This is a genomic window from Sunxiuqinia sp. A32 (genome assembly GCF_052690465.1).
In genome coordinates this window covers 115,344-173,014 of the sequence record NZ_JBQYLI010000005.1, presented here as the reverse complement: position 1 = coordinate 173,014, position 57,671 = coordinate 115,344, and the positions used below count along the sequence as shown (strand labels likewise).

The 57,671-nt window shown below is 39.2% G+C and carries 33 protein-coding genes (2 of these 33 cut by a window edge); 29 read left to right on the top strand and 4 right to left on the bottom strand.

Going from position 1 to position 57,671, the window contains the following annotated elements:
* The 17 genes from ACUNWD_RS06840 to ACUNWD_RS06760 form a co-directional block, all read left to right on the top strand.
* A protein-coding gene (locus tag ACUNWD_RS06840) for an RNA polymerase sigma-70 factor (protein ID WP_445587044.1) crosses the window boundary here: on the top strand, nt 1-323 show its 3' portion. Its footprint begins 262 nt before the window's first position; 323 of the gene's 585 nt are visible here — the last part of the coding sequence; the start codon falls outside the window, past its left edge; its stop codon occupies nt 321-323.
* Between the two features lie 69 nt (nt 324-392).
* Nucleotides 393-1,364 (top strand): FecR family protein, encoded by a 972-nt coding sequence (locus tag ACUNWD_RS06835; protein WP_445587043.1) that lies wholly within the window; start codon nt 393-395, stop codon nt 1,362-1,364.
* A 96-nt stretch (nt 1,365-1,460) separates the two neighbouring features.
* On the top strand, nt 1,461-4,961 hold the full coding sequence (locus tag ACUNWD_RS06830; protein ID WP_445587042.1) for a TonB-dependent receptor: 3,501 nt from the start codon (nt 1,461-1,463) through the stop codon (nt 4,959-4,961).
* A gap of 18 nt (nt 4,962-4,979) precedes the next feature.
* Nucleotides 4,980-6,470 carry a RagB/SusD family nutrient uptake outer membrane protein gene (locus tag ACUNWD_RS06825; protein ID WP_445587041.1) on the top strand — a complete coding sequence of 497 codons (1,491 nt, stop codon included), beginning with the start codon at nt 4,980-4,982 and terminating at the stop codon, nt 6,468-6,470.
* Between the two features lie 290 nt (nt 6,471-6,760).
* Nucleotides 6,761-9,094, top strand: a complete 2,334-nt coding sequence (locus ACUNWD_RS06820) for a GH92 family glycosyl hydrolase (RefSeq protein WP_445587040.1) — start codon at nt 6,761-6,763, stop codon at nt 9,092-9,094.
* Nucleotides 9,095-9,112: 18 nt separating this feature from the next.
* Complete coding sequence (locus ACUNWD_RS06815; protein WP_445587039.1) at nt 9,113-10,693, top strand: sulfatase-like hydrolase/transferase; 1,581 nt, start codon at nt 9,113-9,115, stop codon at nt 10,691-10,693.
* Nucleotides 10,694-10,727: 34 nt separating this feature from the next.
* Nucleotides 10,728-13,022: a GH92 family glycosyl hydrolase gene (locus ACUNWD_RS06810; protein WP_445587038.1), complete on the top strand. Its 2,295-nt coding sequence runs from the start codon at nt 10,728-10,730 to the stop codon at nt 13,020-13,022.
* 17 nt (nt 13,023-13,039) lie between these two features.
* Nucleotides 13,040-14,731, top strand: a complete 1,692-nt coding sequence (locus tag ACUNWD_RS06805; RefSeq protein WP_445587037.1) for a discoidin domain-containing protein — start codon at nt 13,040-13,042, stop codon at nt 14,729-14,731.
* Entirely contained in the window at nt 14,728-14,958 is a 231-nt protein-coding gene (locus ACUNWD_RS06800) for a T9SS type A sorting domain-containing protein (protein WP_445587036.1), read from the top strand. Before ACUNWD_RS06805 ends, ACUNWD_RS06800 begins: the two co-directional genes overlap by 4 nt.
* A 56-nt stretch (nt 14,959-15,014) precedes the next feature.
* Entirely contained in the window at nt 15,015-16,790 is a 1,776-nt protein-coding gene (locus tag ACUNWD_RS06795; protein WP_445587035.1) for a sulfatase-like hydrolase/transferase, read from the top strand.
* 73 nt (nt 16,791-16,863) lie between these two features.
* Nucleotides 16,864-18,420: a sulfatase family protein gene (locus ACUNWD_RS06790; protein ID WP_445587034.1), complete on the top strand. Its 1,557-nt coding sequence runs from the start codon at nt 16,864-16,866 to the stop codon at nt 18,418-18,420.
* Between the two features lie 21 nt (nt 18,421-18,441).
* On the top strand, nt 18,442-20,001 hold the full coding sequence (locus tag ACUNWD_RS06785; RefSeq protein ID WP_445587033.1) for a sulfatase family protein: 1,560 nt from the start codon (nt 18,442-18,444) through the stop codon (nt 19,999-20,001).
* A 101-nt stretch (nt 20,002-20,102) separates the two neighbouring features.
* On the top strand, nt 20,103-21,485 hold the full coding sequence (locus tag ACUNWD_RS06780; protein ID WP_445587032.1) for an SGNH/GDSL hydrolase family protein: 1,383 nt from the start codon (nt 20,103-20,105) through the stop codon (nt 21,483-21,485).
* 37 nt (nt 21,486-21,522) lie between these two features.
* Nucleotides 21,523-23,085 carry a sulfatase family protein gene (locus ACUNWD_RS06775; protein ID WP_445587031.1) on the top strand — a complete coding sequence of 521 codons (1,563 nt, stop codon included), beginning with the start codon at nt 21,523-21,525 and terminating at the stop codon, nt 23,083-23,085.
* A 41-nt stretch (nt 23,086-23,126) separates the two neighbouring features.
* On the top strand, nt 23,127-24,734 hold the full coding sequence (locus ACUNWD_RS06770) for a sulfatase family protein (protein WP_445587030.1): 1,608 nt from the start codon (nt 23,127-23,129) through the stop codon (nt 24,732-24,734).
* A 37-nt stretch (nt 24,735-24,771) separates the two neighbouring features.
* The gene (locus tag ACUNWD_RS06765; RefSeq protein ID WP_445587029.1) at nt 24,772-25,743 is read left to right on the top strand and encodes a hypothetical protein; all 972 of its coding nucleotides are present in this window, start codon (nt 24,772-24,774) and stop codon (nt 25,741-25,743) included.
* A gap of 51 nt (nt 25,744-25,794) precedes the next feature.
* Nucleotides 25,795-27,417, top strand: coding sequence for a carboxylesterase/lipase family protein (locus tag ACUNWD_RS06760; RefSeq protein WP_445587028.1), 1,623 nt, complete (start codon nt 25,795-25,797; stop codon nt 27,415-27,417).
* 175 nt (nt 27,418-27,592) lie between these two features.
* Here the strand turns inward: ACUNWD_RS06760 and ACUNWD_RS06755 are convergent, their stop codons facing one another.
* Together ACUNWD_RS06755 and ACUNWD_RS06750 are read right to left on the bottom strand one after the other, a co-directional pair.
* On the bottom strand, nt 27,593-29,083 hold the full coding sequence (locus ACUNWD_RS06755; RefSeq protein WP_445587027.1) for a mannitol dehydrogenase family protein: 1,491 nt from the start codon (nt 29,081-29,083) through the stop codon (nt 27,593-27,595).
* 30 nt (nt 29,084-29,113) lie between these two features.
* Nucleotides 29,114-30,829, bottom strand: coding sequence for a purine-cytosine permease family protein (locus ACUNWD_RS06750; protein ID WP_445587026.1), 1,716 nt, complete (start codon nt 30,827-30,829; stop codon nt 29,114-29,116).
* 332 nt (nt 30,830-31,161) lie between these two features.
* Between ACUNWD_RS06750 and ACUNWD_RS06745 the strand changes: the two genes are divergently transcribed.
* The 12 genes from ACUNWD_RS06745 to ACUNWD_RS06690 all read left to right on the top strand — a co-directional run bounded on the left by ACUNWD_RS06745 (nt 31,162) and on the right by ACUNWD_RS06690 (nt 53,716).
* Nucleotides 31,162-31,887 carry an NUDIX hydrolase gene (locus ACUNWD_RS06745; protein WP_445587025.1) on the top strand — a complete coding sequence of 242 codons (726 nt, stop codon included), beginning with the start codon at nt 31,162-31,164 and terminating at the stop codon, nt 31,885-31,887.
* A gap of 277 nt (nt 31,888-32,164) precedes the next feature.
* Nucleotides 32,165-33,190 (top strand): aldose epimerase family protein, encoded by a 1,026-nt coding sequence (locus tag ACUNWD_RS06740; RefSeq protein WP_445587024.1) that lies wholly within the window; start codon nt 32,165-32,167, stop codon nt 33,188-33,190.
* 11 nt (nt 33,191-33,201) lie between these two features.
* Nucleotides 33,202-35,403, top strand: coding sequence for a glycoside hydrolase family 97 protein (locus ACUNWD_RS06735; protein ID WP_445587023.1), 2,202 nt, complete (start codon nt 33,202-33,204; stop codon nt 35,401-35,403).
* A gap of 192 nt (nt 35,404-35,595) precedes the next feature.
* Nucleotides 35,596-36,228 (top strand): RNA polymerase sigma factor, encoded by a 633-nt coding sequence (locus ACUNWD_RS06730; RefSeq protein WP_445587022.1) that lies wholly within the window; start codon nt 35,596-35,598, stop codon nt 36,226-36,228.
* 116 nt (nt 36,229-36,344) lie between these two features.
* Complete coding sequence (locus tag ACUNWD_RS06725) at nt 36,345-37,388, top strand: FecR family protein (RefSeq protein WP_445587021.1); 1,044 nt, start codon at nt 36,345-36,347, stop codon at nt 37,386-37,388.
* 144 nt (nt 37,389-37,532) lie between these two features.
* The gene (locus ACUNWD_RS06720; protein WP_445587020.1) at nt 37,533-40,949 is read left to right on the top strand and encodes a SusC/RagA family TonB-linked outer membrane protein; all 3,417 of its coding nucleotides are present in this window, start codon (nt 37,533-37,535) and stop codon (nt 40,947-40,949) included.
* Between the two features lie 40 nt (nt 40,950-40,989).
* Nucleotides 40,990-42,498 carry a RagB/SusD family nutrient uptake outer membrane protein gene (locus ACUNWD_RS06715; protein ID WP_445587019.1) on the top strand — a complete coding sequence of 503 codons (1,509 nt, stop codon included), beginning with the start codon at nt 40,990-40,992 and terminating at the stop codon, nt 42,496-42,498.
* A 174-nt stretch (nt 42,499-42,672) separates the two neighbouring features.
* The gene (locus ACUNWD_RS06710; RefSeq protein ID WP_445587018.1) at nt 42,673-44,883 is read left to right on the top strand and encodes an alpha-galactosidase; all 2,211 of its coding nucleotides are present in this window, start codon (nt 42,673-42,675) and stop codon (nt 44,881-44,883) included.
* Nucleotides 44,884-44,889: 6 nt separating this feature from the next.
* Entirely contained in the window at nt 44,890-46,854 is a 1,965-nt protein-coding gene (locus ACUNWD_RS06705; RefSeq protein ID WP_445587017.1) for a glycoside hydrolase family 97 catalytic domain-containing protein, read from the top strand.
* Between the two features lie 2 nt (nt 46,855-46,856).
* Nucleotides 46,857-49,859 carry a T9SS type A sorting domain-containing protein gene (locus tag ACUNWD_RS06700; RefSeq protein ID WP_445587016.1) on the top strand — a complete coding sequence of 1,001 codons (3,003 nt, stop codon included), beginning with the start codon at nt 46,857-46,859 and terminating at the stop codon, nt 49,857-49,859.
* Between the two features lie 19 nt (nt 49,860-49,878).
* Nucleotides 49,879-52,257 (top strand): glycoside hydrolase family 95 protein, encoded by a 2,379-nt coding sequence (locus tag ACUNWD_RS06695; RefSeq protein ID WP_445587015.1) that lies wholly within the window; start codon nt 49,879-49,881, stop codon nt 52,255-52,257.
* A 49-nt stretch (nt 52,258-52,306) separates the two neighbouring features.
* Nucleotides 52,307-53,716: an alpha-L-fucosidase gene (locus tag ACUNWD_RS06690; RefSeq protein ID WP_445587014.1), complete on the top strand. Its 1,410-nt coding sequence runs from the start codon at nt 52,307-52,309 to the stop codon at nt 53,714-53,716.
* An 88-nt stretch (nt 53,717-53,804) separates the two neighbouring features.
* Here the strand turns inward: ACUNWD_RS06690 and ACUNWD_RS06685 are convergent, their stop codons facing one another.
* Nucleotides 53,805-57,089: a DUF5107 domain-containing protein gene (locus ACUNWD_RS06685; RefSeq protein ID WP_445587013.1), complete on the bottom strand. Its 3,285-nt coding sequence runs from the start codon at nt 57,087-57,089 to the stop codon at nt 53,805-53,807.
* A gap of 53 nt (nt 57,090-57,142) precedes the next feature.
* A protein-coding gene (locus tag ACUNWD_RS06680; protein ID WP_445587012.1) for a sugar porter family MFS transporter crosses the window boundary here: on the bottom strand, nt 57,143-57,671 show its 3' end. Its footprint extends 869 nt past the window's final position; the window shows 529 of its 1,398 coding nt (coding positions 870-1,398); its start codon lies off the right edge, out of view; its stop codon occupies nt 57,143-57,145.

Genomic DNA, 57,671 nt, shown 5'->3' with positions numbered 1-57,671 from the left:
ATTTTCGATCTAAAGCCTTGCTAAACAGGTATTTTGAGCTTTCACCATTAAGTGAGGACGAACGTATAGTTGAAGAAGATGTAAATTACTCATCCCTAAAAGAACTGATCGATACTTACGTTGATAAAATGCCTCCAAAACGGCGAACAGTTTTTATTAAAAGTCGTTTCGAGGGGAAAAATGCTAAGGATATTTCCAAGGAAATGGAAATAAGTCAAAGCACGGTGGAAAACCACCTTAGTCAGGCTCTTAAGTTCCTCCGGGAACAATTAAAAGATGAGAACCTGGCATTGCTACTTTACTTCTGTCTATTTATTCAATAAAATATTATCCCCATACTAGGTGTAAATCCTGAATTGTGGATATACATTACAAATACCTTTTCTGTAGCAATGGAAAATTTCGAGAAAGATAGGATAAGAAAATATTTTAGTGATCCTTCAAACAAGGATGAAGATTTCATTTCGGCTTCTTTTTATAAAAAAGAAAATGAAAATGAGTTGGAAGAAATTGCCAGGGATCAGTGGCAAAAAACTAAACGAACCCAAGTTGAATTGCAGCATGTTCTAAATGACATTCACTTTAAAATAAATACAACACGAAAAGATAATTCTGTAACGAAAAGAATATTGTCTATTTACACTCGTGTGGCTGCTGTTTTTCTGATTCCAATACTTCTTGCTGGGATATACTTTTACTCTCAACAAATGGTTTCAAACCAATCTTTTGCAGAGATTAGGGCACCGAAAGGCTCACGGGTTCAATTTACGTTACCAGATGGATCAAAAGGTTATCTGAATAGTAAGTCAGTGTTGAAGTATGGAAATGGATTCAATAACGACAGAACCCTGTACCTGAAAGGTGAGGCATACCTAGAGGTGAAAAAGGATAAAAAACATCCGTTTACAGTTAATACAAAACACACTAACGTAATAGTTACTGGAACAAGTTTTGATATCTGTGCCTATGAAGAGGATGATGATATTATGGTGACCCTGGAGGAAGGTAGTGTGCAGGTATTAAATAAATTGACAAACAAGATTGCGTCATTGTCTCCGGGCTACCAAAGCCTTGTAGATAGTCGAAGTGGGGACATGCAAATAAACCAGGTTGATACAAAACTATATACTTCCTGGAAAGAAGAGATTCTTCGATTTGACGAGACCCCCTTTTATGAAGTTGTGAAGAAAATGGAAAGATGGTATGGGGTGAAAATCATTGTAGATGACCAATTAAAAGTATCTGGTAATTATACGCTGACCATCAAAACGGAAAGTTTGAGAGAACTATTCCAACTACTGTCAATTACCACACCCATGAAATATAAAATTGAAAATGATACAGTTTATGTATATCCACGATGAATAATGTAAAATAAAAAAAGAGGAAAAGTGCTCGCAACACTTTACCTCTTCAAATAACCCTTATAAGGGCAATTTTTAACTTAGTAATGCAAACTTATGAAAAAAAAATTGATGTGTAACTATGACTGGAGATGTTATGTTCCGTCGCATTTTATTCGTATTATGAAACTAACGAGCTTACTCTTGCTAATCACTTTTATAAGCGTAAATGCAAGCGTTTATTCGCAGTCGGCAAAAATGGATTTGAAAGTAGAAAATACTACCGTAAAAGATGTGCTGCGAAAAATTGAAGACCAAACTGAGTATTTCTTCATGTACAACGATAAAAAGGTTGATGTACAGCGTAAAGTATCTCTTGATATCGATCAAAAAAATATCGATGAAGTTTTAAATACGCTTTTTAAGAATACAAATACCAGGTTTGTAATAAGTGACCGACAAGTAGTTATCTATACTGATAATGAAAATGTAAACAATGGTACTAGTTCTTGGTACCAACTTCCATCTGAAATAGTAGTAACTGGTAAAGTGAAAGATGCCGCAGGAGTTCCTCTTCCCGGAGTTACTGTCGTTGTTAAAGGTACAGTAAAAGGCACTATTACTGACGGAGATGGAAATTATACACTGCCTAATATTTCCTCGAATTCAATTCTGATTTTTTCATTTGTTGGGATGAGCACTCAAGAAGTTCCCGTGGAAGGTAAATCAGTTTTAGATGTTACTCTTGAGGAGGACGCTATAGGAATTGAAGAAGTTGTAGCTATTGGATATGGAACCCAAAGGAAAGCTGACCTTACTGGTGCAGTAACACGGGTTAACAACGATTTATTTGAGAACTCAGTAAAAACAAGTATGGCCGAAGGCTTGCAAGGCTTAGCTGCAGGTGTTCAGGTTACTTCATCTTCTTCACAGCCAGGTGGAGGCGTTAACATTCGTATTCGCGGTATTTCTTCAATTAATGCCAGCTCTCAACCACTTTATGTAATTGATGGAGTTGCAATTGACAACACTGGTGAAGATGTATCGGTTGGCGATGGTCCAGGTATCGACCCTTTAGCTTCAATAAATCCTGATGATATTGAGTCTATTGACATTTTGAAAGATGCATCTGCTACTGCGATATACGGATCAAGGGGTTCGAATGGAGTTGTGTTAGTAACAACAAAAAGAGGTCAGGAAGGAAAAGCCAAGATTTCTGTAAACATTTCTTCCGGTATTCAGCAAGTAACAAAAAAACTGGATGTAATGAATGCTCAGGAATATTTGACAATGGTGAACAAAGCATTGTTAAATGACTACGATGGAGATACTTTAGCCGTATTAGAAGATTATCCGAGCAGATTCGTTAGCGAGGGATACATCGATTCTGCACAAACAGTAAACTGGCAGGATGAAATCTTCAGGACATCCATGTTTCAAAACGCAAATGTTTCTTTATCCGGTGGTGAAAATGGAACAGTGTATTATTTCTCAGTTGGAAACACGATAAATAATGGGGTCATCCGCAATTCAAAATATGAAAGGACTTCATTACGGCTAAACCTAAGCAAAAAAGTAAATAAGAAAATTGAAATAGGACAAAACCTAAGCTTTAGCTATGTAAATGCAGATGTAGTTCGCACTGAGGGAGAAAGCATGAACCAACCTGCTGCAAGTGTTATTTACTCAGCTCTTAGATACAGTCCGGTAAAAGGGGACTCATATGATGAAAGTGGAGAATTTCTGGGTGACCCGGAAAATGTTAATGTAGATAACCCTTTTTCATTGATTTATAAAGTTACTAATGTAGAAGAGAGACAACGCTTAAATGGTAATATTTATTTCCAATACAAACCTATAAAGAATTTGACCATTAAAGAACTTGCAGGCTATGATTTTTCAAATAGTCGAACAAGCCTTTACTCCCCTCGTGAAACCAGAAATGGGTATTTAAACAATGGTATTGCCAAGGTTGGCATTGCCCAAAACAAAAAGTTTTCCAGTATAACATCAGTCCAATATAACCCAAAAATCGGTGATGGGCATTCTTTAAATGTGTTGGGTGTTTATGAGATAAATAAATACCAAACCTACTGGTTGAAGAATCAAGTTACAAACTTCTTTAGCGATGTTTTCCGCGAGAACAACTTGATTACAGGTCTTACTCCAAGTGCACCCGATAACCAAAAATATGACCGGGCATTGATTTCTTACCTTTCTCGTGCTAATTACTCGTATAAAGGGAAATATCTTCTTACAGCTTCGGGGCGTTATGATGGTTCTTCTAAACTTACAGATAACCGCTGGGCCTTCTTTCCATCAGCTTCTTTGGCATGGAGAATATCCGAAGAGTCGTTTTTGAAAGATGTAAACGATATTTCAAATCTAAAACTAAGGGCCAGTTACGGAGTTGCTGGTAATGACCAGATTAACCAGTATGCAACCATAGCCACCTACAACCCTGATTTTTATACTTTCGGAGATGGATACGGTTCTGCGAATGTTGGTATGCATGTGGGAGCGATGCACAACCCTGACCTGAGATGGGAGATAAAAAAACAACTTAACTTTGGATTGGACTTTGGATTGTTTGGTGGTCGTTTGAATGGAACAGTAGAATATTATAATGACCGCACAGAAGACTTACTTTATAAAAAACAGATTCCTACCAGTTCAGGATTTAACACAATCTGGGTTAATTTAGGAACTATTGAAAATACAGGTATTGAACTTTCTTTATCTTCTTACAACATAAATAAGACGAATTTTAAATGGAGATCAAGTTTCAACCTGTCACTTCCTAGCAATAAAGTATTGGATCTTGGTGGAAATCAAACAGTACAAGCCGGTATGTCAACCCTAAGCATTTTGAACTCTCAACTGTTGGAAGTAGGTGAACCTTTGGGACAATTCTGGGGATATATTATTGATGGCATTGCGAAACCGGAAGTTCTTGATCCTGAAAGCGGTGAAGTAATTAGGCCTGCGGATGATGTAACATTAACTTACAGCGGTACCAATTTTGGAGATTATTTGAGAAAAGATATAAGTGGCCCGGATGGAGAACCTGATGGTATTATAAACGATTTTGACAAAGTTATTCTTGGTAATGCCTTTCCTAAATTTTACGGGAGTATTTCAAATACATTTTCGTACAAGAACCTTGAATTGTCATTTCTTTTCACAGGGACTTATGGCAACGATATCATGAATGTTAACAAGGCTCAAATTGAATGGTCAAAAATGGTTTCCAACCAATTGGCAACAACCCTGGAAGCATATGATCCGATAACTAATCCGGAAGGTACTCTTCGCATGGTGCGTTTAACTACGCATGGCCCAAGGGGCGAAGATACTGATACTCGTATGATAGAAGATGGTTCATACTTGCGTCTTGAAAATATTAAACTTAGTTATGGAATTCCATCATTAAAAAAGATTGGAATTAAAAACGCAGTTGTTTCCCTGAGTGCAAGTAATTTATTTGTTATTACAAACTATTCAGGTTTTGATCCTGAAGTTGATGCAAACTCAAATGGCGCATTGCGGTTTGGGCATGACCATTTTGGATATCCCAAAAACAGAAATTTCATATTGGGATTACGATTCGACCTTTAATCTTAAAAATACAATATCATGAAAAATATAAAATTCATATACTTATTTATTAGTGGCATACTGCTGTTTGGATGTCACGATATTCTTGATGTTACACCATATTCTACCTTAACGGCTGATTCATTTTACCAAAGCGCAACAGACCTGGAAATTGCAGTTACTGGTGTGTATGATGTATTGGGCGATAAAGGTTCGGGCTATTATAACAAGGAATTATTAAACCTTACTGTTTTGTTGTCTGATGAAGCTCACAGTACGAGACAAAATGAAAGAGCAATCTCTGAATTTAACCTGGCTGCAGATAACAAGTTTGTTCAGAAACCATGGGAAGGATGTTATTTGCTTATTAACAGGGCAAATAGTGTAGTTGATGCCGGGGAAAAGATGGATGAATCGATAATTGATCTTGATGTCAGGGACAGGTATCTTGGCGAAGTAAAATTCTTAAGAGCATTAAGTTATTTTCATCTGGTTAGGTTATGGAATGAAATTCCACTAAAAAAACATGCGACCAGTTCTATTGAGGATGTTAATGTCCCCTTATCCGGCCCTCAGGATGTATACGATTTTATTGTTGAAGATCTTGAGTTTGCAGTGAATGCATTGCCTGTACATTTTGGAGGCAATGATCTTGGCCGAGCTGATCAGGCCGCAGCAAAAGCACTTCTGGCAAAGGTATATTTAACCATGGCCGGATATCCGCTAAAACAAACTGACAAATACGAACTGGCACGAGATCTTGCTAAAGACTTGATTGACAATCGGGACACCTATGGACTTGGTCTTTGGTCTTACTACGGGGATGCCTTTGAAATACCTAATGATAACGGCAAAGAAGATATTTTTGATGTTCAATACAGTTCAACAATTGGTGTTGCTACTCAGTTTGAAGGAAATAAGTTGCATAAAGATGTATATCAACTTGTTGTCTATTCTCCATCAACATATCTAAAGAAGCAGTTTGAAACTGGAGATGCTAGAGAACCTTTTATAGGGACAAACATTACTGTTAACGGAACAATCTATAAAGAAAATAATAAGAAACTAATGTTCCTAAAATGGGTTGATAAAGAAATCCTTATAGATTCAAAGCGTAATACCCAGGTGAGTGATCAGGACTTCAAAGTCATCCGTTTTGCTGAAGTTTATTTAATTGCGGCAGAAGCTGAAAATGAAATTAATAGCGGGCCTACAGCAGATGCCTACCAATGGGTTAATACAATCAGGGCAAGGGCAAGAATGGATTCTGATGGTAACGTTGCAGATGGAGTTGTACCTGATTTAGCCGATTTAGATCAGGATAGTTTCAGGGCTGCTGTTTTAAAAGAAAGATTCCTGGAGTTACATTGCGAAGGTACACGGTGGTACGACCTAGTGCGAACTGAAACTGTTACCGAGCAAATTGAAGCGGCAGAAGCGGCAAAATCCAATGAGAATTTTGGCGTTCCAACAGACGTTTTCTTGCCGATACCATATGATGAGTACTCGAGAAACGAAGCTATAAACTAGCTGAAGAAAACTACATTTTGATACCTGTTAATTGAGTGTGCTTCTTAATTTCTATAGGAATACTATAGACCTAAAAATTAGTTGAGATTAATAAACTGGCACACTCTGTTAACATGGTATCAATCTTAAATTTATTAAACATACTTTTTAAACGGATGTGACGATCGTCGCAAAATTGAAAACAACTTTTCGCTTGATTTTTTAGACAAAATCAAAGTAGAGGTGATTGATATTTAAGTGCTTATGTATCTTAATTGAATAGCAGCACCCGTAACCAGAACCAAACAATCATGAAACAATTATTATTACTCATAATTTTGGTAACCATAGTCCAGTATGGGACTTGTGAAGAAAAGAAGAAAAATCCTGCAGATTACATTAACCCATTTATTGGAGCCAGTACCAGCAATGAAATTGGAGGAAGTACCCATGGGTTGGGAAAAACCTTCCCCGGTGCGACGACCCCTTTCGGCATGATACAATTAAGCCCGGATACTCGCACGGGTGATGACACCGGCCCGGGTTATTCATGGCACCATAACACTATTGAAGGATTTAGCTTTGTCCATATGAGCGGTATTGGCTGGTTCGGCGAATTTGGAAACTTTTTGGTGATGCCAACAACTGGAGAACTGAAAACCTCAAAAGGGAATGATGAAAATCCTGAATCCGGTTATCGATCCCGTTTTTCCCACGATACAGAAGAGGCGAAAGCAGGTTATTACGCTGTCACTTTAGATGATTATAATATTAGGACGGAACTGGCTGCTGCGCCTAAAGCAGGGATCATCCGTTTTACATATCCTAAGAATAAACAATCACGGATACAGATTGACCTTTCCCGCAGAATTGGTGGAACCTCAACAAAACAATTTGTTGAAGTTGTGGACAACCATACCATCCGTGGATGGATGAAATGCCCGCCAGAAGGTGGTGGCTGGGGAAATGGTGCCGGAAAAGTTGACTACGTCATTTATTTCTATTGTCAATTCTCTAAGCCCTTATCCAATTCAGGGATTTGGAGTGTGGACATACCTGATGACTGGACACGGTTGCGCAAAGAAGTGGCTGGAAAGGAATACCAGGACCTTGTTGCCAAAGCAAAGGTTGAGAGAGGAATTAAAGCGAAAGAAGGTGAGCATTTAGGATTTTTCATCGATTTTGAGACTGGGGATAAAGAAGAAGTCCTTTTAAAATGCGGTATTTCTTTTGTAAGCATGGACGGTGCACAAAAAAATCTGGAAAACGATATCCCCCATTGGAATTTCGATAAAACCAAAAAGCAAGCGTTTGACAGCTGGTCAAAAGCTTTGGAGAATATTCATATTGAAGGTGGCACAGAAAGGGACAAAATAATTTTTAGTACTGCACTTTATCATTCATCGATCGACCCAAGGGTAATAAACGATGTTGATGGGAACTATATCGGCATCGACAAGAAAGTGCACAAATTAGGAGACCTCAATTTCCAATACCGCACCATCTTTAGTGGCTGGGACGTATTTAGGAGCCAGTTCCCTCTAATGACTATCATCAACCCGGAACTGGTCAACGACGAAATCAACTCATTGGTACGAATGGCAGAAGTCAGTGGCCGGGAATACTTTCCCCGGTGGGAAATTATGAACTCGTATTCCGGTTGTATGCTGGGAAATCCGGCAGTGCCTGTTTTGGTTGATGCCTGGCAAAAGGGTATTCGAAATTATGACATTGAGAAAGCCTATGAATATGCAAAGAACAGTGTTGAGATATTTGGTAACGGGGAAAAAGGCTACACTTCAAAATCTTCAAAAAACAGAAAAATAGCCTCCATCTCACATACTCTTGAATATGCTTACACTGACTGGTGTGTTGGGCAGCTGGCAGAAATGTTGGGCAAAAAAGAAGATGCAAAAATCTATAAAGAGAAAGGACAGAATTATAAAAACATTTGGAACGAGGATGTGAGGTGGTTTCGTGGACGTGAAGAAGACGGATTATGGATGAAATGGAAAGGGAAATTGCAACATGGACAAGGATCCAAGGAAAGCAACCCTTACCAACAGGGATGGTTTGTTCCTCATGACATTAAGGGGTTACAGACTTTAATGGGGCCTGAGTATTTTGAACAGGAACTGCTTACATTCTTCGACAGTGTCCCGGATAACTTTATGTGGAACAATTATTACAACCATGCCAATGAGCCGGTTCACCATGTTCCTTTTTTATTCAATGTAATTAGGAAGCCATGGCTAACCCAGAAATGGACCCGAAAAATTTGTGAAAAAGCCTATGGCCCAGATGTGCTTGGTTTAGTTGGAAACGAAGATGTTGGGCAAATGTCCGCATGGTACATCCTTTCATCAATAGGGTTTCATCCTATTTGCCAGGGAGATGGGGTATACCAGATTACCAGCCCTGTTTTTGACAAAGTGGAAATTAAACTGGACAAGAATTATTACAGTGGTAAGAAATTCACGGTTATTGCAAATAACAATTCAAAAGAGAACATCTATATCCAGTCGGCGAAGTTAAATGGGAAAGCATTGGATCGCTGCTGGATAAGCCACCAGGAAATTGTATCGGGCGGGACACTGGAGTTTGAGATGGGGCCTGAGCCAAATAAATCCTGGGGAATTGAATAATAATCTAATAATATTAAGATGAAAAAAATATTTTTTGTTTTTGTAGTTTTTGCCTTTGCTTTTTCTTCTCATGCAAAAGATTTGAAGCATGAAAGCCAAACAAAAAGTGAAGAGGGAAATCCTCTTTCAAGTTCTTTATCAAAAAAGAAGGGAAGGCCAAACATTATATTTCTTTTTGCTGATGACCAGCGAGAGGATGCTATTGGAGCAAGTGGGAACCCATATATATCAACACCTAACCTTGACAAGTTGGCAAGCGAAGGGTGCTATTTCAGAAATAATTACTGTGCAGGATCTTATACAGGGGCTGTTTGTGTTGCCAGCCGGGCCATGCTAATGACTGGTATGCATTGGACACATATGAAGTCCGAAGGGGGAATGAACAATTGCACTTTTTTCCCTGAACTTCTTGCAGACAAGGGGTACCAAACATTTATTACCGGTAAGTGGCACAATAAAAGTGAAACCCTGAAACGGGCTTTTCAATCCGGCAAATCTGTGTTCCTGGGAGGTATGAACAAGCACACGGAAGTGCAAGTGTGTGATTTAACCACCGATGATCAATTAGTCAACGAACGAATGGAATCCACCAGTTTTTCAACTGAACTTTTTGCCAACGAAGCAATTAATTACATAAACAATGCTTCTCAAAAAGACCCGTTCTTTTTGTATGTAGCCTTTAGCTCCCCCCACGATCCGCGCAACCCGAGTGAGGAGTACCGCAATATGTACTATGAGAACCGCCCTCCACTTCCAGAAAACTTTCGTACGCTCCACCCTTTCGATAATGGTTTTCTGCAAGGAAGGGATGAAAGCCTGGCACCATGGCCAAGACCAAGAGCGATGATCAGTGACCAGTTGTGCGAGTATTACGGGCTTGTAACTTACCTGGACAAGCAGGTGGGACGTATCCTGGATGCATTGAAAAATTCTCCGTTTGCGGACAATACTTATGTCATATATACAGCTGATCAGGGGCTGGCATTGGGAAGCCACGGACTTATGGGAAAGCAGAATGTTTATGAACAAAGCATGAAGAGCCCATTGATTGTTTGGGGACCGGGTGTGCCCCATGGGAAAAGAATATCTTCTTTCACTTATATCTTTGATTTGTATGCAACCTGCTGCAATGTGGCAAATGTGGATATTCCCGAAGGAGTTGATTCAAAAGACCTGTCGCCAATATGGAACGATGAAAAACCATCGGTAAGGGAATCTGTGTTTTTGCCTTTTCAAGGTTTAATGCGCACGGTAAACGATGGCCGCTGGAAGCTCCACATTTATCCGCCAAGGAACTATACACTTCTGTTTGATTTAGAATCAGATCCGAATGAAACCACCAACCTTGCTACCGATCCGTATTATAAAGACACTATCGAGCGATTAACAAACCTCATGAAAGATTGGCAAGGGAAAGTAGGCGATAAACAACCTTTGTCCGTTGAAGACCCATTGCCAGTAGAAGTTGATTATCATTCGGGGAGATTTTCAGAAGAAAACCGGATTCTGGATGTATGGCAACCACAATGGATTATCGATAAGTATTGGGAAAAAGGTAAAAGCCATATTCAAAAAGTGCCTGGTCATGAAAAAAAATAAATTAAACAACCATCATTAAAAAATTGATAGCAGGATGAAAAGTAAAGTACTTTTATTATTGATAAATATCTTATTACTAATGACCGGATGTGGGCAAGAGGAGAAACAGCCTGTGGATTATATCCATCCCATGATTGGAGCATTTGCCCCAGCTGGCTCAAACCTCAAAGGCAGGGAATGCGGACGCACATTTCCCGGGGCAGCCACTCCTTTTGGATTGGTGCAGTTAAGCCCCGATACATATACCGGAAAAGATAATGGGAACGGGTATTCCTATTTTAATAACACTATTGAAGGTTTTAGTTTTACCCACATGAGTGGGATCGGCTGGTTTGGTGACTTTGGAAACTTTCTGGTCATGCCGACTACCGGGGAACTGAAAACTGCAAAAGGGGATGAAAGTGCACCTGAAAAAGGATACCGCTCACGGTTTTCACACGATTCGGAAATTGCCAAGGCCGGATATTACGCCGTGACGCTTTCAGATTATAACATTCGAACTGAACTTACAGCAGCCCCCCGTTCAGGGATTATCCGTTTTACATATCCCGAAAATAAACTTTCAAGAATCCAGATCGATCTGGCAAGACGTGTGGCAGGGACTTCAACCGAGCAGTATGTTAAGGTTGTTGATGACAACACCATTTGTGGATGGATGAAGTGCCCACCGGAAGGTGGTGGTTGGGGAAACGGCAAAGGCAAAGCGGATTATACCGTATATTTCTGGTGCCAGTTCAGCAAACCGTTGAAAAACTATGGTGTATGGAGTGCGGACATACCGGATGACTGGGTTAGAAAAAGAGATGAAGTAAACGCCGAAGAGTACCAGGCCTTGGTAGCTAATGCTCAGGTCATATACGATCAAAAAGAAACCAAAGGGGAACACCTTGGGTTTTTCACTGAATTTGAAACGACTGATAAGGAACCGGTGATCCTGAAAAGCGGGATATCATTTGTAAGTATTGAAGGGGCAAAAGAAAACCTGGAACATGATATCCCCGACTGGGATTTTGATCAGGTAGTGGCCCAAAACCGTAAGCTTTGGTCAGACGCTATGGCAAATGTAAAAGTTGAAGGTAAAAACGAAGACGATAAGATTAAGTTTTACACGGCAATGTACCGCACAATGATTGATCCCCGCTGCTATTCAGACCTGAACGGGAATTACATTGGAGCTGATAACAAGGTACACCAGGCTGATAGATTTGTATACCGTACTATTTTCAGTGGCTGGGATGTATTCCGTTCCCAGTTTCCGCTGCAAACCATTATTAACCCAGAGATGGTCAACGATGAAATAAACTCCCTCCTGCAAATGGCCGATTTAAGTGGACGTAAATATTTGCCCCGCTGGGAAATTGTAAATTCCTATTCAGGGTGTATGCTTGGTAACCCTGCTGTTCCGGTTATTGTAGATGCCTATGAAAAAGGGATCCGTAATTATGATATTGAAAAAGCCTTTCAATACTGTAAGAATTCGGTAGATACGTTTAGCAACGGAAGCCAGGGGTTTACTTCTGAAAGCCTTTCAAAAACACTGGAATATGCCTACACCGACTGGTGTACAGGACGCTTTGCTGAAAGCCTAGGTAAAAAAGATGTTGCCGATGAATACTACCAGAAAGGACAGGCCTATAAAAATGTGTGGAATGATGAAGTAAAATGGTTCCGGACAAGGATTGACAAAGACAACTGGATGAAATGGAAAGGAAAGACAGCACACGGACAGGGGTGCAAAGAATCAAATCCTTTCCAGCAAGGTTGGTTTGTTCCTCATGACATCTCCGGAATGATCGAATTGATGGGAGAAGAATATTTTACAGAGAAACTCACTGAATTCTTTGAAAATACACCAGACAGCATTCGATGGAACGATTATTACAATCACGCTAATGAACCCGTTCATCATGTACCTTTTATTTTCAATGAAATAGGGAAACCATGGCTAACCCAAAAATGGACCCGGAAAATTTGTAATGATGCTTACGGTACGGATGTTTTCGGCCTTTGTGGAAATGAAGACGTGGGACAAATGTCGGCTTGGTATGTTTTGGCAGCTGCAGGTATTCATCCTATTTGTCCGGGGGATAACAAATACCAGATAACCAGTCCTGTTTTCGACAAGGTTGAAATCAGCCTTGATCAAAACTATTATTCAGGTGCGAAATTTACGGTTCTCGCCGATAACAATTCAGCTGAGAACATTTACATCCAGTCTATGAAACTGAACGGTAAACCTTTAAACCGCTACTGGATCACGCACCAGGAAATCGTTGCAGGAGGAGTACTCGAATTAGAAATGGGACCTAAGCCCAATAGTATTAACTAGTTTACAAACATTACATTATGAAATTTATTTGTATCATAATATTAGTTGCGATTTCATTTCTCAATTCTTTCCCACAGGAATTTCCAACGAAAGAAATGCCGTTAAAAGTAATTGATGCCAATGAATGGGATGGCATGTTTAAAAGAACCAATGGCAGCGGCTGGTATTCAGGGGACGGAATATTCTCGATACCCTTTAATGGAAACGATAATATTGGATCATCTTCAAGCACAAAAACATTTTGGCTTTTTAGTGACTCGCATATTTGTTTCGGAATCGACCCGGTAAGTTACGTGGTGACAGGCGATAAGATGATGAACCATTCGGTTGCAGTCTTACCGGAGAAATCGCTAGGTGTTGTGCCAACTTTTAATGATATGCAATACATATGGGGAGATAAAGGTGACTATACCAAATCAAATATTTTTGGTGAAAGAATGTGGGCCTTGGACGGACTATCGGTTGACGGGAATATTTACATGTTCATGCTTGCAAAAACAGGTGGAACCAATACGGGTATCAACCGTGTGCAAATCCCTATTGTCAATGATATGATTGATTTGCAGAATTATGAAAAAATAGCCACTCCTTTCTTCTATTCTGATAACAATACTGAAATCAGGCTTGGCGCTGCCATAATGGACAATACCTTGGAAGGCGGAGCTTTTTCGCCAGATGGATTTATCTATCAATATGGATTTAGAAGGGCAAATAGTGGTCGTCAACTCATTGTGGCCCGTATTGAAAAAAAGAATTTTGCAAAATCTACTTTCAGCGACTGGCTATTCTGGAATGGAAATGAATGGGTTCAAAATTCAAATACACAATCTTTTGAATCAGCTTTTAATAGTGAAAAGGCACAGTTAGCTGGAGATATGAGCGACAGGTTTAGTGTTACACCAATAAAAACCGGAATTTATGCAAACAAGTATCTTTTAATTTATATGAAAGGTTTATCAGATCCGGTTATTGTATACAGGGTATCTGATTCCCCTGTTGGGCCATGGAGTGATGCAGTTCCATTGTATTCTCCTCTTGATGATATGGAAGCTATGGGAATCGACAGCGTTAATTATTACGGTGCCAAAGCCCATCCTCACCTGTCTGATGAGGGCGAATTACTTGTTTCGTATTGTGCAAATAAAGAGCAAAAAACAATCAAAACGAATGATAAAAACAGGGGGCGTTTTTTCCGGGTTAAGCTGGATGAAAAAGCCCAAAATGCTCCATTATATATTGTTTCAAATTACCACAATGCGACATCGGCGAGTAGTTCTACCTCTGGAAATCCGGCTTCGGCAGCTTTCAATTTCACAAAGAAAGCATCTCAGGTATCAAAATGGCAAAGCGTGGATAGCGATGAAGATGATTGGGTGTCAATTGATCTGGGAACGGACCTTTATATTAGTCAATGGCAGGTAATTAATGCTGGCGCAAAGGAAGAGGGGGCTTCATTACTTAACACCCGCGACTTTAAGTTGCAAAAAAGTGATAATAATAAAACCTGGATTACGGTGGATGAAGTCATAGGAAATACTGATGATGTTACCATGCGGAAAATAAATGAGCAATCTGCCCGGTATTGGAGACTTTATATTACAAAACCATCTCAGGATGGTTCCGGACAAGCCAACATTTATAGTTTCAATTTGTACGGAAGGACGAATCCTGCTGTTTTAACTGGAAGTGGTGTAAAAAAAAACGATTGAATGGAATCCTTAAAATTTTTCCATGTCCGGTAAGAAATTATTTATCGATTGAGAATGCTGAATCGAACAATTCGTATACGATCATTGATATCATGGGCAATTTAATTCATCAGGGTAAAATAGGTCGTTCTTTAAGAATTGATTGCACGAGTTTAAATCCTGGTTATTATACAATTATGCTCGAAAAAAATGATTGTTACCTGACGAACAGATTTATAAAAATATGATTCTAACCGGTATAAAAAGAATGACGTAAACGCTCGCTTGAATTATAGAGATTAAGATGAAAAGAATAATTTTTGTTTTTGTAGTTGTTTCGCTTGCACATTCAGCTCAGGCAGGAAATCTAAAAGTTGGTGGTGATACAAAAGCTTCATCGAATTCTGTAGCTGACGAAAATACGTTGCCAAATATCGTATTTTTCTTTGCTGATGACATGGGCTGGGGAGATGCGCATATTAACAATCCGGAATCACAGGTTACAACACCTAATATCGACAAGCTGGCACAGGAAGGAATGCGTTTTACAGATGCTCATTGTGTTGGTTCGTTGTGTGCCCCGTCAAGGTTCGGTTTGTTGACAGGAAGGAATCCGGTTATCTGGAGAAACTACGTCAATATAGAAGCTGAAGAGTGGAATTGCCTTACCATGCCACAAATGTTGCAAAGACAAGGATATTATACGGCTTGTATCGGAAAATGGCATTTTGGGGTTTTATTTGAAGGAAAAGATGGGAGATGGGGTGCTCCAAATTCGGTTAGTGGCAAATTCCCTGAACCAGTAGACAATTGGATGCTGACTTCAGAAACACGCCTTGGCCCTACTGACCGTGGATTTGATTATTTCTTTGGAACCCCATTACAACCTGGCGGCGGTTGGCATGCTAATATGGAAGGAAATAAGCTGCTTGGCAATCCAGTATTGAGTCCAAACTTGCCGGAAACCGAGGATTTTGATATTCAAAAGTGGATGGGGGCTATCCTTTCAAAATCGAAAGAAAAAATCCAGGAATTATCAAAAGAAGATCAACCATTCTTTCTCTACTTCCCACTAAATTCACCACACAAACCAGTTGTCCCCGATGATCCTTTCATTGACCAATCGGGCATTGGGAAATATGGTGATTATTGCCAACAGGTTGATTGGTGTCTGGGTGAGGTAATGAAAACAATTGATGAAGCGGGAATTCGTGATAACACGATACTTATTTTCACCAGTGATAACGGCTCCTATTATTATCTCAATTCCGTCAATTCAAGTAAGAGTGATAACAATGAACTTTTAGAGAGCCATTATTTTGCAAACGGTCCCTTTAAAAAGGGGAAAGGTCAACCAGAAGAAGGCGGGCATAGAATCCCATATATCATACGCTGGCCTAACCATATTGAAGCAGGAGCTGTTAACGAAACAACCATTTCATTAGGTGACCATTTTGCAACCTTTGCTGCACTGACAGGGTATGAATTAGGCCAGGAAGATGCCATTGATAGCTGGAATATTTTACCCCTTTGGACTGGAGACGAACCTGATCAGAGTTACCCGACCAGGACTTTTTTCCATTTTAATAATAATCCTGAAGTAGATGCGGTAAGGAAAGGAAGTTGGAAAATGATCCCGGAATGTTACAACAAAGTTAAAACTAAGAGTGGAACGGAAATGGTTTTCATACCAGGCCAGCTGTATAACCTGAGTATAGATCCGGGAGAACAAAACAATTTGTGGGATCAGCATCCTGAAGTAGTGAATGAATTGAGCCTGGAACTAGAAAAATACAAGATAAGAAAAAGTAATGCTCCTCATGTGATAACATCAATAGAAGAAAATCAATTGAAAGAGGATTTAAAAATTTTCCCAAATCCGGTTCATGGGCACTTATACATTGAAGGCGTCAGCTTTGCTAGTGATTACTCAATATTTGATAATACCGGACAATTAGTTTTAAAAGGTACAATTGGTAGTGTTCCCAACATTGATTGCACAAACTTAATCACCGGCTATTATACAATTATGCTCAAATCGAATGATCATTACCTGGTGAATAAATTTATAAAATTATGATCCTTATTTGGAATTTAATGAGAGCAAAAACATTAACACCAAATAATCAATTAATTAAATTATAAATATTAAGATGAAGAAAATATTTTTTGTTTTTGTAGTTATCGTTTTTGCATTTTCTTCTCATGCAAAAAATTTAACGCATGAAAGCCTGACAGAAAGTGACGAGGGGAATTCTTTTTCAAATTCGATATCGGAAAAAGAAGAAATGCCAAACATCATATTCTTCTTTGCTGACGATATGGGTTGGGGGGATGCTAAATGTAACAATCCTGAACCACAAGTAGAAACACCAAATATTGATAAGTTAGCGCAAGAAGGTATGCGTTTTACCGATGCCCACTGTGTTGGCTCACTATGTGCTCCTTCCAGATTTGGTTTCCTTACAGGAAGAAATCCGGTAAATTGGAAGAATTATACCAATATTAAAGCTGAGGAATGGGATTGCTTGACCATGCCTCAAATGCTTCAAAAGCAGGGATATTATACTGCATGCATTGGGAAATGGCATTTCGGGGTTTTATTTGAAGGCAAAGATGGAAAGTGGGGGGCTCCAAGCCCAATTAGCGGAAGGTTTCCTAAGCCTGCCGACAATTGGATATTAACATCAGAAACACGCTTGGGGCCTACTGATCGCGGATTTGATTATTTTTTCGGAAATCCGATGCAACATGGAGAAGGTTGGTGTGTAAATATGGAAGGAAATAAGATCCTTGGCGATCCTAAGCTGGATTCGAAGGGTGTTCCTGTATCGGATGATTACGATATTCAAAAGTGGATGAATGTGATCCTTGCCAAATCAAAGGGGAAAATCCAGGAACTGTCAAAAGGTGATCAACCGTTTTTTCTATACTTTCCATTAAATGCACCACACAAGCCAATTATTCCGGATGAACCTTTTGTTGGTAAATCAGATATTGGGATATACGGTGATTATTGCCAGCAAGTAGACTGGTGCCTTGGTGAGATTATGAAAACGATCGATGATGCCGGAATACGAGAAAACACCATACTGATCTTTGCCAGTGATAACGGTTCCTATTACTATCTTAATTCGGTTAACTCAAGCCGCGAGGATAATAATGAACTTTTAAAAAGTCACCATCGTGCAAATGGCCCCTTTAAAAAAGGGAAAGGACAACCAGAAGAAGGTGGGCATCGGATACCGTACATCGTACGTTGGCCTAAAGAAATTGAGGCAGGTTCGGTTAATGAAACAACGGTTTCTCTCGGTGACCATTTTGCGACATTTGCTGCACTGACAGGATACCAGCTAGGGCAGGAAGATGCCATTGATAGCTGGAATATATTACCGCTATGGAAAGGAGATGAAACAAGTGCAGATTATCAAAATCGTACTTTCTTTCATTATAACAATAATCCGGAGGTGGATGCTGTAAGAAAAGGAAATTGGAAAATGATCCCGGAATGCTATTATAAAAAACGTGTACGTGGCGCTGGTGGGTCAAAACCCCAATTGATTCCCGTGCCAGGTCAGCTCTATGACTTGAATAAAGATCCTGGAGAAAAAAATAACCTCTGGGAAAAATACCCTGAAGTAGTCAAAGAATTAAGTCAGGAACTAGCAGATTACAAGAAAAGAAAAAGCAGTGCTCTTCATGCAAAATAACATTAATAGGAGAAAATTAATATGAAAAGAATATTTTTTGTTTTCGTAGTTATCGCATTTGTATTTTCCTCACATGCCGGGAATCTAAAAAATGCAGATCAGATAAAAAATGGTGATAGAAATTCTTTTTCAAATCCGATATCAGAAAAGAAAGAAACGCCGAACATCGTATTTGTATTTGCTGATGATATGGGCTGGGGAGATGCTCATGCTAATAACCCTGCATCACAAGTTAAAACACCAAACATTGACAAATTGGCCCAACAGGGAATGCGTTTTACGGATGCTCACTGCGTTGGTTCATTATGCGCTCCTTCAAGGTTTGGTTTAATGACAGGAAGAAACCCGGTTATCTGGAGGAATTATGGAGATGCCGAGTCTGACGCATGGAATTGTATGACCATGCCGCAGATGCTGCAGAAACAAGGGTATTACACGGCATGCGTTGGGAAATGGCATTTCGGTGTATTGTTCGAAGGGAAAGATGGTAGATGGGGACAACCAAACCCAACTAGCAAAAGATTTCCAAAACCAGCTGACAACTGGATTCTAACAGCGGAAACACGTCTTGGTCCTACTGACCGGGGATTTGATTATTTCTTTGGAACACCATTACAGCCTGGAGGTGGATGGTATGCCAATATGGAAGGAAATAAGCTGCTTGGCAACCCAAAATTGAGTCCAAACCTGCCTGCCACCGAAGATTTCGATATTCAAAAATGGATGGGTGTTATCCTTTCCAAATCAAAGGAACAAATACGGAAGTTGTCGAAAGGCGATCAACCATTTTTCCTTTATTTTCCTCTAAATTCACCGCACAAACCCATTGTGCCGGATGACCCGTTTATTGGGAAATCAGGCATTGGAAAATATGGTGATTACGTACAGCAGGTAGACTGGTGTTTGGGTGAAATAATGAAATCTATTGATGATGCGGGGATACGAGAAAACACGATACTTATCTTTTCCAGTGATAATGGTTCCTATTATTATCTTAATTCGGTTAACTCAAGTCGTGAGGATAATGATGAACTTTTAAAAAGTCACTATCGTGCCAACGGACCTTTTAAAGTAGGGAAAGGCCAACCGGAAGAAGGAGGACATCGCATTCCATATATTGTTCGCTGGCCAAAGCATATAGAAGCAGGTGCAGTTAATGAAACCACTATTTCATTAGGCGACCATTTTGCAACCTTTGCTGCATTGACAGGGTACCAACTGGATCAGGAAGATGCCATAGACAGCTGGAATATATTACCCTTCTGGACAGGTGATAAACCTGACGAAAACTACCAGAACCGAATCTTTTACCATTTTAACAATAATCCAGAAGTTGATGCTGTAAGGAAAGGAAAATGGAAAATGATTCCTGAATGTTATAGAAAATTGAAAAAGAGAGATAGGGAAAAGGGAGAGAACTCTCCCGACAAGGTTTTAATCCCTGGTCAACTCTATGACTTAAGTAAAGACCCGGGAGAAACAAATAACTTGTGGAAAAAATACCCTGAAGTAGTAAAAGAATTAAGTCAGGAACTAACAGAATACAAGAAAAGAAAGAGCAGTGCTCCTCACGCAAAATAATGCAGCCTAAAGAAAGTGTATTATTTTACTAAGTTGATTTTAACATTATTGATGATAAACAATAAGTGGGTTCTTTACTCATTTAAAAAATAATATTAGCTATGAATTTAAAAAGACTTTATCTGGTTGTTTTCACCAGCATATTATTTATTTGTGCGCAGGGACAAACTCCTGTGCCCCTTTTTAAAAAAGGCGAACGTGTAGTTTTTGTAGGAAACAGTATCACACATAGGGGGCGTTATCATTCATTTATTTGGTTGTATTATATGACCCGCTTCCCCGATATGCCCATTACTGTTTTCAATGCTGGTGTTGGGGGTGATAAGTCATGGGACATTGAAGAACGCCTGGATGATGATATTTTCAGTAAAAAACCGACATACCTGACCCTGACATTTGGGATGAATGACGTTGGTTACCGTGATTTTTTCAAGGATAATGCCCAGGAAATTGCAAAGCAGCAAATCCAAAAATCGTTCGACCATTACAAAGTGATCGAAAAACGTTTGCAGGATGAAAAAGAATTAACCAAGGTGATCATCGGGGGATCGCCTTATGACGAAACGTCAAAAATTGAAAGACAAATTTTTCCGACCAAAAATGAAGCTTTACTGAAGGTAAACGATTTTCAACGTGCATCGGCCAAAGCAAATGGGTGGGGCTTTGTTGACTTTGCCCGCCCGATGATGGAAATTAACATGCGGGAAGAAGTTAAAGATTCCTTGTTTACTTTATGCGGGAAAGATCGTGTTCATCCGGACAACGATGGTCAAATGGTTATGGCCTATTTATTCCTCAAAGCACAAGGCTTGGCGAATAAAAAAGTGGCTGAAGTCAGTGTCAATGCTGAAGCCAGCAAAGTTGAATCGACTGATAATTGCACTGTTTCTGACTTGAAAGGAGATGAAAACGGACTATCGTTTAATTACCTGGCAAATGCTCTTCCCTATCCAGTCGATTCTATTCCTCGGGGGAAAGAATATTCGAGATCTCAGATGGATGCGCTTAGGTTAATTCCATTTACCAAAGAGTTTAATCAGGAACTTCTAATAGTAAGTGAACTATCAGGTGGAAACTATCAATTGTTGATTGATGGGCAGCCAATAGCCAGATATTCAGCTTTAGAATTGGCAGATGGCATAAATATGGCCGAATTAACCAATACGCCTCAGTACCAACAGGCAATGAAAATTATGCTTTTGAACGAAAACCGTGTTGAAATTGAAAGACTTTTTCGCGATTACGCATGGATGGAGTTCTCTTTTCTCCAGGAAAAAGGATTGTTGTTTGCTGACAATCAGGTTGCGCTTGATTCTATCAAGGCTGATTGGAATAAAGCCAGAAGATTTTTTAAGTCGTACCAAAAGGCTCAATATCCCGGATTCAGACAGGAATGTCAGAATGAGATGGATGGAATTGTGAAGATGATCTATACCATCAATAAACCAGTTAGTCACGCAGTTGAATTAAGTAAAGTTCTTTGAGCCACCTTGTTTGAGACAAGAAATTAAAATAAGAAATATGAAAAAGCAATTTTTTGGTTTTGTTTTATCAGCCTTTGCTGTTGGCAGCTTTTTTTCTGTCACAGCAAAGGAAAAACCCAATGTCGTAATCATTTTTGCAGATGACATGGGTTATGGCGATGTTTCAATAAACAATCCCTATGCACGAACAACGACCCCGGCTATCGACCAGCTGGCAGAAAAAGGTATCCGTTTTACCGATGCGCATGCCGGGGGGGCCGTTTGTACGCCTTCACGCTACAGTTTGCTTACTGGCCGTTACTTTTTCCGTGTGCCCAAGAAACCAAGTCATTGGGGCTACCTAAGTCCGCTGATTGAGCCGGGAAGGGAAACTATTGGCAGCCTGATGCAAAAAGCCGGGTACACCACTGCCGCTGTAGGTAAGTGGCACCTGGGGCTTGAGTGGGAAAAGAAAGACGAGTCAAAACCTCTGATACTGGGAAAAAACTCTAAGTATCATACCAATGTCGATTTTCAACAGCCGGTAAAAAATAGTCCCAATGAGCTTGGGTTCGACTATTCATTTATCCTTCCCGGCTCGCTGGATATGGCGCCCTATGTTTTTGTAGAGAATGGCAAAGTGGTCGATCCGGAAGTAATCCCTACGGCTGATGTTTACCCTACGAAAAAAGAAGATACTACTTATGACTGGGACCGGAAATATACCAATGAGAATGATATATACTACGAACGTGGTGTCTGGTGGCGAAATGGAGAGATGTCAAAATCATTCAAATTTGAAGACTGCCTGGGAGATATTGTCAATCATGGATTGGATTTTATCGACGGGCAGGTTCGTAAGTCGCCAGAGAAGCCCTTTCTTCTGTATATGGCATTAACTGCTCCACACACACCGTGGTTACCTGAAAAAGCCTTTCAAGGATCTTCTGAACTGGGAACTTACGGTGATATCATCAATCAGGTTGATAATATTGTGGACCGTGTATCGAAAAAGCTCAAAGAGCTAGGGGTGGATGAAAATACCTTAATTATATTCTCAAGCGATAACGGTGCGCCCTGGGCTGAAGACGATATGCAGCACTATGCACACCAAAGCAACTGGAGCAGAAGAGGCCAGAAGGGTGATATTTATGATGGTGGACACCACATCCCGCTGATTGTTTCCTGGCCTGAAAAAATTAAAAAGCCTGCCTTGTATACCAAAACGGTTGACCTAATTGATGTGATTGCAACGTTTGCCGATTTGACCGGACAGCAACTGCCGGAAAATGGAGCAGAGGACAGCTTTAGTTTTATGGGTGTGTTGAATGGCGATTTGAATACTCCAACAAGAGATCATGTTATTTATTTATCATCTGCCGGCAAACTGGCTCTGAAACAAGGAGAATGGAAATATATTGATTGTCTTGGCTCCGGCGGTTTTACCTCCCCTTCTAAGTTGATGCCTGTGAAAAACGGCGTAAACGGTCAACTGTATAACATGGACAATGACTCGCTGGAAAGTAACAATTTAATTCTTCATGAGACCGAACGGAAAAAAGAAATGTCGGGATTACTTCAAAAATATGTAGAAGAAGGACGAAGCCGCCCTCTAAAATAACCATAAGTGAATCGAAAAACTATTAAAATACTGATATAACTATGAAGAAGAACTTGATTTACCCATTTGCAGCGATATCCATGGCTGCAGGCTTTTCATCCTGTACACAGGCAGAAAAACAGGAAAAGCCAAACATTATATACATCATGAGTGATGACCATGGCTACCAGGCGATCAGCGCTTACGGGCATGGAATGAACCAAACGCCAAACATTGACCGCATAGCAAGTGATGGGGCTATTTTTTTAAATGCATTTGTTACCAATTCTTTGTGTGCCCCCTCCCGGGCAGCAATGCTGACTGGTAAGCACAGTTTTGTAAATGGCAAGCTGGACAACGTATCTGATTTTAACTGGGACCAGGAGAACTTCCCTAAATTACTACAACAGACAGGATATCAGACAGCCCTGATTGGGAAAATACACCTGGATGGCATTCCCCAGGGGTTTGATTATTCAGCAGTGCTAAAAGGTCAGGGACAATACTACAATCCGGATTTCTATTTTGATGGGGAAAAGAAACAAATCCATGGCTATGTGACTGACATTACCACCAAGCTTACATTAGACTGGCTAAAAAACAGGGATCAGGACAAGCCTTTTTGTTTATTATATCACCAAAAAGCGCCACACCGCACCTGGCTACCGGCACCTCGTCATTTTAAAGAATACACTAAAATGAGCTTTAAAGAACCTGAAACCTTATTCGATGACTATGAAGGACGGGGAACAGCAGCGAAATCGGCAGAGATGAATATCCTGAAACATATGAACTGGGCAGGTGACTCGAAAATTTACCCTGAAGTAATGGACGAACTGGGGATACCGAAGACCTGGAACAATGATAAAAGAGCGCTTGTGGAAAACTTCAAGCGGATGGATGAAGCTCAGAAGGCAGCCTGGGACTCGGTGTATATGCCAATCAGTGAAGAATTTAAGAATATGTACCGGGAAATGAGCGAAGAAGATAAAATGCACTGGCGTTATCAACGCTATATGCAGGATTATTTGGGCTGTGTTGCTGCAGTGGACGAAGGTGTTGGAAAAGTACTTGATTATTTGGAAGAAAACGGGCTTGACAAGAATACCATTGTGGTATATACTTCAGATCAGGGTTTCTACATGGGAGAACACGGTTGGTTCGACAAGCGGTTTATGTACGAGGAGTCGTTTCGCACCCCTTTGTTGGTGAAATACCCCAACGAAATTAAACCGGGAACGGTAATCGATGGATTAGTCCAGAATATTGATTTTGCCCCGACCTTCCTTGATTATGCTGGTGTGCAGATTCCTTCTAATATTCAAGGAGAATCGTTCCGTAAACTGGTAAGTGGAGAAAGCACGGAGTGGCGCGATGCCGTTTACTATACCTACTTTGAATATCCGGCAATCCATTCGGTGAAACGTCATTACGGTGTCCGTACCGATAGGTATAAGCTGATCCACTTCTACTATGACATTGACGAATGGGAATTGTACGACCTTGAAAAAGACCCGCATGAACTAAAGAGTATCTATGATGATCCTGCATATGCAGATGTGAAATCGATGATGCACAAACGCTTGGATGAGATGCGCGAAAAATATGGAGATTCGGATGAACTTGATCAGCAATTACTGGATAGATATCTCAATGCGCGTAAAAAGTAATGTCTTTTCTATAAACTAAAACAATGAAATTAGTAAAATGAAAAATATTGTATTGAGCTTATTGGCACTTTTTATGTCAGTATCTTCTTTCGCATGTGAAAAAGATGTTCGGAATGATAATAATGGTAACAAGACGGTTGAGGTCAATCCATATTTGCCGGATGGGATACATGTGCGGATGATCACGCTTGCCTTGCATGCCAATAAGGTACATACCAAAACAGGTAAGTGGATGCTGAATGATTATACTGCTCAAGATATTCTGAAGGTAATTGAAGAACTTAAACCCGATTGTCTGGAACGTTTTATCACTGGTGCCCAGTATCCAGATATGCTTGTTCCGGTGGACGAAGGAGAGGAGCCAATGACAGTAGTTGATTTTCTGAATGCCGCTATCAGGGCGGGAAGTGAGAAGTGCATTATTGTCCCAAAATTAAATCTAAAATGGAGCGAGGAAAAGTTTTTTGAAGCTGCCCAAAACCTGTATGATCTTCCCTTGGAGAAGCCAATCAGGAATATTAATCTGGATTGCTGGCCTGACTATTGGAAAGTCCATACTGAAGCGGAGATTGAGAACATGTTAAAGCGGCTAAAGGATATGGGTTATGAAGTGATTGGAATTAATATGACAGGGGGATATCATCATGGCTACGGTTATGTCGATTATATGGATTTCAACATTGACACCGAGAACTGGACAGTAAAAGAAAGTACTTTAAACAAACTCAAAGCCGATCCTCATTTGAAAAAGTACTTTATGTATATCGATTATCCAGGGGCAATGGATAGGTTCAGATCAAGCAATACTGCAGATGAGCAGGCAGACATCTATATAAACAATATCCATGCAACCCAGGAGAAGTTAGGTTACACCTTTGTCTATGCAATCTTTCAGGATGACTGGGATGCAACAAAACTATTTACCTCTCCGGATGGCCCGTATAAAGGAAAGTCTATTTATGAGATCATAAAAGGTTTGATTCAACAAACCAGGGAAGGTTCAAAGTAAAATTCTAAGGGGCTTCCAATAGTTAAAACTAATTCATATAAACAATCAACCATGAAACTACTCCAAAAACTTACACTAACTATTTTGTTTTCAATAATTCTGTTGCCGGCAATGGCACAGGATTACAATTCATTGCCCGTTCAAAGGGAAATAGAAAATGGCGTTATTGAAGGCTTTTACGATGTAAAAACAGGAATTCAACATTATCTGGGAATTCCGTTTGCCCAGCCGCCAGTTGGTGAGCTCCGTTGGAAAGCACCTCAGCCGGTAAAGAATTGGAAGGGCGTAAAAGAAACGAAATCCTTTGGACCACGCGCGATTCAGGGCGTACCTGTTGGTAATATGAAATCGCGGGCTAATGGCATGAGTGAAGATTGCCTTTACCTTAATGTTTGGTCACCGGCTAAGCGCAATGAGAAAGGGATTCCAGTGCTGGTTTACTTCTATGGTGGCGGATTTAGAAGGGGGGATGGCTCTGAACTTCGCTATGATGGTGCAAGCACGGCCCAAAAGGGCATTGTTGTGGTAACCATTAATTACCGTTTGAATATATTTGGCTTTTTGGCACATCCGGAATTGTCGGCTGAATCCCCTTATAAAGCTTCGGGAAACTATGGATTGCTTGATCAAAATGCGGCCCTTAAATGGGTGCAAACTAATATTGCCGTTTTTGGCGGTGATCCGGCTAAGGTTACTATTGCTGGTGAATCGGCAGGATCGCTTTCTGTGAGTGCGCAAATGGCAACACCTCTTTCCAAAGGGTTATTCCAGGGCGCAATAGGTGAAAGTGGAGCTATCATTAATCCACTCATGCCTCCAGTACCTCTTGATAAAGCAGAACAAGTTGGGATAGAAATGGCTAAAAAAGTAGGAAATCTTTCCCTTGAGCAACTACGATCATTGAGTGCTCTTGAAATATGGGAGATTTATTGGGATTCAAAAAACACCAGATTTCCTTTAGTACTTGATGGGTATTTCTTTCCTAAGAACCTCGAAAAAATCTTTGAAACAAAGGAGCAGTCACAGGTACCATTGCTGGTGGGTTGGAACTCTGCCGAATCATCAGGTGATGGCTTTATGAGGGGACTGGACTTCACCCCAGAGAATTTTGAGAAAAGAGTAAAAGAAAATTATCCTGACGATTTCAGGGAAATTCTGAAATTATATCCCCATGGAAATATCAACCAGGTTGAATATGCTGCCAAGGATTTGGCATCTGATGGTTTTATAGGGTATTCGACTTGGAAATGGTTTGACTTACATCGAAAAAACAGCGAGGAACCAGTGTATCGTTATTTATTCCGCCGAATTCTTCCTCCCAAGATCGATCATGACACTAACCCGGGAATGGCTGAGAATACGAATACTTCAACTCAAAAATCCCTGGGAGCCAAACATGCCAGCGAAATTGATTATTGTATGGGTAATCTTAGTATTAACAAGGACTTTGCGTGGACAAAAGATGATTATGCAGTATCGAAAACTATGCAGGAATATTTTGCGAATTTTATTAAGACCGGTAATCCAAATGGTTTAGGATTAGCTGAGTGGAAAGCTGCTGCGCCAAGTGATGACGCCCCTTCTGTTATGATAATTGATGTGGAATCGAAATTAATGAAAGCTTATAACGATGAACGTTATCGGCTCTTGGATAAAATTTTTCAAAATCAGTAAATGATGATGTAATTTCTGCTGATGTGAATACAAAAAGAAGAACCTGATTTATTATTAGGGTATAAGATGGGCTGCTGGATTCCACCAACGGCCCATCTTATAAATTATAATCTTGATTTATGGTTTTATGTTTCTTCTGTAAGCATTGGTTATTGTGATTTTTGCTAAGTGTAATTTAGCTTAATCTTGAATTAATTTCAGCAACACATTCTTTTATCTTTTTCTCCCTAATCATTTTTAATGAGCTTAAAAAAGCGTCAACAAAAGTTTTGTTATCTATCAGATCGCCGAAAATGGATCTGATTTGCAGAAACCGGATTGGGTTTTCATGTGATAATGCTGCTGCCCGAATTAATTCATTGCTCAGAGCATCTTCAATAGCATAGGATTTTCCATTTTCATCCACGCCATCATTGTATTTACACCATGCGGCAATTATAAAGGTGGCTCTGGTTATATTCGCTTTGCCTTGCAACTGTGCTTTGATGGTTGGCAATAAGAATATTGGGATTTTTGCAGAGCTTTCCAGACAAATTCGGGAAATTAAATCTTTTATGTAGATATTTTGAAAGCGATCAATCAGGCTCTTTTTGTATTTATTTAAATCAATATTGCCCAAATTGCCAAGTGTTGGTGTAACCTCCTCATTCATGAAAGCTTTTAAGAAAAACTGGAAGTCTTTGTCGTGTGCTGCTTCGTCTATGGTTTTGTAGCCATGCAGGGCTCCCAGCATTCCTAATACGGTGTGGCCGGCATTGAGTAAACGCAATTTCATGTTTTCAAAAGGAATCACGTTTTCAACAAATTGGGCACCTACTTTTTCCCATTCTGGCCTTCCCGTTATAAATTGATCTTCAATTACCCATTGTTTAAATGGTTCGCAAACAACTGGCCACTGGTCTTCAACTTGAAATTCTGTTTTTAATCTTTCGATATCAGCTGCAACGGTGACAGGTGTGATTCGATCTACCATCGAATTGGGGAAAGATACATTCTCTTCAATCCAGGGAAGTAGCTCCGGTTCTGTTTTTTCGATGTATTCGGTAAGTGCTTTTTTAGCCACATCACCATTGCCCTGTATGTTGTCGCACGATTGAATGGTGCATCCTGGTATTCCACGTTGCATTCTTAATTTCAGAGCTTGCGACAGATATCCAAATACAGTTTTGGGTGACATTGGATTTTTCATGTCTTCTACAATTACCGGATTGCTGAAGTCAAATTCTCCTGTCGCTTCATTTAAGTTGTATCCGCCTTCCGTTATCGTGAGTGAGATAATTTTAATAGCAGGATTAGCCATTTTTTCAATAACGGCAATTGGATTCTCGGGAGCAAAAATATATTCAACAATTGATCCGATTACTCTTGCAGTAAGTGATCCATCCAGTTCTTTTGTTATCAGCGTGTATAATCCATCCTGATCTTTAAGAATGTTGTATATCCGACGATCGTAATCGAGCAAGCCAACTCCGCAGATTCCACAATCTAATATGCCGTACCGTTCCATTAATTCGTTGGTGTAGAAAGCTTCGTGTGACCGGTGAAAATTGCCAACGCCGATGTGTACAATACTGGTGGTTACTTTGTCTCTATCATATGAGGGGGTTATAACATCGGATGGTATTAAACTTAGATTTTCCTGATTTAATGATATTGATGTTTTCATGTTATAATTCTTTTTGTGGTCCTTGACTTGTTATTTTGCAAGAGCTTTTTGTCTGCGTAATGCCCAGTAGGCGAAAGCGAAATATCCGATAGTGCAGAATAATGAATATTTGTGAAAGATTTCTTTATTGCGATTGTATATTTCGAAGTCAGAACTTCCGAACATGGTGTTTATAGCCAATATTAATATTATTGCTAAGCAGGTAACTGATAGGATATTAAGCATTTTTGAAAAAAGGGTATTGTCTTTTTGCCGCACCTTTTCGGTTTTTGCTTTTTCATCATGGTAGGCTTTAATATCTAGCTGTAGTTGTTCTTCTTCCAATATTTCAACGGTGTAATTCTCTGTTGCTCCACTTTTTCTGGCCATTAAAGTATATAGAATGATCGTGAAAAACCAGGTAGGGATGAATAAGTAGTAAAACGACATTATATTCAAGGCATTTAGTCCAAAACCCAGGATTAGACCTGCCACCCAAGCAATAATTGCAGGTTTACTGGAAACAAGTTTTTTGTAGTATGCCCAATACCTTGTTAATCCGATTTTAGGAAAGATGAAGTGTTCTGCAAAAACAATCGCACCTACCGGAACAACCAATAGGCCAGCATAAGTTAACATGGGGAGCATTTTTGAAAAGACAAATGGGAAACAAGCTATTATAATTGTAAAAATACCAACAATCATGGTGCTGCTCTTTCTGGAGTGATTTTTAAAAATTGCCTGTGCAGCCAGTCCGGCACGATATAGGTTGGCGTTGGCTGTTGTCCATCCGGCAACGATAACAATAACAAAGCCTGACGCTCCAAGGGCATAGTAAGCAACATCACCCGGGTCTAGGGCAACAACTTCTGTTTTTAGCAGTACCGCAGCGCCAGCCCCCATAATTCCTGCAGCAATCCATGCAATATAGTGCCCAAACAGCATGCCGAAGCTTGAGTGTGCTCCATATATCGATTTTTTTGCGTAGCGCAGTATCGCCATATCGATTAGGCCAACATGAGTTATCGTGTTTGCGGCCCATGCAAATCCAATTACCTCTAATAGCCCTATTCCTGGTGCACCGGTATTGGTTACTCCTTTCCATATTGACTGATCTCCAATTTCAATAAATTCTTTCCAACTTGATATTGTAGTTGATCCGATGACAGAATTTGCAAGTGCCGGCAGTAGAGCAAATGCACCTGCCACAAATAAGACAAATAACCACGGTGCACAGATGCTTGAAAAATCGGCAACAGTATTAAATCCGTATATCGCAACCAACACAACAACAATACCAACGGCAACTACAATAAGTATAAACCAAATATTGGTAGAGTACCAATTTAACTGAGCGGGAATATTAAAGAGGAAACGCACTGCAGAAGAAGAGACGGTGATCATTGCAGCAGAGATAACTGTAAAAATGATTGCATTGGCCCAATTGTAAAGTTTGGTCATTGAGTCTCCGGCAATCTTGTTGAGGTATGTATAGAGACTTAGTCTTGTTTGAACAGCAATCGGAGACGTGAGAAATGTCCAGCTTAATACGGCTAGTATATTGCCAATCAATAATCCTAGTAAAATATCTCGTGTCCCTGCTCCCAAGGAAACAAAGGTGGCACCAATTACAAATTCGGTTGCTGCAACATGTTCTCCTGCATATAATCCTGCAAAATGCTTCCACCCATGAAGTTTGTTTTCTGGAATGGGGAGTTGCTCTTCGTCTAGATGGTCGAAGTTGCGAATTGGCTTAGTTTCCTTCATAATGATTTTTATTAGTTTAGAGTTTAGTCTGTCTGTAAAGTGTCAGTTTTTAATTGTGAATTTCATTAAGTTTTCATCTTCTCAGTATGCTCAATGAAAGATCTATATATTATAAAGCGTAAAATATACGTTATATGGTTCAAATATAGCTGAAATATTTTAGATGAGACAAACTTTATATATAATGAATTTTTATGTTTTTAAGTTTGTTTTAACTCTGTGTACTATTCATTAGGTGAGAATTAAGCTGAATTGTATTGGGAGATAACTATTCTGATCCTTATATTTGCAATAGCTTTAATTTGATGATAAACGTATAAAATACGTGATTGATGGATTTTAGAAAGTTATCCAATGTTTCAGTTGACTGCGTAGTATTTGGGTTTGATAACTCCTGCATAAATATACTTTTGACAAGGCGGCAGCTTTGCATGCATGATGAAAAGTATCCCATAATTGATGATTGGTTATTGACGGGACAACATATTTTTAAAAGCGAGAAGCTGGATGAATCAGCTGTACGTGTATTTAAGGATTTCACAGGCTTGGATAATGTTTATAGTCAGCAATTCAGAACTTTTGGAAACCCGGATCGAATAAAAAACGAAAAAGATTTACTTTGGGTGAAGAGCCGTGGTGGTAGCACCCGGACAATGTCGGTTGCATATTATTTTCTTCTTCCAACAGAGCTGGTTTCGCTTAAGGATGACAACTTAAAATGGTTTTCTGTTAATGAGCTTCCCCAATTAGGCTTTGATCATAAAGAAATAATAATGAAAGCTTATGAGGATCTTCAACAAAAAGTAATGATTGAACCAATCATTTTTGAATTTTTACCTGATAAATTCACCTTAAATGAGCTTCAAATTGCATATGAAGAGGTTCTGAATATCAAAATTGATAATCGAAATTTTCGGAAAAAGGCGATTGGCAAAAAATACATTGTCCCATTGGAGGAGAAACGAAAGGGAATCTCCAAAAAGCCTGCTAATCTTTACATGTTCAGCAGAGATATCTATGATAGAATTGCCAATAAAAATCAGATTGTTAATATTTGAGAGCTAGGTTTGGAATCGTATTCTTCGTTACGAATAGTAATATGGGAGAATCGGTTGTTTCACCTAATTGTAGAATTGGAATTATAGTTCGTCGTATTTTATCTGCGTTGATATACTGTGTTTTATGCGTCTTCGGTGGAAGAATTTGAAAAAAAACACTTAAAATTTTGATGTCATTTTCATGTGCAGCTCATTATTATTTAAATGATGGGAGCTAAACTCGTCATGTGTCTGAATTCATATTATAGAGTTCTGAAGGATTGGGAGACGTGTGAACATGAAAATTTCAAAACGGGATATTGGGATAGTTGATCAAAGGAATGTAAGCCTTTTTCGATTGACAAATAACCATGGCAGTTATATTGAGCTAATCAACTATGGCGCTACTTTGGTATCAGCCGTTGTTCCCGATAAGTTTGGTGAACTTGAAAATGTCGTATTGGGGTTTCCATCATTGGATGGGTACTTGAACGATTGTTGTTATATTGGATCGACCATTGGCAGATATGCAAATCGAATTGGTAATGCATCATTGAAGATAGACAAGAAAAAGTATCAATTAGATAGAAATGATAATATTAACACGAACCATGGCGGTTTTAGCGGGTTTCATTCGAAAATATTTGATTGGAGAATTGAAAAAGACTCCATTATTTTTTATTGTAAAAGTCCGGATGGAGAAGGTGGTTTGCCGGGGAATTTACAATTTTCTGTCACTTACTCATGGAATGATAATCAGGAACTTTCTATAAAATATTGGGCAGAGACTGATAAACCGACTATCGCATATTTCACTAATCACGCATATTTCAATTTGTCTGCCTTAAAAGAAAGTGCATTAGAACAATCACTAGCCATTAGATCATCGAATATTTTAGAGAATACAGAAGATTTTATACCAACAGGAAAAATCATTCCAACTGGGAAACTAAAGTTTTGGAATAATCGAATCATGGATAAAATTAGCTGGCAAGCCAACGGTTTTAAAGGCATAAATTCATATTATATTTTTGATGAAAATCAGAGAGACAAGGTTCAATGTTGTCTGGTTAGTGGGTTGTCCAGCAGGAAATTAGACGTTTTCACCAGTTATCCGGGCATTCAATTATATACTGGTGATTATTTGGATACTCGGGAAATTGGAATGCATGGTTTAAGCTATAAACCATTCGATGGAATTTGTCTCGAATGTCAACATTATCCAGACAGTACAAATCATAGCCATTTCCCTTCAATAATTTTGCGTCCCGAGGATCGTTACGAAGAGTTTATTACATACAAATTCAGCTTAGATACAAACTAAATCAACTATATATGAAATTAGTTATTCGCAATATTCTTTTTATTATTCTGATATTTTCTGTCTCAAAACTGAGTGCTGAAGAATACATTCTACTTTCACCAAATCAAAAATTCACTATTAGATTAACTGTAAACGATAATCTCGAATTTAGTGTAAAATATAAAGAAACCGAGATTGTCGCTCCGTCACCAATTTCTTTATTACTGGGCGATGAGACTGTTTTAGGTGGGAGTTCTGTTGTTGAATCAATCGAGAGTAATGAAGTTCGTGAGCATTTATATCCTTTGCTAGGAAAAAATAAGGAAATACTAAATGACTATAATGAAAAGGTCATTCATTTTGAAAATTCATTTGCAATTGTTCTGCGAGCTTATGATGAAGGAGTGGCATATCGATTTCAAACATCAATTGGCGGTGAAATAATTGTAAAAGAAGAAGAGGCCATCTTTAATTTAAGTAATACAGGAAATACAATATTTCCAACTGCAGATAGTAATATGCGTTCATGGGAGCGAGCCTATGACATATATAATACTATAGAACATGTTCCGGAAGGGCAGTTTTGTGTAACTCCAGCGTTGTTTAAAAATGGGGATATTAATGTAATTATTGCAGAGTCAGATCTTTTTGACTATCCGGGTATGTATCTGATACCTAGTGGAAGTGTCTCTGTTAAAGGAGAATGGGCTAATCGGGCAAAAACGGTTTCCGATTCCAGTGATGTATATGCATATCATCGTGTGCTTGAAAGAGAAGAATACATTGCCAAAACAAATGGCACACGTGATTTTCCATGGAGGGTGGTAATTGCAACAGATGATGACAAACAACTATTAAATAATGAACTGACCTATAAGTTGGCAAGTCCTTCTAAAATCGAAGATACTTCGTGGATTAAACCTGGAAAATCGGCATGGGAGTGGTGGCATGAGGCAATATTGGAATCAGAACAATTAAGCACGATCTCGGGAAAATTGAGCCTTGATTTGTATAAATACTACATTGATTTTGCGGCAGAATACAAATTGGAATATATTACAATGGATGCTGGTTGGGGGGCAGATTATGCCGCGCAGGTATGCAACTATGCAGCTTCCAAAAATGTCAAAGTAATTATGTGGGACTTTATTAATTTGCCCATTGAAAATCCCGAGCGTTTAACTAAAATAAAAAACTTTGGTGCTGCAGGTGTAAAAATTGATTTAATTGAACGCGATGATCAGGAAGCAATCAATTGGTTGGAGCAATTGGCGAGTGAATGTGCAAAACGGGAATTAATCCTTCTATTGCATGGGTGTCCGAAACCTACCGGTTTGCAACGAACCTATCCCAATGTTGTAAGTTTTGAAGCTGTTCGTGGGGCTGAGTGTGCCAAGTGGGATCGAACCCCAAATCCAGATTATCATACTCAATTTCCTTTTATACGAATGTTAGCCGGTCCATTGGATTACACTCCGGGGTCGATGCGAAATGTACATGTAGATGAGTTTGAACCAGTACCTCATGGAATACCAATGACAATGGGAACAAAGGCACACGAATTGGCAATGTATATACTATTTGATCAGCCTCTTGCTTATTTATGCGATTCGCCTGTTGAATATCGTAAGAATATGATCGCAATGAATTTCTTGAAGAAAGTACCAACGGTCTGGGATAAAACATTGCCGTTGGATGGGGCAGTCGGCGAATTTGCAGTTATGGCCAGGAAAAAGGATAAGGATTGGTTTTTAGGTGCGATGACCAATACAACAGCAAGAACAATCTCAATAGACTTTTCATTTCTGGATGAGAATACTACCTATGATCTGGAAATTTATCGTGATAATGAACAAACTGTTTCAGATGCAAAAGCGCTTGAATTTGAAATTAAGCAAGTGAATAATAAATCCATGCTTTCTTTTGATTTGGTTAAAAGTGGAGGGTTGGTTATGCACATTAAAAATTCAAATCCAACGGGTGTTACTAGCACCATTGAGAACAAAAAAATCAAAGTTTATTTGAATAATTTTCAAAATCAATTAAATGTTGAAGCATCGGAAAAAATTCAACAGGTTCAGATTTTTGATTTATTAGGACGAATGTATTCTTTTAATAAAATTTCGCAGGGTGAGTATTCCGTTCAATTAAATGTTGATAGCCTTGTTCCAGGTGTTTATGTTGCGGGAATTAAGACTGATAGATCGCACGTTTTACGAAAATTTCAAAAGTAGATGAATAGTTTTTGGTTCGAATACGAGTGGGCTGCGAGCTGCTTGGTATTTTGTAATTCTTGTGTTTCAAAGTACCAACTCAATTCATCGTATCATTTTGCAGACCACTAAGATTTATCTATATTGGAGCGAACTTAACAACCCAATATGTCCAGGTCGGGGACCATACATAGTTTGTACCAATTGAATCATTTGGAGCGAATTGAAAATCCTGATTTTAAGACAATAAGCAGAGGCTCGGAGTCATATGGAAATCTGTCTGATCAGTCTGTTTGGAAGGCTTTTAAACAGGGAGACGAGTCTGCGTATGAGTTCATGTATAGGAAGTACTTTTCTGATTTGATCAACTACGGACATCAATTCACAAAAAATGACCAGTTACTTGAAGATTGTGTTCAAGACCTGTTTATTGACTTAAAAAGAAATCGAAAAAACCTTACCTCCCAAAATACTTCCATCAAATATTATCTTTTAAAATCTCTCAAAAGACGAATTCTTGAATATCGCAAAAAAGATGAACGACTTACTCGGGAACAAGTTGATAATCATATTGATTTTGAAATTGTTTTACCTGTCGAATCGTTAATTATTGAGAAACAGATTAAGGAATCGAAATTGAAAGAACTTGAAAAGGCGATGGAATCTTTAACAACTAGGCAGCGAGAAGTGCTATATTATATGTTTTATGTCGGACTTTCTTATGAGGAGATCAAAGATATAATGGGATTTGAACATGTTCGGTCTGTCCGAAACGTATTTTACAAAGCTATTTCTGGTTTAAAAAACAGTTTAAAGTTTTTTGTTTTAATCAATATCTATTGTTGATTTTTGCGGCATCTAAACCAGATTGCATTTCCAGTTAGAAAAAATTGAATTTTTCCAGATTTTTTTGATGTCATTTTAATATTTCTTCCCTTATAGAAAAAACAGCAGTTAAATAAATGAAGAAAGGAACTAATATATATGAGGATTTAGGAGATTTATTAACCGATCAAAAATTTGTTGATTGGGTTAAAAATCCTACTCCAGAACTTGATGAGTATTGGAATATTTGGATTGGTGAATCTACGAACAGAAAAGAGCAATTTGAGCAAGCTGTTTTATTGCTTCGGTCAGTTAGGTTCGAAGAGAATAAGAATTTGAAAGACAAAGAAGATCTCATCTGGAAGAAGATTGAATTAGGAATTTATTCATCCCACCGCCATTCAAAAGATAACAAAGGACGAATTATTTCCTTGCTGAACAACTGGAAGATAAATAGAGTAGCTGCCATTGCTTTGATCCTAATTATTGCAGGCGGTTTGTTCGCTTATTTGAATTATCAATCATTATTTAGTCGTCAGCCTGAGCTTATCACAGTTGTTACCAATAATGGTGAAAAACAAACGGTCAAATTGCCTGATGGTTCACAAGTCATGATGAACTCGGGAAGCCGATTGACATATCCTTCGTTTTTTAAAAAACAACGGAATATTGAATTATCCGGAGAAGCTTTTTTCCGTGTAGCCAAAGATTTAAAGAAACCCTTTGTTGTTCACAGCAAGGGATATACCACCCAAGCTCTTGGAACTTCATTTAACGTCAAAGCTTATCAGGGTGAGGAGAAGGTTTCAATTGCATTAAAAACCGGGAAGGTCGTTATAAATAGTGAAAATAAGGAAGACTGGGAAAGTGTTTATTTAGATCCAGGTCAAAAATTGGACATCTCAGGAATTGAAGTGCTGAAATCAATAGTTACAAACGATGATTTATCATGGCAGGATGGGGTCTTAGTATTGAACCGAGCCGGATTTGAGGATTTTGTGAAGATGATTGAACGTTGGTATGGTGTTGAAGTAGAGGTGCATGGAAATCCAGGAGAAAATTGGAGAGTGAATGGTCGATTCAAGAATAAAACATTAGCCGTAGTCCTGGAAAGTATCAGCTTTGCCGAAAACATTAACTATACCTTACAGGGAACACAGGTTGAAATCAGTTTTAAATAATATAAAACTTTAATAATAAAATGAATAGCTCCTAAAAAACAAAAAAACCGGAGATTCGGACCTCCGGCTTTAAAGCATGAAAAGCTCATACAAATCATGCTTTGTTATTAATCAGAATTTGAACTAATTAATTATTCCAAACTTATGAAAAATTATTTATTAAGACAATCGGTTATTAAGCCCCGTTATGTCTTGGGGATATTACTGTTTCACTTATTTTCTGTAGTCGCGACCTATGCAAATGCAGATGCATTTAAAAGAATTGACACCATCAATGAGGTACGAATAACAGTTAATATAAATGAAGCTAGAATACTTGAAGTTTTTGACTTAATTGAATCACAAACGCAATATACATTTGTGTATGATGATCGAGTAATCGATAGTGATCAGCGGATTACAATTGATCAAAACAATGCGAGTATTTATGATATTCTCGTAGAAATTTCATCTGAAACAAATTTGAAATTTAAACAAATTAACGAGATAATAAATGTTGCTAAGAAGAGCTGGAACGAAAAATCAAAGGTTGAGGTTCAGCGGCAACAATCAAATGATGTAAAAATTCAGGGAAGAGTGATTTCGTCTGAAGATAACGAATCACTGGTTGGTGTGAATGTCGTTATCAAAGGGACTACGCAAGGGACTATTACAGATTTTGATGGTAACTATTCAATTAATGCACCTAAAGATGCAATTCTGGTTTTTAGCTTTATTGGTTTCGAAACTCAGGAGATTCCAGTAAATGGAGTACAGCAGATTGATGTTTCTTTGAAGTCAGATTTTACTTCGATTAACGAAGTTATTGTAGTTGGTGCTGCAATCAAAGAAAAAGATTTGACGGGTGCTACCGTCAATGTTAGTGAAGAAACATTGAAAGAGCGCCCGGTAACCAGTATTAATGAGGCCTTGCAAGGTCGTGCTGCTGGTGTTTATATTAAAACAAATCCGCAACCAGGGAGCGATGCCTCAATAAAGGTGCGGGGAAATAACTCGATGAATTATGGTGCAAGTCCGATTTATGTTGTAGATGGTATTGTCATGGATCGCGATTTTAACATGATTAACCTAAGCGACGTAGCATCAATCAATGTTTTAAAAGATGCGTCATCAACTGCATTGTATGGTTCACGTGGTGCCAATGGAGTTATTATTATTACGACTAAGAAGGGGAAAAGTGGCGAAGGAAAAGTTACTTACGATGGTTGGTTTGGTGTTCAAAATTTCACAAACCAATCACTTACTCTGGGCGCAAAAGATATGTATGAGCTTCGTATTGATGCCTTGGAAAATGCAGGTTCTGTAGGAGGAGCTTACTATACTTTAAATCCAGGCGCAAGCAGACAAAATTTCATTAATGATGAACTTTTGGGAGAAGGAAAACTTTGGTTCGCTGATTATGAAAATGAGAGCTATAATAATGGAGACAGCTATAATTGGTTAGATGAAGTTACACGCACTGCCGTTCAGCAAAATCATACTTTAAGTTTTTCTGGTGGTTCTGAAAAAGGAACTTACTATTTAAGTTTTGGTTACACCGATCAGCAAGGGATCGTTGAAAGTTCCAATTACAAACAATACTCAGGAAGAATTAATCTTGAGCAGCAATTAAAACCTTGGTTGAAAGTTGGTACAAATACTTCATATTCCCGTTCAGTAAATGATTTAGTTGATGGAAAAGTATTTGCAGTTGCACGTGGTGCAAACCCGTTGCTTCCAATAAGCGATGAACACTTGTATTTGGCATGGGGGAACAATTGGGATATCAATAGTGAAAATCCAATTAAGTCATTGACATTGGATAAAGACACTTATAAAAGTCGTATTTTTTCTACCAATTATTTGAATATTAATCCAATTGAAGGATTGAATATTCGTTCGTCATTCTCTATCGATGTAATTGATCAGGAATATTACGAATATACACCAAGTGATATTCAACAAGCCTTACGGAATTCGTATCGTGGTATTGCAGTTCATAATCTCGATCACGTTTACAATTATCAATGGGATAATTCAGCGACTTACGATATGAAGTTTGACAAGCACTTTTTGACTGCCTTATTTAGTACAAGTGTTAGCAAAAATTCATTTAAATATACGAATGTGAATGCAGTTGATTTTCCAATTGATGACTTTGGATACAATAATCTTGGATCAGCATTTGGAAAAGAAAGATTTAGCTTGGGTTCGAATTTAGTCACATCAACATTGATGTCTTACCTTGGACGCTTGAATTATAGCTATGATGGGAAGTATTATGCTACTGTAACTGCTAGATATGATGGTTCATCTAAATTTAATGAAGGACATAAGTGGGGAATATTTCCATCTGTTGCTTTAGCATGGAATATGGCTAATGAAAATTTCATGAGCACCCAATCTTTATTTGATTTAGCAAAACTTCGATTTGGCTATGGTACGGTTGGGAACCAAAATATTCCTGATTACTCATTCTTGAGTTTGTATAATCCTTCATATTCTGATGGCAAAGTTTCGTTCAATTCATCTGGACTTAGAGGTACAGCTGACTTGACTTGGGAAAAGCAAGCCCAAATGAATATTGGTTTGGATTTAGGAGTGTTGAATAATAGATTGAAAGTAACTGCTGAGTATTTCAATATTGTCAATTCAAACCTGTTGATGAGAAGAACACTTTCTACTCTTACCGGATATAGCTCAGCTATTGAAAATATTGGAGAAATGACCAATAAAGGTTTTGAACTTTCACTTAGTGGTGAGATTGTTAAAACAAGAGATTTCAATTGGGACCTTTCTGCCAATATTTCTTTTGACAAGAACGAGGTAACTAAGCTTTATGGAAACGTTGATGCCATATACAATTTTGGTGGTTTTACTGGAACCGAAATTCAGCGTACAGGTAACTTCTTCCTTGGAGAATCATTGAACACGATCTACATGTGGGAATTTGACCGTATCATACAGGAAGATGACATGGCCTATGTAAATTCGTTAGAACTTCCAGGTAAGACCTTACAGCCAGGTGATATTTTGCCAAAAGATCAACAACAACCAGGAGAAGATGGATACGGTGTGATCAATGAAGATGATCGGGTTATTGTTGGTAAGAGTGATCCTAAGTTTTATGGTGGTATTTCAAGTAGAATGAACTACAAAAATTTCACTTTGAATGCAGTATTTAACTATTCATATGGAGTTAAAACGATTGGTAGTTTATACGAGGGGTTGATGAATAGCACTGGTTATGGCTCCGCTCATAAAGATATGTTGGATCGTTGGACTCCGGAAAATACAGATACGAATGTTCCACGGGCAACTTACGATAGTTCAATTCGATTTGGAACTGGCGAAACATCCTGGGGATTACAGGATGCTTCTTTCTTAAGGTTAGCTACTTTAACACTGTCCTATGATTTACCTAAAAGTTTGGTGCAACGCGCTGGACTGAGTGATTTTAGGGTTTATACTACTGGGAACAATTTATTTTGTTTGACTAAGTACAAAGGATATGATCCTGAAAATGGTGATTGGTATCCATCTGCCAGAATGTTTGTATTTGGATTAAACTTTAGTTTCTAAAATTAAATACCAGTTGTAATCAACTTAAATACAAAATGATATGAAAAGAATAATTTTTCTAAATATAATATTGGCGACACTGTTTTCGGTTACTTCTTGTTCTGATTTTTTAGTGGAAGAACCAAATACTCAGTTGACTGAAGCCGAGGTATATAGTAATGAAGAGAACATTGAGCTTTTAGTTTCAGGACTTTATACGCAATGGAGAGGCACAAGAAATGACAGACGTGCTTTGTATATGTACACCATGGGAACCGATGAAGGAAAACAAGGTGGACAACAAATTCGTGAGAATAATTATCAGGCAGCATTAGATAAATATAATGGCGCTCTAAACGCATCAAATTCGGTGCTGGCAGAACAGTGGAATAGGCGTTGGCCGATTGTAAGTGCAGCTGCAAAAGCAGTAAAATATTCTGAGTCTGAAGTGTTGAAAGCCGAAGCATGTTTCATCCGCGGGGTTGTAAACTTTGAGCTTGCAATGTATTGGGGACCTATTCCAATTATTGATATTGACGATATGAAGGAATCAAGACAGCCAATAAAAGATGTATTTGAATTTATTATCAAAGATTTGGAATATGCAGCTGCAAATTTGCCAGCCACACAGGAGGATAAGAAACTTCCAACAAATGGTGCGGCTAAGGCATTATTGGGAAAAATATACATGTATGCTCCAAGTGAAACTGGATTACGTGATTATTCAAAAGCAAAGGAATATTTTGACATGGTAATTCCAAATTACACTTTATTGGGATCTTATGCTGACTTATTCAATACAACTCTTAATCAAAATAGTTCGGAGGTAATTTATGCTTTCCAATTCACAAATGTCTGGCCTGATAATAACATGGTGCAACACCATGCAGGTTCTCGGGCAGTTGCTGATTTGGATGCTAATACTTATTTCGGGGGGTATGATCTTTGTATGCCAACTGACTATTATGCTGGAGACATTACCAGTGGTGGAATCTGGGAATCTGGTGATGCACGTAAAGATGTAAGTATTCGGTACGACTTTACCCTTCCTGATGGTAGAGAACCACAAATAACGTGGACAGGTCAGGCTGATGAGTTAGGTCCACACACCAAGAAATTTGAAGATATCCGCACTCAGGGAGTACTTAATTTCTGGTATTCCGGTGGTTTGATGTATTATCTGCGACTTGCTGATATTTTACTTTGTAAAGCGGAATGTTTAAATGAATTGGGTCAGACTGGAGACGCAGTTAATTTGGTAAACTCAACCGTTCGCACTCGTGCTTTTGGAGGAACACTACCCGCCGAATTTGCATGGTCAGCGAGTATGTCTCAAGAAGACTTCCGGAATAATATTATGGATGAAAGAATGCGAGAGCTTGGATTTGAAGGTTGGAGGCGTATGGACCTGATTCGCACAGGTAAACTCATGCAATTTGTTAAGGAAAGAAATCCTTGGGCGAAAGAAGAAGGTACAATTTCTGAGTTTCATAATTTATACCCAATTCCTGAATCTGAGATTAAGCAAAATGAGCTAATTAACGATGAGGATCAAAATCCCGGATATTAAAACTAAAATAGACACAATACCTCAGACGAGTCAATCGTCTGGGGTATTCTTCAGATTTGAAAGAATTCACACTTACAGGTAAAGGAAGGTTTGTAGTACCTTTACAAAGAGGTGTAATTAATTTTCCCAGACGTGGGAAAAAACAAAGTATTTGTAAATAAAAACTTATATCCAATGTACAGTATAAACCGACTTTTACCTATTTATAAAAAGTACTCGTTGTCCGTAATTTTAATTGTTTTTATGGGTTTCATCAGTATGGCTCAGGTCATTCCTGTTGAAACGAATGAAAATGCAGTCGTTTTAGAGGTAAGTAAAGGGAAAGATTTGAAAATGATTTATTGGGGGAAACGTCTCGCCAATTCATCTGAGTACGGTCAAATTCCGACTCAGGAAAAACAAGCAACTGACTACACCGGATTATACTGTTCTGCTTATACTCCTGCTGGAAGCCGAAACTTGCTGGAGCCCGCGATAGCTGTTTCACATGCTGATGGAAACAGGTCGTTGGATTTGAAATATATTCAACATGAAATTCAACATGAAAGTGACAATATATCTTTACTTAAAATAACGCTGAAAGATAAAATCTACCCGTTTCAGGTTGATTTGTTTTATCGTTCATTTTATAACCAAGATGTGATTGAACAATGGGCAGTAATCAGTCACCAGGAAAAGAAAGAGGTGGTTTTGCATAAATTTGCATCTGCAAATTTGACTCTGAAAGCAAGCGATTATTATCTGACTCAATATCATGGTGATTGGGCAAAGGAGATGCAGCCTGAGGAATCAAAACTCACTCATGGTATCAAAACAATTGATACCAAATTGGGTACCCGGGCAAACTTATTTTTGCCGTCTGTTTTTATGATTTCCTTAAACGAACCAGCATCGGAAGATGAAGGTACTGTTATGTATGGAGCTTTGGAATGGAGCGGGAATTTTAAAATCGATATGGAACTTGATCCTCAAAATAATCTAAGAATTATCGGAGGAATTAATAATTACGCTTCTGAATACCATTTGCCTGCCGGAGAGGAGTTTAAAACTCCATCATTTTTAACGGTAATGTCACACAATGGGAAAGGTGAGGCTAGCAGGAAACTTCATCAGTGGGCACGAGATTATAAGTTATTAGATGGAAATGGTAATCGTCTTACTTTATTAAATAATTGGGAAGCCACTTATTTCGATTTTAATGAGCAGAAACTGTTTTCGTTATTGAAAGACACCAAAAAACTAGGTGTTGATTTATTCTTGCTCGATGATGGTTGGTTCGGAAATGAGTATCCCCGGAACAATGATGACGCAGGATTGGGTGATTGGCAAGCCAATAAGAAAAAGCTTCCTAACGGAGTATCATCTTTGGTGAAAGAGGCTTCTAATAATGATGTGAAATTCGGAATCTGGATAGAACCGGAAATGGTGAATCCCGAAAGTAATTTGTACCATGAACATCCTGACTGGGTAATCAAACAACCTGAACGGGACGAATATTATTTCAGAAACCAATTAGTGTTGGATTTAAGCAATCCAAAAGTGCAGGATTTTGTGTTTGGCGTGGTGGATGATTTGTTTGTTGAGAATCCGGATTTAGCATACATAAAATGGGATTGCAACGCCGTAATTTACAATGCTTATACAGCTCATTTAAAACAACAGCAATCGCATTTATACATTGATTATGTAGAAGGGCTTTACGCTGTCTTAAAACGGGTTCGTGACAAATATCCAACTGTCCCAATGATGCTGTGCTCTGGCGGTGGCGGGCGTGTCGATTATGCTGCCTTGCAATACTTCACCGAGTTTTGGCCGAGTGATAACACCGATCCATTGGAGCGTGTTTTCATGCAGTGGGAATATTCATATTTCTATCCATCCATCAGTATGTCATGTCACGTTACAGATTGGGGGAAACAGGCTTTAAAGTACAAAGTTGATGTAGCTATGATGGGGAAACTTGGGTTTGATATTGTCATCAATGAACTACCTAAGGAAGAACTGGAATTTTGCCAGGAAGCGGTTAAAAATTATAATGAGTTAAAGGATGTGATTTGGCATGGCGATTTGTACCGTTTGGTTGATCCGAAGTTGAATGATTTTGCATCGTTAATGTTTGTGAATAATGAGAAGAGTGAAGCTGTCATGTTTAACTATCTGGTGAACAATCGTTACGATATTAAGAGTGAAATGCCTGTGAAATTAAAAGGTCTCAATCCTGAAAAGAGATATCATATCAAAGAAGTAAATCTGTTCCCGGGAACTCAGTCATGGCTAGACTCAAGCAAAACGTATTCCGGAGATTTCTTAATGACAATTGGTTATAACCCTCAGGTACAAACATCTCGAAAAAGTGTGGTGCTGGCAATATCTGAAGAGAAATAGCAAATAATGAAAGACAAGAAAATATATTTAATAGCAAACTTATTTTTAGTTTGCTTTCTGTTTTCGTGCACAAATAAATTGAAAACAGACTGGGAAATGCGCTCTCCGGATGGGAAGATCGTTGCTCATTTGCACATGACCGAAAGTGGACAATTGACCTATCAGGTATCGATGGGAGATGGAAATGAAAAATTTGTTTTAGTGGAGGATTCTCCCCTCGGAATAATACGTAAAGATCAACACTTTGATACACTTAATTTTGTTTCTCATGAGCGATTAAAAACGGTAGGAGAATCATATAATTTGTCAACAGGAAAACGTCTTCTTAACCGCAATCACTATAACGAGTTTTCTTTTCGTTTTAAGAATGAAAATGGAGCTTTGCTAGATATAATTTGCCGGACTTATGATGATGGATTCGCATTCAAATATATATTCCCTGAATCAGATGAGAGCAAGTATATAGTAGAACGGGAATTGACGGGTTTTGATTTGCCGGAAGGAAATGCGTGGATGCAACCCTATGACAAACCGACAGCTTATGCTCCGGCATATGAGCGTAATTATGAGGGTGAAATGCCTGTTGGAACTAGCTCTCCAGGAGAAGAAGGATGGTGTTTCCCTGCATTATATGAGGTGAATAATCATTGGGTTCTAATATCGGAAGCAAATTTGAAAGGAAACTTTTATGGCTCACATTTGGCGGCTACAGCAGAAAATGGATTGTATAAAATTGTTCCTCCACTGGAAAATGAAGCTTTTGGTTATGGACATGTTTATGCTGAATCTCACTTGCCTTGGGAAATGCCCTGGCGTATGATTATTGTTGGCGATGAGCTTGCTGATATTTTGGAATCAAACTTAGTAACCCATCTGGCAGATTCTTCACAAATTAACGATCCATCCTGGATCAAATCTGGAAGAGCCTCATGGGCATGGTGGTCTGGGTATTTAGATAATACAAACGATACGCCTGAAAAACTTAGGAAGTATATTGATTTTGCTCATGAAATGTCGTGGGAGTATTCCCTGATAGATGCAGGGTGGGATTACAGAAAAGGTTTTGATTTAAAGGAGATGGCTGAATATGCCAGGAGCAGAAATGTAAAATTATTGCTTTGGTATAACTCTGGTGGTCCTATCAATCGAGTGAATGCTGGCCCTCGGGATAAGATGTTTGATCCGGAAATCCGCAGAGAGGAAATGAAACGAATTGCTGCACTTGGAATAAGTGGAGTGAAGATTGATTTCTTTAGCAGCGACAAGCAGGATTTCATGAGATTGTACAACGACATTCTGAAAGATGCTGCTGAATTCAAACTGCTGGTCAATTTTCATGGATGTACCGTTCCTCGTGGATGGTCAAGAACTTATCCGAATCTGATCGCAATGGAAAGTGTCATTGGCGAGGAGGGATATATTTACCATTCTCACTATGAAAATGGTGCTCCACTTCATTGCACTATTTTACCATTTACCCGTAATGTGGTTGGACCAATGGATTATACGCCTGTCGCTTTTTCAGTTCAGCAGGTGCCACACAAAACTTCTTACGGATTTGAATTGGCATTGTCAGTTGTCTTCGAGACTGGTATTATTCATTTTGCCGATCAGGTCGAGATGTATAAAAGACAGCCGGCAGGAGTTCTTCAGTTCCTAAAAGATGTCCCCGCAGCTTGGGATGACACTCGTTTGTTATCTGGTTATCCGGGAGACGATGTAGTACTTGCCAGACAAAAAGGGGGAGACTGGTATATTGGTGGTATTAATGGAGAGGATATTAATAAAAAAATAGAAGTTGATTTTGGATTTTTGGATGGCGGCGAAAATTATGTGGCAACGATCATTGCAGATGGTGAGGATAATAAATCGTTCAATATTTCCACTAAATCGGTTTCTAACGAATCTGTTGAGACGATTGATGTTTTACCGATCGGTGGTTTCTCCATTCAATTGAAACGTATTAATTGATTATGAATAAGATGTATTTTGATAAATATTTGTATGTTTTTAAAATGTGCACATTTAGTTTGTTGTTTAAAAAGCTGCAGCCCCTTTGTAAGTGGGCTGCAGCCTTTTTTTTGTTATTGAGTTTTCATTCACAACTGTATTCTCAAGAACTGGTTTTTGAAGCTGAGGAAGCAATTTTGTCGAACGGAGCTTCTATTCAAGATGCAAGCGAATGTTCCGAAGGAAAGCAAGTGGGCAATTTGGGCGGAGCACAGAATGGTTCTGTTACTGAAATTTTTCAGGTCTCTAGTGGAGGTGACTATGATCTTGTCTTAAGTTATTGTACTGCAGATCAACGTTCATTTTCAGTCTGGGTGAACTATGGAAAACGCTTGGAAGTAGTTTGTCCTCCGTCAGGCGGTTGGTCTACACCGAAAACAACTCAAGTGCAAATAACCTTGGTGAGCGGACAAAATACACTGATTTTTGATAATCCAAATGGCTGGGCTCCAAATCTTGATCAATTTTCATTGACACCAAGCCCAAGTTTTGACATCTCTGGGAAGGTGGAAGATAATGGAGTTGGAGTTAGTAATGTGATATTATCTCTCTCAGGCGCAAAGACAGCCTCTGTCGTTAGTGATGAAAGTGGGTATTATAGTTTTTCGGGCTTGACGAGCGGCAAGGATTATACCGTGACACCATCTAAAAACGGAAATGTTTTCACTCCATCTTACATATCATATGAGCCATTAGCAGAGGAGAAAATTGATCAGAACTTTCAGGCTTTGCCAGTTTGTGAGGGATGTATTGAAAAACTGTCTTTTGGGGTAGATGGTGAGTTGCAATACAGCACACAGACAGGTACGTTTTCAGTTTTGTACGGTGGACTAAAAGTGATTTCCTCCGCGTACAGCTTAGTTTATGACAGCGATGCGCAAATTAATAGCATGGATTACTCAAATCGTCAAGTTGCGATTGAAGACATTGATGATGATTTTGGGTCAGGGCAGAAGCTTGTGGTTTCACTGACTGCTAATGGAATGCCAGAAATGCAACAGATTTTTTACGCTTATGCAGGAAAAGATTATTTTTTGACAGAGGTTGCTTTGAAAGGCGAGAATGTGTCTTCCAACTATATTGCACCTGTTGTTACCAACGAGGTTGATATCGCTGAAGTTGGTGATAACCGCTTCCTTTCAGTCCCTTTTGATAATGATGGTTTTATTCGTTACAAATCCCATTCATTTGAAAGTTATGCTCAGGCGACTAGTTCTGAAGTTACTGCTTTCTATGATGATCATAGCCGAAAAGGCTTAGTTGTTGGGTCGGTTGAACATATGGTTTGGAAAACAGGTATCAAGGGGAGTGGAGTTGCAAATGAATTAACGTCATTAACTGTTTGGGGCGGTTACTCGGATGAAAATGTGACCCGGGATACAAAAGCTCACGGTGTAATTTCAGGTGAAGAAATTAAGTCACCCAAAATGTTTGTGGGGTATTTTGATGACTGGAGGATTGGCTTGGAAGAATATGGAAAAGCAAATGCCATTGCAGAGCCAAGGTATGTTTTCGATTGGGATAAGCCGACACCTTTTGGATGGAATAGCTGGGGATCAATTCAAACTGATCTGAGTTTGGATAAAGCAAAAGCAGTTGTTGATTTTTTTGCACAAAGTTTACCCAAGTTCAGAAATGGAGAAACTGCTTACATCGATCTCGATTCATTTTGGGATAATATGGTTCCTGGTGGTTTGGAAGGAGATTTCAGCAACTTGACAACCTTTGCCAATTATTGCAAAAGCAAAGGACTTAAACCCGGTATTTACTGGGGACCATTTGTCGATTGGGGAAAATACAATCGGTTGGTTGAAGGGAGTGTATACAGTTATGCTTCAACCTGGATAAAAGTTAACGGTGCTTATCACGATGTAGACGGAGGTCGTGCAATGGATCCAACTCATCCAGCAACACAGGCGCGTATTAAATATTTGATTGATAAATTGATTGCTTGTGGATTTGAAATGATAAAGATTGACTTCATTGCTCATGGAGCGGTTGAAGCCGATCATTATTATGATCCTGAAGTTACAACAGGAATGCAAGCTTATCGAAAAGGAATGGAGTATCTAGTTGATCAGTTGAGTGGGAAGATGCTGATTTATGCTGCGATTTCGCCTAATATGGCTACTGCCCGCTATGTTCATTCACGACGAATTGCTTGCGATGCTTATTCTGATATTGGTGCAACAGGATATACTTTGAATAGCAACACATACGGATGGTGGCAAGACCAGATGTATAATTTTATTGATGGCGACCATATTGTTTTTGGAAATAGTTCGGTTGGAGAAAACCGAGCTCGTTTGGCTTCAGGGTTGATAAACGGTATGTTGATAAATGGGGATGATTTTTCAACTTTGGGACAATGGACCGATCGGGCAAAATCTCTGTTGCAAAATGAAGAAATTTTGGATGTCGCAAGAGATGGAGTGGCTTTTCGCCCAGTAGATGGAGATTCAGAAAATGGGGCAAGCGAGATCTTTACAAAGGAAAGCGAAAATGGATATGATGTCATTATCGTAAATTATGGAACTGCTAAAACATTTGATCTTAATTTTGATCGGTTGGGAATTGAGGGGGCCGATTATGGAATCAAAGAATTATTCACAGGTCAGCAAATTACTTATGATGGAACATCATTCAGTGTTGATGTGCCTACACGTGATGCAATGGTTTTGAAGTTGAGTAAAGGCTTTCCGGATGATGTAGATGATATTTCAACTGAGAGTGCAATTCAGGTGTTCCCAAACCCAACCAAGGATAAGTTATTTATAAGAAGTGAAGATTTAATAGACGAGGTTCGGTTGTACTCTTCCAGCGGTTTACTCGTTAATTCTCTCAATCAAATTTACCAGAAAGAAGCAGTTGTTGATATGGTGAAATATAGAGAAGGGGGCTATCTTGTCACGATATCTATGAATAATGGTAGCTTTTCTACTCATAAAATCATCAAGACCCATTGATAACCTAAATCTCAAACAAATGAATTTTATTCGTTTTAAAAAGTATCTGCTTTTATATATTCTATTGTTAATTTTCTATTCTTGCCATAACAAAACTGGCGATGAATTAAAGTTTTGGTTCGATCGGCCAGCTTCACAATGGGAGGAGTGTTTACCTCTGGGAAATGGCCATTTAGGAATGACCCCTGACAGTAAGATCAGCCGGGAAACCATCGTTCTGAACGATATTGCTTTATGGTCGGGTGCACCTCAGGATGCGAATAATTACGATGCTTACAAAAGGCTGCCGGAAATTCGCCAACTATTAATAGAAGGAAGAAACGATGAAGCTCAGGAATTGGTAAACAAAGATTTTGTTTGCCTCGGAAAAGGTGGTGGAGCTGAACCTTTCGGTTGTTTTCAAACATTGGGGAAACTAAAAATTGACTATTCATACAACGGTGAAAAACCGGAGTTTAGTAAGGTGCAAAACTATTATCGGGAGCTGAACCTTGACAACGCCGTTGCAAGTTGTTCTTTTTCTTATGGTGATGTCAATTACAAACGAGAATATTTCACCAGTTTTGGTGATGACATTGATGTGATTAGGATTACTGCGGATAAAAAAGGAATGATCAATTGCAATATCGGCATCGACCGCGAGGAACGGTTTGAAGTCAACCAGAATGATACGATTTTGACAATGAAGGGAGAACTGGAGAGTGGCACCGCGAACCCGGGGATGAAATATGTGGCATTGGTAAAGGCTGTGGCTAAAGACGGAGAAACTACGATTGAATCCAATCAAATTATAGTTGAAGATGCTTCTGAATTGACTATTTACCTATCTGCCGGAACTGATTTTATGAATCCTGATTTTGAGTCGGATGTACATGAAAGTTTGAGTGCCGCGATTGGAAAAGTATATGATCTGCAAAAGAAAGAACATGTAGAAAATTATCAGGCTTTATATAGCCGGGTAAACCTTGATTTGGGAATTGGGGAGAACACTGTATTGCCAATAAATGAGCGACTTCCAAAATTTTACAATGCACCTGAAAAGGATTTGGAACTACCTGCGCTTTTCTACCAGTTTGGCCGCTACCTAACCATTTGCAGTACCCGTCCGGGATTATTGCCACCAAATTTGCAAGGACTCTGGGCGAATCAAATTCATACACCATGGAATGGTGATTATCACCTGGATGTGAATGTGCAAATGAATCACTGGCCGGTTGAAGTATCTAACCTGTCGGAGTTGAATTTGCCCCTGGCAGACTTGGTTAAACGGATGGTGCCACATGGTGAGAAAACCGCTAAAGCCTATTATAATGCTAATGGTTGGGTTGCCCATGTAATAACAAATGTCTGGGGATTTACCGAACCGGGTGAAAGTGCTTCCTGGGGAATTGCCAATGCCGGATCAGGATGGGTTTGCAACAATCTTTGGCAGCACTACGACTTTTCTGGAGATATTACTTATTTGAAAGATATTTACCCGATACTAAAGGGCTCGGCGGAGTTTTATAGTAGTATGTTGTTGAAAGACCCTGAAACTGGGTGGTTAGTGACTGCTCCATCTGTTTCTCCTGAAAATTCCTTTTACCTGCCCAATGGCAATCATGCCAATGTGTGCATGGGGCCAACCATTGATAACCAGATTATTCGTGAGCTTTTTAATAATGTCATTACGGCATCTGAGGTATTGGGTATTGATGAAGATTTTCGGGACATTTTGAAACATAAGTTGAACGAGGTTCCGCCTGCAGCACGAATTTCTGCTGATGGGCGGATTATGGAGTGGTTAAAAGATTATAAAGAGACTGATCCACAACATCGTCACATTTCGCATTTATACGGATTGTATCCAGCGCATCTTATTACACCAGATTCTACTCCCGAATTAGCTGAAGCTGCCAGGAAGTCACTTGAAGTAAGGGGAGATGATGGCCCGAGCTGGGCGATTGCTTACAAACTATTGTTTTGGGCAAGGTTGCACGACGGAAACCGGGCTTTTAAGCTGCTACGTGAGCTTTTGAAACCGACTTTAGATACACATATCAATTATGGTGCAGGTGGAGGTGTTTATCCCAACCTATTATCTGCGGGGCCACCATTCCAGATTGATGGTAATTTCGGTGCAGCAGCAGGAATTGCTGAAATGCTTCTTCAAAGTCATAACGGGGCTTTACATTTATTGCCAGCCTTGCCAGACGCATGGCCTAGTGGATCGGTGAAAGGCTTATGTGCCCGAGGTGGTTTTGTGGTCGATATGGAGTGGGAAAAAGGTGAACTTAAAAAAGTACAAATTTTCTCAAAAATAGGTTCTCCACTGAAAGTCGTTTATAAGGATTACGTTGGCGAATTTGAATTGCCAGTTGGAAAGAACTTGATTTTATCGGGAGAACTAAAAAAATAAATAAAGATTTGAATTTAATTTGTAGTATCTAAACCAATTAATTATACCCATGAATACGAATTTTTTTAAGCGGAAATGGCAGACAGGACTATTATTAGGACTTTTGTCTTTTCTTGCTGTTACTGGTCAATGTCAACCGCAAAAGTCGCTAAAACAGTTACAAGAAGATTTTGTGAATTTAAAGTTCGGAATGTTTATCCATTTTAACATTCCAACATTTGCCGATGCAGACTGGCCGGATCCGGATGCTCCGGCATCACTTTTTAATCCAACAAAACTCGATTGTGATCAATGGGCAAAAGCTGCAAAATCAGCAAATATGACATACGGTTGCCTAACAACCAAACACCATAGCGGTTACTGTATCTGGGATACAAAAACAACTGACTATAACGTGATGAACAGCCCGCTAAAAAGAGATGTTGTGAGGGAGTATGTCAATGCTTTTCGTAAAAATGGCCTCAAAACAATGCTATATTATTCCATACTGGATACGCATCATAAAATCAGGCCTGGATACATTTCCACCGAAAAAGTAGACATGGTAAAGGTGCAGCTAACAGAGTTATTGACTAATTATGGAGAAATTTCGGCTTTGGTAATCGATGGTTGGGATGCTCCCTGGTCCAGAATTTCATATGAAGCGGTTTCTTTTCAGGAAATTTATAAACTGGTAAAACAGTTGCAGCCGAACTGTCTGTTAATGGATTTAAATGCTGCGAAATATCCGACCGATATTCTGTTTTATACCGACATTAAATCGTACGAACAAAATGCTGGACAACAAATTTCCAGCGAAACAAACCAGCTTCCGGCAATGGCTTGCCTGCCAATTCAATATAACTGGTTCTGGAAAAAGAGCTTTCCGACCGATCAGCTAAAAAAGGCAGAGTACCTGGTAAATGAAAACATTGTTCCATATACCAAAGCATATTGCAATTTCATGCTGAATGTTGCTCCCAATAGTGATGGACTAATTGATCAAAATGCGATGGATGAATTGAAGAAAATTGGTGATTTATGGAAAGATGACGGTAGCCGCGCAAAACTCCCGGATTTGGACGCGCCAATTATTGCCGAAAATATAGCAAAATTTCGCCGATCTAATGCCAGTTGGAGTGATGATATGTGGATTATGGACTTTGGGAACGATGATGATTTTCATACTGCCTGGGTTTCTAATCCGAGAATTCAAACTCCTTGGTACGAGCTTGTATTGGATCAGCGTCAGCCTTTTAATGCAATTACCATTGTTGATTCCAGAAATTGTATTAAAAAGTACCGCTTGCAATACTTCGATGCCGGGAAATGGGAGACTCTGTTTGATGGTGAAAATTCAGACAAAATAAAAGTCCATCGTTTTGATACTGTCTGGGGTAAGCAGGTCAAAATTATCATCGATGAATCAACTACTGCGCCTGCGATTGCTGAGTTTGGAGTTTATAATGAAGAGAGATAAATTCATGTAGGCATAAATAACAATGAGAGCGATCAACTAAATACAATTGATCGCTCTCTTTTTATAACCAAAAATGATGGATTCTACTCTAGAATTTTAATACTCCCTGGTGGGTTTGATCGATTTTAAGAACTTCATCAAATGCTGATTTAGCATCTTTCTCGTTGCCTTTGCCTGAATTTCCCAATCCAATCAAGTATTGACATAATTGGTAGTTTCGTAAATTCAAATCGTCTTCCCAAATCAGCAAGTCAGGCAGCGAAACAGCGAAATAATCAATTTTAACCTGGTCATTCTGATGAGCTTCTCCAAAGCTAATCAGCAATTCAAACCGCTTTTCTGCTTCCGAATCACGACCGAGTTTTTTCAAGGCCAATCCCTGATAGAAAATCGTGTCAGGTTGTTGATCATTGTAAAACATCGCTGCAGAAACCTTATCCATGCCGGCGGAGGCTTCTTTAAAAAATTCTTCGGCTTTTTCTCTGTCACCCAAGCCTTCATTGGAAACACCAAGCCAGTAAAGAATCTCATTTTCCTGGGCACCAAACAATTTTCCTTCCCCCAGATTTTCAGGATACGTTCGCGCTGAGGTCAACAGTTCTAAAGCCTTGGCGAATTCACCGTTTTTAATAGCTTGCTTTGCCATTTCTGTCAAACTGAAAATATACTGTCCTGTTACTTTTCCTTCTCCACCTTCCCAGGGATGGAACTTCCGAGCCATAATCAAATCATAAGCCACCTGATGGTTTCCAACCGTATTATTTAATGCAGCTAATTCCAGATACAAGTCGTCTCGCTGATCGCAAAGCACCTTGTATTTTTCCAACGTTGCCAATCGCTCTGACGGATTATAGTTCAATCGCTTATATAGTTGATCTAATTCCATCAAAATTCGCGCGTCCGTTTGATCCAATTCGAAAGCTTTTTTCAATGAGGACAAAGCTTTCTTCGCGTCGCCTTGCTTATTGAAATAGGCCAGCGAAAGATTCCTATGCGTTGTTGGAAAGTCTGAATTAATTGCAACAGATTTCTCCCAACAAGCAACAGCCTCATCAAAGTTTTTGAAAGCATACCAGAAATTCCCCAGATAATAAAGCGCCTTGTAGTCTTTTATATTTTGATTAGCTGCCCATTGTAGGGTTACAACAGCTTCCGGCTGGTTTGGGAAACAATAATCTGGGCACAATTCCAGGGCCTTAGCCAAAGCTGCATTTGCTTCAGTTTCTTCTCCTGACTGAGACAAAAACCAGGCTTTATAATACATGGCCATAGGATAAATGTTGTCGCCTTCCTGCTCATCAATACCAAGATCAATCAGTTGAACTGCTTCTTTATATAAGCCGGCGTAAGCATAATCCAGTGCAAATTCAATATAGTTGTGAATATTCTTACGGATCAACTTCTTCATTTCAGTCAATGCATCAACATCGCCATTGACCAGATATCTTTCGAAATACAAACTGAAGTTAAACTGATCCAGTTTCAACGACTCATTGCACAACGCAATGGCCTCTTCCTTTCGATTCAATTTGCGAAGTATGCTCACTTTTAACTGGCGTCCTTTGTGGTTGTGCCAGTTGCGTACCAATGAGCGATCAATCACTTCCAGCGCGGCATCCCATTTATGATTGAGAGATTCAATTCGTGCAAGCTGGAAATAACCGCTGTCCATCCATGCTGCATTCCAAACCGATTTATAAAAAGACTCGTAGGCTTTTTCCATTTTTCCAAGGTAACGCTGAGCCAGTCCAAGGTTAAACAACGCTTCACCATTAATTGGATTTGGATTCCTTTCTGTCAATGTTTCAACCGCTGTTTGAAAGAACTTCTCGGCTTTTGCAAACTGGCCACGGCGCAGGTACCAAAGACCAAGTGCGTTATTGCAGCGACTATCCTTCGGATCGCGGGCAAGAGCTTCTTCATAATAAGGACGCGGATCGTATGTGGCGTGCCTGTATTGTTCCAAGTGAAGACCAGTCAGGTACAGTTGTTCGTTGCTTTTGATCTTTGCAGGTTCTTTTGCTGCTTTTGCCGGTTCTGGTATTTCTCTTTTGTCTCCCGGTTTCGAACACCAGTCAACCAGTTTAAATCCCTCTGCAGTTAATACTGAAATCTCCAGATTCTCCGAATCAATATTTTCCGACAAAGTCAACGTCTTTTCATAAGAAGTTCCGGGATGGAAATCGAAACGATCTTCCATAATTACCTGATCGTCGGCTGTCAGTAGCACTGTTCCTGCAGGATATGCGGCAGTCGTGTAAATCTTAATGGTCACTTTTCCATCACTGTTCTCCAGATTAAGCATTGCATCTTTTGTCGCATTTTTCACCACTCCTAAATCACTGTAAGGCATAAAATACTGGCTAAAAGACTTCTCCTCTCCCGGCATCAGCCATGAAAAGTCGGGCTGGTTATCAGTATAAACACCACACATCAACTCAATATAAGGACCATCTTCATCGGTCAGGTTGCGGTCCCATGCTTGTCCAAAGTCGCTGTGCCCCCAGGTCCATTGTTTTTTACCGGGCGATACATGATGGTTAGCCACATGCAACAAACCACCTTTACTGTCGTTTTCGTAACCACCCACAAAGTTGTAATCCGAAGTGATCGCCATATACGAAGTGGGGACAGGAATATTCTTATACCGCGAAATATCAGTTCCCGGTGAATAATCAACCTTGTAATAAGTTCCTTTGGCAATCGGGAATTCCGACACATCGCGCTTTCCGTGGTCAAATACCGCGTTCACATCCGGTGGAAAAACAGATTGATAATCATCATTCACTTTTACTGCAGGGTTTGCCCACCACAAAAAGGTTTGCGGATGATTGGTCCGATTGTACAATTTCACTTTTATTTCCAGGTATGCCTTGTCCGGATGAAGGGTAAAACCTGCCATTCCGCGGGTACGAAACATGCGCTCCAGTTCGTTGCACCAAACGGTAACGCTGCCATCAGCATTATTTTCAATCGAAAAATCGGTTGGTTCATAAGTTGACGGACGGTGGTGTTGCGGCCAGTTGAATTCAATGCCACCCGATATCCAGGGACCTGTCAATCCCACAAGGGCTGGCTTAATGACCTGATTGTAATACACAAAATGCCGTTCCTTCATTTTGTCGTATGCCATTTGAATTCGTCCCCCCAATTGTGGAAGGATCATTATTTTCAGATACTGATTTTCTATAAATACAGCGTCCCATTCCACGTCTTTCTTTTCATCTTCAATTTTTTCAATAACCGGATGAGGATACACTACACCACTACTTCCCTGGTAAACGCGTTTTTCCAAAAACATCGGGTTTTTCTCGGGTTTTCCAATCCTGTAGGTTGGAATTACCATTTTTTCATACCAAGCTTTTACTGTCATTTTAAGCGAATAAGATTTTTGAACTGAGTTATATTGAGACAGGCCTGTCTGTTTTATATTTTCTGATTAAAAGATGCTTCTACTTCTTCCAAACTTTTTCCTTTTGTTTCAGGTAGCTTTTTAAATATAAATAGGAAGCCTGATGCACAGATAAAAGCGTACAGCCAGAAAGTTCCGCTTGCTTCCAGTAGGTCATTCAGAATAGGGAATGTGTAAGTTAAGGCAAAGCAAGCCAGCCAAAGAGCTGTAGTTGCAACAGCCATTGCTGCTCCACGTACTTTGTTTGGGAAGATTTCAGACAAGACAACCCATGTGATTGGAGCCAGAGACATGGCATAAGTGGCAATTGCCAGTATTACCATGATTAATACTACAATCCCTTTTAAGTTGAAAAAGTAGCAGGAACCTAATAGTACATAAATGACTGCTAATCCCGCAGAACCTAAAAGCATTAGTTTTCGACGCCCCCAGCGATCGACCGTTTGCATCGCCAGCAAAGTGAATGTAAGGTTTACAATCCCGGTGATCACAATATTAAAAAGCATATCGCCAACCGAATAGCCTGCAGAAGTGAATATTTCT

Coding starts and splice junctions, on each gene's coding strand:
- ACUNWD_RS06700 (WP_445587016.1), top strand. CDS start 46,857: ATGAATAAGATGTATTTTGATAAATATTTGTATGTTTTTAAAATGTGC.
- ACUNWD_RS06725 (WP_445587021.1), top strand. CDS start 36,345: ATGAAGAAAGGAACTAATATATATGAGGATTTAGGAGATTTATTAACC.
- ACUNWD_RS06790 (WP_445587034.1), top strand. CDS start 16,864: ATGAAGAAAATATTTTTTGTTTTTGTAGTTATCGTTTTTGCATTTTCT.
- ACUNWD_RS06815 (WP_445587039.1), top strand. CDS start 9,113: ATGAAAAAAATATTTTTTGTTTTTGTAGTTTTTGCCTTTGCTTTTTCT.
- ACUNWD_RS06750 (WP_445587026.1), bottom strand. CDS start 30,829: ATGAAGGAAACTAAGCCAATTCGCAACTTCGACCATCTAGACGAAGAG.
- ACUNWD_RS06720 (WP_445587020.1), top strand. CDS start 37,533: ATGAAAAATTATTTATTAAGACAATCGGTTATTAAGCCCCGTTATGTC.
- ACUNWD_RS06760 (WP_445587028.1), top strand. CDS start 25,795: ATGAAACTACTCCAAAAACTTACACTAACTATTTTGTTTTCAATAATT.
- ACUNWD_RS06795 (WP_445587035.1), top strand. CDS start 15,015: ATGAAAAGAATAATTTTTGTTTTTGTAGTTGTTTCGCTTGCACATTCA.
- ACUNWD_RS06745 (WP_445587025.1), top strand. CDS start 31,162: ATGGATTTTAGAAAGTTATCCAATGTTTCAGTTGACTGCGTAGTATTT.
- ACUNWD_RS06705 (WP_445587017.1), top strand. CDS start 44,890: ATGAAAGACAAGAAAATATATTTAATAGCAAACTTATTTTTAGTTTGC.
- ACUNWD_RS06710 (WP_445587018.1), top strand. CDS start 42,673: ATGTACAGTATAAACCGACTTTTACCTATTTATAAAAAGTACTCGTTG.
- ACUNWD_RS06785 (WP_445587033.1), top strand. CDS start 18,442: ATGAAAAGAATATTTTTTGTTTTCGTAGTTATCGCATTTGTATTTTCC.
- ACUNWD_RS06740 (WP_445587024.1), top strand. CDS start 32,165: ATGAAAATTTCAAAACGGGATATTGGGATAGTTGATCAAAGGAATGTA.
- ACUNWD_RS06780 (WP_445587032.1), top strand. CDS start 20,103: ATGAATTTAAAAAGACTTTATCTGGTTGTTTTCACCAGCATATTATTT.
- ACUNWD_RS06820 (WP_445587040.1), top strand. CDS start 6,761: ATGAAACAATTATTATTACTCATAATTTTGGTAACCATAGTCCAGTAT.
- ACUNWD_RS06835 (WP_445587043.1), top strand. CDS start 393: ATGGAAAATTTCGAGAAAGATAGGATAAGAAAATATTTTAGTGATCCT.
- ACUNWD_RS06735 (WP_445587023.1), top strand. CDS start 33,202: ATGAAATTAGTTATTCGCAATATTCTTTTTATTATTCTGATATTTTCT.
- ACUNWD_RS06775 (WP_445587031.1), top strand. CDS start 21,523: ATGAAAAAGCAATTTTTTGGTTTTGTTTTATCAGCCTTTGCTGTTGGC.
- ACUNWD_RS06770 (WP_445587030.1), top strand. CDS start 23,127: ATGAAGAAGAACTTGATTTACCCATTTGCAGCGATATCCATGGCTGCA.
- ACUNWD_RS06755 (WP_445587027.1), bottom strand. CDS start 29,083: ATGAAAACATCAATATCATTAAATCAGGAAAATCTAAGTTTAATACCA.
- ACUNWD_RS06825 (WP_445587041.1), top strand. CDS start 4,980: ATGAAAAATATAAAATTCATATACTTATTTATTAGTGGCATACTGCTG.
- ACUNWD_RS06805 (WP_445587037.1), top strand. CDS start 13,040: ATGAAATTTATTTGTATCATAATATTAGTTGCGATTTCATTTCTCAAT.
- ACUNWD_RS06695 (WP_445587015.1), top strand. CDS start 49,879: ATGAATTTTATTCGTTTTAAAAAGTATCTGCTTTTATATATTCTATTG.
- ACUNWD_RS06715 (WP_445587019.1), top strand. CDS start 40,990: ATGAAAAGAATAATTTTTCTAAATATAATATTGGCGACACTGTTTTCG.
- ACUNWD_RS06810 (WP_445587038.1), top strand. CDS start 10,728: ATGAAAAGTAAAGTACTTTTATTATTGATAAATATCTTATTACTAATG.
- ACUNWD_RS06685 (WP_445587013.1), bottom strand. CDS start 57,089: ATGACAGTAAAAGCTTGGTATGAAAAAATGGTAATTCCAACCTACAGG.
- ACUNWD_RS06830 (WP_445587042.1), top strand. CDS start 1,461: ATGAAAAAAAAATTGATGTGTAACTATGACTGGAGATGTTATGTTCCG.
- ACUNWD_RS06765 (WP_445587029.1), top strand. CDS start 24,772: ATGAAAAATATTGTATTGAGCTTATTGGCACTTTTTATGTCAGTATCT.
- ACUNWD_RS06690 (WP_445587014.1), top strand. CDS start 52,307: ATGAATACGAATTTTTTTAAGCGGAAATGGCAGACAGGACTATTATTA.